Below are 57,538 nucleotides of genomic sequence, written 5' to 3'. Positions count from 1 at the left end.
CGATGCAGCCCGCGGGCGAATTGCCGGTCGCCTATCAGCAGGTGGTGGAGATCTGCAAGGCACTGTCGCGCGATAGCCGGATCCTGGTGTTTGACGAACCGACCGCCGTGCTGACTCGCCATGAAACGGAAAAACTCTTCCGCCTCATCCGCCTGCTGCGCGAGCGCGGCGTCTGCATTCTCTATATCTCGCACCGGCTGGAGGAGATTTTTACGCTCTGCGACCGGGTCACGGTGCTGAAGGACGGCCAGACCGTCGGCAGTTGGCCGATCGACGCGATCGACCAGAAGGGCCTCGTGCGCCAGATGATCGGCCGGGAACTGTCCGATCTCTTTCCGCCGCGCAAGGCGACGGTGGGTGAGGCCTTGCTTGAAGTGGAAGGCCTCAATGCCGGGCCGATGGTGCGTGACGTCTCCTTTTTCGTCCGGGCCGGAGAGGTTCTCGGCGTGAGCGGGCTGGTGGGGGCCGGGCGCACGGAAACCATGCGCGCCATCTTCGGTGCCGATCCCCTCCAGTCCGGCCGCATCCGGCTGGCGGGTCGCGAGATCGTCAACGCCTCACCGGGCGAGGCTGTCGCCAACGGCATCGGCATGCTGCCGGAGGACCGCAAGCACCAGGGCGTGCTGCTCGACCTGCCAATCCGCATCAATGCCATGATGACGCCGGCCAATCCCTTCATCTCGGCCTTCGGTTTCATCCGCAACCGCGAAGAGATCGCCGCCGTCGAGGAGATCGCCAAGGGTCTGCGCCTGAAGTCGGCCGGCATCGACATTTCTGCCGGAACGCTTTCGGGCGGCAACCAGCAGAAGGTGGCAATCATGAAATGGATCGCCGCCAAGTGCCGCGTGCTCATCTTTGACGAGCCGACGCGCGGCGTCGATGTCGGCGCCAAGATCGAGATCTACCGCGTGATGAACGAACTCGCCGAGGCGGGTGCCGCCGTGATCATGGTCTCCTCCGACATGCTGGAGGTTATCGGCATGTCGGACCGGGTCGTCGTCATGCGCCAGGGCGCGGTCGCCGGCGAACTTCTCAAACATCAAATCAGCGAGGAAGCCATCATCGACCTCGCCATGGGAATGGAGGCGTGACCCTCATGCAAAAGAATACCGGTATCGCCACCTTCTTGATCCGCTACAACATCTTCCTGATGCTGGCGCTGCTCGTCGTCGCCTCCGCGCTGTTGTCGGATGTATTCCTGACACCGCAGAACCTGTGGAACTTGCTGCGCCAGCTCGTGCCCCTGGCGCTCGTCTCCATCGGCATGCTGCTGGTGATCCTGACCGGCGGCATCGACCTGTCGGTCGGGGCGCTGGCGGCCATCGGGGCCATGGTGGTCGCGATGCTGCTGCCCTATCTGCCGTCGCAGGCTGCCGTCGGTCTCTTCGTCGGCATCGTAGCGGCCATTGCCGCCGGCGCGCTGCTGGGGGCGGTGACGGGTGCGCTCGTCGCGTTCTTCCGCATGGCGCCGTTCATCGCCTCGCTCGCGATGATGACGGTGGCGCGCGGCATCGCCTTCATGATGTCGAACGGGCAGCCGGTGCGCTTTCCGCGGGATACGGGAGCGGCCGATCTGATGCGCGCCTTCGGCAGTGGCGCGCTGCCCGGCATCGGCATGCCCTGGCCGGTGCTGATCGCGCTCGTTTTCATCGTGCTGTTCGTCGTCCTCATGGCGCAGAGCAAGTTCGGCCGGCTCGTCATCGCCACCGGTTCGAACGAGGTCGCGGTGCGCCTCGCCGGCATCCCGGTCGCGCGCTACAAATTCCTCGTCTATGCCATCGCCGGCGGGCTTTCGGCGCTGGCCGGCGTGGTGGCGACCGCACGCACGGCGGTCGGCACGGCCAATACCGGCTTCGGTCTGGAACTCGATGCGATCGCCGCCTGCGTCATCGGCGGCGCCTTGCTCTCGGGCGGCAAGGGGTCGGTGATCAACACGATGATCGGCGTCCTCATCCTCGGCCTGATCGGCAACATCATGAACCTTTTGTCGGTGCCCGCCTATCCGCAGCAGATCATCAAGGGCGTCATCATCGTCTTCGCCGTGCTGCTGCAGAATATCAGCGGCGAGACGAAGCGCACCTGAGGCGAATGCCGGGCGCTCAGGCGCCCGGTTCGTCCAGCAGAAACCTTGCCAGCAACTCGATCTGTCCGGTGATCATATGCACGCCCCTATGCGTTCCGCATCCCCGTTTCGACGCCAGCCGCAGCAAAGGCGTGACGTCGGGTTCCATCACGACCTCGGCCACCAGAGCGCCCGGTTCCAGCGTTTCAGGATCGACCGGCAGCGGATCGCCGGCCTTCATGCCGAGCGAGGTGCCGTTGACGACGAGGTCGAAACCGCGTGCATCGGCGGGAGCCGCGACGATATCGCGGCCGGCAAAGGCGCTACGCAGCCGCACGGCGAGCTCTTCGGCCTTGTCCATGGAACGGTTGGCGATGGCGAGACGGGCAACGCCGCCCCGCACCAGCGCCTCGGCGATGCCCGTGGCCGCACCGCCGGCGCCCAGCAGCAGGGCGTTCCGGCCGTTAATACTCCGGCCCTCCCGGACGAGACCCTGCACGAAACCCGCGCCGTCGAACATCTCGCCGTGGAAGCGGCCATCTGGGGTGCGGCGCGCGACATTGGCGACGCCGAGGAAGCCGGCCGTGTCCGAAAGGCTGTCGCACAGGCCGGCGACGCTCGTCTTGTGCGGAATGGTGACGATGACGCCGGCAAGGCTGTCGATCCGGCGCAGCCCCTCGAAGGCGGCCGCAAGATTTTCCGGCGCGACCTGCCAAGGCACGAGCACGGCGTCGTGGCCGTGCTCGGCGCAGTAAGCGTTGAAATAGGTCGGCGTGCGCAGGTGATGGGATGGGTAGGCGAGATGCACGACGACGTGCGTCGTGCCGGTAATGCGTCGATCCATTGATGGAGCCTCCTCACGGGTGAAAACGATACTTCTTTAAAATATATCATATATCACGTAAACGCGAATCCGCGGAGGAAACCGAAATGCCGTTGCAACACAAACCCATCATGGAGATGTTCGATACGCGCGTCACCGTCTTCGGCGCACCGGGGCGTTATATCCAGGGGCAGGGCGCCTGGCGACTGGTGGGGGATTGCGCCGCTACACTGGGTGCGCGCGCGGTGCTCGTCATCGACGCGACGATCCGCGACATGCTGGCCGGACAGGTGGAGGAAAACTGCGCAGCTGCTGGCGTGGACCTTCAGATCCTGCCCTTTGCCGGACATCTCGGCGCGAACACCGGCGCGGACTTGCAGGCGCAGCTTGATGGTCCGGTCGCGGCGGTGCTTGCGGCCGGCGGCGGCCGGGCGATCGATGCCGGCAAGGCGCTGGCCGAACGCATCGGCTCCGGTCTCATCACCCTGCCAACCGTAGCCTCCAACGACGCGCCGACCTCGAAGAATTTCGTCCTCTACGAAGACGGCCACCGAATGCTCGAAGTGCGCCATCTCATGCGCAATCCGGATTTCGTCATCGTCGATACCGATATCCTATCCAAGGCGCCCAAGGCATTGTTCAGCGCAGGAATGGGTGATGCGCTCGCCAAGAAATTCGAGGCGGATGCCTGTTTCAACAGTGGCGGAGGCACGATGTTCATGGCGCGCTCGACACGGCTTGCTCACCAGATCGCCAACACCTGCTACGAGACGCTTTTGAAGCACGGCGCCGGCGCCTGGGCGGTCGTGGGAACGGGCACGGTCACCGACGATTTCGACGCGGCCGTGGAAGCGATGATCCTCATGGCTGGCCTCGGTTTCGAAAGCGGTGGCCTTTCGCTGCCTCATGCGCTGACGCGCGGCATCCCGCTTCTGCCGGGCGGCGGCAGCGTGCTGCACGGTATCCAGGTCGCCTGGGCGTTGATCGTGCATTTCGAGGCGCTGGCCCTAGAGCCCCCGCCTGAACTGATGCGGCTCTATAAGATTTTCGGGCTCCCGTTGTCACTGCAGGACATGGGTCTCGGTGCGCCATCGCGTGCTCAACTGGCCGCCCTTGCCGACGCGACGCTTGCCGTCCGTCACATAAAGAACATGCCATTCAAACTCGAAGCGCAAACACTCGTGACTGCCATCACGCGCGTCGAGGAAAAGGCCCCAAATCGGAGGATTAGCGTATGATCAAGCCACACCCACTCGCCCTTATCACCGGTGGTGGAACCGGCATCGGCCGCGCCACCGCGGAGTCCCTATTAGCCGCAGGCTGGCGGGTAATCGCGGTCGGCCTTGATCGCGACGACGACCTGCCGGAAGGCATTCGCTTCCATAAAGCAGATGTGACAAATACGAACGCCATCCTTGCGGCCATTGATAGCGAAGAGGGCTTAGACGGTTTCGTTCACTGCGCGGGCATCCTGCGTCATGAGCGGGAATGGCAGATCGCGGATTTCGATGCCGTCATGCAGGTCAATGTCAGCGCCGGCTTCGCGCTTGCAAATGCGCTCTTGCCGCGTCTGGAGGTGGCCCGTGGTTCCATTGTGATGCTCGCGTCGATGTGGGCGATCTTCGGCTCGGCTGGCGCGCCGGCCTATACGGCGAGCAAGGGGGCGGTGGCGGCGCTCACCCGCTCGATGGCCGTTGCCTGGGCGTCGAAGGGGGTGCGGGTAAATTCCGTGGCGCCGGGTTGGGTGGAGACGCGCATGTCGGCGCGGGCACGCGCAGACCTTGAACGCGCCGCGCGTATCAACGGCCGCATTCCGATGGGGCGCTGGGCGCAGCCGTCCGAGGTCGCTTCGGTCATCCGTTTCCTGCTGTCGCCCGACGCAGCCTATGTCACGGGCACCATGCTGCCGATCGACGGCGGCTATTCCGTTTGCTGAAAGGAGAATGACAATGAAAGCTTGGGTTCATCACGAAACCGGCGCACCTGACGTCCTGCGGCTGGAAGAACGGCCGCGGCCAAAGCCGGGCAGGGGCGAGGCGCTGGTGCGCAACTGCGCCATCGGTCTTAATCCCGTCGACTGGAAATTCATCGAGTGGGGTCATCCTGCCTGGGAATGGCCGCATGTTCCGGGGGTCGACGGCGCGGGCGAGGTGGAGGCGCTGGGCGAGGGCGTGCAGCATATCGCCCGCGGTGCCCGGGTCGCCTATCACAACGATCTCGTGCGCCCTGGTTCCTTTGCCGAATATACGGTCGTACCGGCGCGAGCGCTGATCCCGCTGCCGGCCGCGCTACCCTTTGCCGCCGCCGCTACCATCCCGTGCCCGGCGCTGACGGCCTTCCAGGCAATCTCCAAGGTTCCGCTCGGCCCCGGCGCGCATGTCCTGGTGACCGGCGCCTCCGGTGCTGTCGGCGGCGCGCTGCTGCAGCTTGCGCGCACACGCGGCTGGATTGTCCACGCCGTCTGCTCCGCGTCTCAGGCCACGCGGGTGCTGCGCTTGGGCGCCGCCACCGTGACGGATTATCACCGTCCGCCCTGGCGCGCGGAAATCCAGGAAAAGACCCGTGTCCAGCCACTGCAGGCGGTCTTTGATATGGTGAGCGGTGCGCACGCCACCTCGCTTGCACCGCTCCTGACGGCAAACGGCCATCTCGTCTGCATTCAGGACCGGCAGGAACAGGCTCCCCTGCCGGCCTTCACCACCACGATCTCCCTGCATGAGGTCGGCCTTAACGCCATGCACAACCATGCAGACGACCGGCAATGGGGCAATCTCGTCGCGGCTGGAGCCGCCATCGCCAAGGATATTGCCGAAGGCCGCTTTGATCCCCAGATCGTTGAAACCGCCACTTTCGAAGCGCTGCCGGAAGCACTCGCGCGCCTGAAATCCGGCCCCAATCCGGGCAATCGGGTCGTTCAGATCTGAGGCTTTCGGCAGTTGTCCGGCGGCTTTCGGTGTCATCGGGCATGGCGCTTAACGCCACAACATGATTCGCGTGTCTTCAACAGGTGGTTCAATATGGCACGTTAAAACGCCGCTCGTTGCCAATACGTGTATGAGAGCTTGAAGAGACTGTTCAATAGCTTCCTTGGCCAGGACCGAATGGACAGCCTTCTGGAAGCTCGCAAATGGGGCATTCGGGCTTAACAGGATTCACAACTTGCCGGGCGGTCCGCGCGTTGGACGAAGTTTTGCACTGCCCGGCCTCCGAATAGTGAAAATTGAGCCGATTTGTGTGGGAAAGCCGCTCCGGGGCGCAGCGGTTGGAACTATGGCTGGTCTGTCGATTGGCAAAGCGGGCCGTCCTCGCATTATCTGCGTGCGATGTTCGGCAACTGGAGCCCGGCGTTCAGGTCACTTCGGGGTTGGGCCTGACGCCGATGTTTTCAAGTAGAGTTCGATGCGTTGCCGCGAGAGTCCGAAGAAGGAATATGACATGGTCGGCGCCACCGTCACAAAGGTTGACTGGCCCGGCCGGGGCGTGAAGTTGGGACTGGGACCTGGGTCAGCGGCCGCGGGAAGGGTGGCATAGCGTAGATAGTCGCATTGCCCACAGAGGTTTTAGGCAACCTCGTGTGCTTGCATGTGATGCTCTGCAACCGCTTGATATTAGCAGCGCCGCCCCGCTGGTCGACCACGCCACGTTTGAAGCCATCTCACCGCCACCTTCATAAGCCCGCGATGAAGCCCCCCCACAGTTAATATTATCGACGCGCGAGTATTTCGTCTCCAAACAGCCGCATGGAGCAAAGTGCTCTAACGCCTTGGGGCGCCTCGCTGTGGCTGTGGGGAACGAAGACAGTCTCGATCCCCGCCGCCTCGGCGGCTGCGGCTCCGCTTACGCTGTCTTCCACAATGATGCATTCGCTGGGATTGACCCCCAGGAGATAGACGGCGCGCAAATAGCCTTCAGGATGCGGTTTGCCGTGCAGGACATCATTGCGTGCCACGGTTATCAGACCGGGACGAACAAGGCCGGCAGCGCGCAGATTAATATCCATGATGGCGCGATCGCTATTGGAAATCACCGCCTGACGTATGCCCACGGCGTCGAATCTCCTCCACGTCTCAATGGCATCATCGTATCCCCGCAACGCTCCGGCGGCGCGGAAGTAGAAATGGTGCTTGCGCCGCTCCCAGTCGGTTGGGCTGGCTTTCAGGCCGAATGTCTCGACGACGTAACGATAGATATCATCGGACGAGCGGCCGACGACGCGCTCTTTCAGATCCGTCGGCGGGGTCAACCCGGCCTCCGTCATTGCTAGGCCGAGCGCATCGACGGCAATGTCCTCGCTGTCAACCAGCGTGCCATCCATGTCCCACAAGACAGCCTTTATCATATCTCCACCGCTTCTATCTGATCCGCTCGCTTCTGGAGGAAAACTCGTCTTGGGACGCAGATCGTCCGCAATACAGAAGTCCACCTGTCGTAAAAAATAAAAATCATTTTTTTTGCTGTTGCGCAATAACGAATTTCATTCTATCAAAATTACACCGAAACAAATTTGATCGAGGGGCCGTGAGGTGGTTGCTGCAACAGATATTCAGGCACGGATTGCCGCCGCTCGCCTCCTGCCGGTCGTAGTGCTGGAGCGGGCCGATGATGCAGTGCCATTGGCCAAGGCGTTGCTGAAGGGCGGCCTTACCGTGGCCGAGGTTACTTTCCGGACGCCTGCTGCCGCCGAAGCAATTGCCCGTATGCGCAAGGATGTACCGGACATGCTTGTTGGTGCCGGGACGGTCCTCACTCAAGAGCAGCTTGCCGATGCCGGGGCTGCTGGCGCCCAATTCATCGTTACCCCGGGGTTCAATCCGGCGATCGTCGAAGCCGCGCAGAGCGCAGGATTGCCGATCATCCCGGGTGTGAACAATCCGACCGGTGTCGAGCAGGCGATGGTCTATGGGCTGGAAACGGTGAAGTTTTTTCCGGCCGAGCCGACTGGCGGCATACCGTTCATCAAGGCGCTCACAGGTCCCTATCCAGGCATGCGCTTCGTGCCAACGGGCGGCATCAGTCCAGCCAATCTCGCATTCTACCTCACAGTGCCTGCCGTCCTGGCTTGCGGCGGTTCATGGATGGTGGATGCCAAACTCATTCGCGACGGGAATTTCGAAGAGATTTCTCGTCTGACGGAGGATGCCGTCGCACTCGCCCGTAAGGGGTGAAGCCGTATTCAACGACAACGAAAACAAGCTCCGAGAGGAGCGAACACGGAGGTTTAGAATGGCCAGCAATACCCTATCCGAGGGTCTGTCTCTCAGAGGCAAATCCTGCATTATCACGGGCGCGGCATCCGGAATCGGCGAAGCTGTCGCCCGAATCTATGCCCAAAACGGCGCCAAGGTCGCTATGGTCGATTTCGATCGTGAGCGCCTGGAGCGGGTGGCCGGCGAGATTAAGGCCGAAGGCGGAACTGTCCTTCCGATCTTTGCGGACGTTTGTGAAGAGGAGACGGTCCGCTCATTCTTTAAGCAGGTGAACGATACGTTCGGATCCGTTGACGTGGTGGTCAATTCCGCCGGTCGAGACAGCCTCGCTCCGCCGGTTACTCGCGTCACGTTGGAAGAGTGGAACAAGACGATCGGCCCGAACCTCACAGCGGTTTTCCTCTGCTGCCGTGAAGCATTCATCTACATGGAAAAGCAGGCCGAGGGCGGCCGCATCATCAACATGGGCTCGTCGTCCACGCGTGTCGCCTCAGGCCCAGGTCACAGCCCTTACCGCGCCTCGAAGCATGGTATGCTGGGTTTCTCCAAAAACATTCTTCTGGAAGGCAAAGACAAGAAGATCGGCGTCACCGTCCTCAATCCGAGCCACGTCAAGACTCCGATGACGGAGATCATCGACAAGGGTCTCTATGACGGCGACCTGGAAGCCTATGTCGATGGCTGGCTGGACGAGAAGGAAATTAAGGAAGGCATCCATGCCTCCTGCATAGACGTCGACAATGTCGCGTGGCTGGCCCTCTACGTTGCCACCCGCACGCCCGACGTTACCATTCCGACAATCTCCCTCTACCCGACCCATAAGGCTCACCGCTACGGCATGGAGGTCTAAGCCAATGAAGGCCGCCGTATATAAGGGTCAAGGCCGGATCGCTCTCGATGAGAGACCTCAACCGGAACCCCGGGACGATGAGGTGCTGGTTCGCGTCTTTGCTGCCTCGATCTGTGGCACGGACACCAAGGTCCTTCGCGGCGGCCATTTTCGCGTCGGTGTAAACGACACGCGTGTGCTCGGTCACGAGCTCGCAGGCGAGATCATCAAGATCGGCCAGCACGTTTCGCACTGGCGGCTGGGACAGCGGGTTTCGGTGGTTCCGAACATCGGCTGCGGGCACTGCGACATGTGCCGCAAGGGGCTCAACAATATGTGCCCCGATTACAAAGCCTTCGGTATCGACATAGATGGTGGCTTCCAGCAGCATATGATCGTCACGGCCGGAGCCATCTCGGGCGGCAACCTTTTCGAGATTCCCGAGACGATGAGCTATGAAGAAGCCTCGCTCGTCGAGCCGTTGTCGTGCTGCTTCAACGCCTGGAAGGACCTTTCGGTGACGCCGGAGGATCGGGTGCTGATCCTGGGAACGGGGCCGATAGCCGGCATGTTCCTCCAGCTTGCCCGTGCCTATGGCGCCCGGCAGGTGATCGTCGTCGGCCGTCGCGCCGAACGACTGGAGGAGATTGCCCCGCTGGGGGCTACGCATACCGTGGATTCGAGCAAGGTCGACGTCGTCGATGAAGTGATGCGCCTGACGGGCGGCCACGGCGTCGATGTCGCGCTGACCTGTGCTCCCGCGGCTGAACTGCAGGTTCAGGCACTGTCTTGTCTCGCGCGGCTCGGCCGGATCAATTTCTTTTCCGGTCTTAACAAGGGAACGCTCGTCGAACTCGATACGAACAAGGTCCACTACTGGGGCCTGAAGCTCCTGGGTTCGACCGGCTCCAGCATCGAGGATTATGCGCGGGCGCTCCGGCTCGTTGAGACCGGCCAGGTCCGCGTGACTGAAGTTGTGACCCATCGTTTTGGCATGTGCGAGGCAGTTGCCGCCTTCGACCACGCTTTGTCCGGCAGGGGCATGAAAACCATTATTTGTCCGCAGGAGGAGAGGCTGCAATGAAAGCGGCAGTATTACATGCACCCGGCGATCTGCGGGTAGAGGACGTGCCTATCCCCGAGATCGGACCCAGTGACGTTCTGGTTGAAGTGAAGGCTGCCGGCATTTGCGGTTCTGATATTGGCCGCGTCATGATGACGGGTACCTATAACTTTCCAACCATTCCCGGCCATGAATTCGCTGGGCGGGTGGAAAAGGTCGGTGCGTCCGTCGGCCATCTGAAGATCGGTGACCGAGTGGCCGTCGCGCCGCTTATGCCTTGCCGCAAATGCCAGTGGTGCGAGGCGGGAAAGTTCCACCTCTGTGATGACTATGGCTTTATGGGTTCGCGCAGCGATGGCGCCTTCGCGCAATACATATGCGCACCCTTCACTAACGTGCTGAAGGTGCCCGACAGCGTACCGTACGAGGTTGCGGCGACCATCGAGCCTGCGGCGATCATCCTGCATGGTATCCACAAGCTCGACGTCAAGCTTGGCGACGCTGTTGCGGTGGTCGGCTGCGGAGCGCTCGGTTACTTCGCCCTGCAATTCGCCAAACTTTCGGGCGCACGGCCGTTGATCGCCATCGACGTGGATGACGATAAGCTGTCGCTGGCACGCGAGGTCGGCGCGGATCTCTGCCTCAACCCGTCGCGCGACGATGTGCTCGCACGGGTACATGAGGCGACAGGGGGGCGCGGCGTTGCAGTGTCACTGGAATGCGCGGGCTCTGAGCCGGGCCGCAACCTATCCATCATGGTCACCGCCAAGCAGGGCGCGATCATGCTCTACGGAACAGCCTATGGCGACGTGACCTTCGCGGAGAAGGCGTTTGCGCGGATTGTGCGCGAGGAACTCGAGGTCATAGGATCGTGGAATTCCTATTCGCTGCCATTTCCTGGAAAGGAGTGGTTTGACATCATCAGCTTGCTTGCTGACGGGCGCCTGAAGGTAGATCCGCTCATCACGCACAGGGTGGCCCTGGAGGAGGCGCCATCCATCTTCAAGGCGCTAAAAGAGCGAAATTTCGGCCGGTATCACAAGATTCTGTTCAAGCCGAACGACTGACGCATTTCTGGGAGGAAGACATTATGATGGAGCGCTATGTCATGGCGCTGGACGAAGGAACGTCCAGCGCGCGGGCGATCCTGTTCGACAGGGCTGGCAACATCGTCTCGCTCGCGCAGCGAGAGTTCCGGCAAATCTATCCACGCCCGGGCTGGGTCGAGCACGATGCCAACGAGATCTGGTCAACCCAACTCTCTGTCGCACGGGAAGTGATCCACAACGCCGGCATCGACGCGGCCCAAGTCGCAGCAATCGGCATCACCAACCAGCGCGAGACATGCCTGATCTGGGACCGCAAGACGGGCATCCCGCTTCACAATGCGCTCGTCTGGCAGGACCGCCGCACCGCCGGCATCTGTGATCAGATGAAGGCGAGGGGACTTGAACCCTATGTCAAGGAGACGACTGGCCTTGTCATTGATGCCTACTTCTCGGGCACCAAGCTTGCCTGGATCCTTGAAAACACACCCGGTGCGCCCCAGCGAGCAGAACGCGGTGAACTAGCAGCAGGCACGATCGATACGTGGCTGATCTGGAACCTGACAGGCGGTCAGGCGCACGTGACAGATGCTTCGAACGCCTCGCGGACACTTCTGTTCAACATCCATACCGGCGATTGGGACGAGCGTCTTCTGGCCGAGCTGAACGTGCCGCGTTCCATCCTACCCGATGTGCGCGACAGTTCCGAGGTTTATGGGTTCGCCGATCCCGATCTCTTTGGTGCGGAGATCCCGGTCGCAGCGTCGATCGGCGATCAGCAGGGCGCGCTTTTCGGCCAGTCCTGCTTTACCGAGGGCATGGTCAAGGCGACCTATGGGACCGGCGGCACACTCCTGATGAACACGGGCGCTCGGATCCGCACATCGGAAAACGGTCTGCTTACAACGGTCGCCTGGCGACTCGGCGGGAAGCTTGAGTACGCGCTGGAAGGGACGCTGTTTTCCGTCGGTTCAGTGGTCCAATGGCTGCGCGACGAGCTGAAAATTATTCATAGCGCATCGGAAACGGAAGCTGCCGCACTCGAGGTGCCCGATACGAACGGTGTGTACATCGTGCCGGCCTTCAATGGACTGTCAGCACCTTTCTGGGACCAGTACGCGCGCGGCACAATCGTCGGCATCACGCGCGGCGCGAACCGAAATCACCTGATCCGCGCCTCGCTGGAATCGATGGCCTACCAGATCCGCGACGTGATCCACCGGATGGAGGCTGATTCCGGGATCGCGCTCGCCGAACTCAAGGTCGATGGCGGGGCGGCGATGAATAATTTCGTGCTGCAGTTCCAGGCCGATCAGCTCGGAGTGCGGGTGCTGCGGCCCAAGGTCATCGACACCACGGCACGTGGTGCAGCGTTCCTGGCGGGTCTTGCGGTCGGTTATTGGAAGGATATGGCCGAACTGCATACCGCCTTCGCGCTCGACCGGGAATTTCAGCCTTCGACGGATCGCGCATCCGCCGACCATCTTTATCACGGCTGGTGCCGCACTGTTGACCGGTCGCGGGACTGGGCCGAGCACGAATGAGGACGCTCTGATGCAATACGCCCCCGCAACCCGGCGCACGATGTATTTCATCGGGGTCACCACCGGAAAATCGTCGATCATGAAGGTCTTTCCGGCCTGGTCGGCGCATCTCGATCTCGATGCCGAGATGAAGGGCATCGATTTCGCGCCTAACTCCGATCCGGTCGCCTATCGCGGCGCGGTGGAATTTATCAAGGCCGATCCTCTGTCGCTGGGTGCGTTGGTAACGACCCACAAGGTCAATCTGCTGAAAGCATCGCGCGATCTTTTTGACAATCTCGATCCCTATGCCCGCACCCTGCACGAGATCAGCTCGATTTCGAAACGCGGCGGCCTCCTCGTCGGCCACGCCAAGGACCCGATTACGGCGGGGGCGAGCTTCGAGGCGATCGTGCCGGACGGTTACTGGACGAAAACCGGCGCGCCGCTCTGCGTTCTCGGCTCCGGCGGCTCCTCGCTGGCGCTTTCCCTCTACCTGCACAACAAGAAGCAGGCCGGCGGCGACGTTCCCGCGCGCCTGGTCGTAACTGCCCGGCGCGAGGCTTCGCTCGCCGAGATGCGCCATGTTCACGGCGAGATCGGCTTCTCGATCCCAATGGAATACCGGCTTGCGCCCACGTCCGAGGAAGCGGATCAAGTGGTCGGCGAATTGCCTGCGGGCTCAATGGTGGTCAACGCCACCGGCCTTGGCAAGGATGGTCCCGGGTCACCGCTCACCGACGCGGTCCGTTTTCCAGAGAACGGCCTCATCTGGGAATTCAATTACCGCGGCGACCTCGTTTTCCTCGACCAGGCCCGCGCGGCGGAGCAAGCGCGCAACCTCACGGTCCATGACGGGTGGGTCTACTTCATCCACGGATGGACGCGCGTCATCGCCGAAGTTTTCGACATCGACATCCCCATGTCCGGGCCAGCCTTCGAGGCCTTGAGCCGCATCGCCCGTGACGCAACTGCCTGAAAGGACAAAGAAATGACAACCGTATTTCCCAGCCTTCACGAATTTAATCTCAACAACGGCCTGAGCTCAACGCGCGAGCCCATCCGCCGCACATTGTCCAAGATGAAAGGTATGTTTCACGATGAAGCTGCCTTCGAGGCGCAATTGGCGAACGGCGATTCGCTGCTCTATGAATTCTACGACATGGGTGTACCGGACAGCGAAAAGGACGTCGCCTATGGCACATCGATCACCTATCCCGGCAAGGTCGGTGACGAATATCACATGACCAAGGGTCACTTTCATACCGTCATCGACACGGCGGAAGTGTACTACTGCCTGCGCGGCCATGGCTACATGATGATGGAAACGCCGGAAGGCGAAACCAAGTGGCTGGAGTTCCTTCCCGGCAAGGCGGTATATGTGCCAGGGCGCTGGGCGCATCGCTCGATCAACGTTCATCCAACCGAGCCGCTGGTCACCTTCTTCGCCTTTCCTGGCAATGCCGGCCACGACTACGGTACAATCGAAAGCAAAGGCTTCCGCAAACTGATGGTCGAGCGCGACGGCAAGCCGACCGTCATCGACAATCCCCGCTGGAACGGTTGAGCGGATAGAACGATGCCCGGTCGGATCGCCATCACGCCCCGTTCTCTCTCCGGCTCCGGCCATCCGGTTCTCACGCGCCTGCTGGACGAGGGGTTCGAGATCGTTTTTCCCGCGCCCGGCAAGACGCCGTCGGAGGAGGAGCTGTTGCGTACTATACCCGGCTGCGTCGGCTGGCTTGCCGGTGTCGAACCGATCAGCACGCGGGTGCTCGATGCGGCCAAGGGATTGCGGGTCATCAGCCGCAACGGGACGGGGGTCGACAATATCGACCTCCGCGAGGCGGAGGCGCGCGGCATTACCGTTGAGCGCGCCATGGGCGCGAATGCCCGCGGCGTCGCCGAACTCGCCGTCGGCCTCCTCCTTTCCGCGTATCGACACATTCCATGGTCCCATCAGCATCTCGCCAAGGGCGAATGGTGCAGGCGGATCGGCCAGGAAGTGAAGGGGCGGACGCTCGCTGTTGTCGGATGTGGCGCAATCGGCCGGGAGGTCGTGAACATGGCGCTCGGGCTGGGCATGAAGGTGATCGGTTACGATCCGTATCCGGATTGTAGCTTCGCGCCCACCGGGTTCCGTTTTGCGGGACTTGAGAATGCGCTGATGGCCGCCGACGCCGTGTCCTTTCACTGCCCGCCAGGCGAAAAGCCTATCCTCGACGACGCCATGCTTTCACGCATGAAGAAAGGCGTGATCATCGTCAACACCGCGCGTGCGGAACTGATCGACGATGGCGCGATGCTGGCGGCGTTGGAGATGGGACAGGTAACGACGCTGGCAACCGACGTCTTCCATCACGAGCCTCCTGAAAGTTCGGCGCTGCTCAGCCACGAACGCGTGATCCTGACGCCGCATGCCGGCGGGTTCACCGAGGAAAGTGTCGATAGGGCAACGAGTGTAGCTGTCGACAACCTCTTGAAGAACTTGGTGCGGCCGTGAGCGTCGTCGAGATTGAACCCCTAGTGGCCATGGAAGCCTTTGATGCTGGAGAAGGCGCTACACTCGTCTGGCTCGGTCAGGCGGGATTCCTCATCCGGCAGGCCGGTCTCAAGATCGTCATCGACGCCTATCTCTCCGATTCTCTTGCGGAAAAATACCGGGGAACCCGGTTTCCGCATCAGCGGATGATGCCCGTGCCCGTCAAACCGGGCGACCTGCGCGACGTTGACTGGCTGCTTTGCACTCATGCGCACACCGATCACATGGATCCGGGAACGATCCCGGCCCTGCTCGCCGCAAATCCGCGGGCACGGGCGCTCGTGCCCCGTGCAGAGAAAGCGCGGGCCATTGAGCGTGGCGTACCAGAAAATCGCCTAACGTTGATCGACGCGGGTGAGAGCATCGATCTCGGCGGTGTTATCGTTACGGCGACGCCAGCAGCGCACGAGGACCTTCGCCGCACGACGGAGGGTTACCTCTTCCTGGGGTATGTGCTTAGCGGCGGCGGGGTGACGCTCTGGCATTCGGGTGACACCATCCCATTTCCCGGTCTGGCGGAATGGCTGATGCCTTTCCGGGTCGATCTCGCGCTGCTGCCGGTGAACGGGCGGGATGCAACGCGCGCCGCCAATGGCGTACCTGGCAACTTGTCGCTGGAGGAGGCCGTCGCACTTGCGGACGAGATCGGCGCGCGGGCAATGATCGGCCATCATTTCGGTCTCTTCGAGTTCAACACGCTCAATCCCGAGGAGGGTGCGCGAAAGCTCGCTACACTGACGCCGAAGGTCGAGGTGCGGCTCGCAACGGTCTCGACCACCTACCGCGTCCAACCTCTCATCCGGCCCCCACTATCTGTACTCCTCGTCTGCCGTGGCAACATCTGCCGCTCGCCCACCGCTGACGGCGTTCTGCGCGCCGCTCTACCTGGTCACCGGATCGACAGCGCCGCGATCATGGACTGGAATGTCGGAAAACCGCCCCACTCCGAAACCATTTCTGTCGCAGCCGCCCGCGGCGTTGCGTTGGAGACGCTCGTTGCGCGACAAATCCGGAAGACTGACTTCGAAGAATTCGACTTGATCCTTGGCATGGACGATCTCAACATGGAGGCCATCCGGGCACTCCGTCCGGAGGGCGGCCACGCCCGAATCGGCCGGCTCGGCGCCTATGCCATTCCGGGCGAGGAAACAACGATCATCGATCCGTGGGGGCAAGAGCGGGACGCGTTCGAGGCGGTCTTCGACCAAATCAGCGTAGCCTGCGAGCGGCTGGCGCACTTCGCACGGGCAGCACAGCAGAACATCGGACAAGGGAGTGAGGAACATGGATTTCGGACTTAAGGACAAGATTGTTATCGTCACCGGCGGCGCGACGGGCATCGGTCACGCAATAGCACGTACCTTTCACGAAGAGGGCGCGATAGTCATCATTAACGGCCGCGATCAGGCCAAGCTCAGCAAGGCTGTCGCGGCTATCGGTACACGTGCCCATGGCGTAGTCGCCGATCTCCTGACGCAGGAGGGCGCGCTTGCACTTGCGGACTTCGCCGCCGGCTTTGGCCCAGTCTCGTTCCTCGTCAACAATATCGGCGTGTTCGACGTTAATGATTTCTTCGAGGTCAGCGACGAGCGCTGGATGGAATATTTCCAGCACAACCTCATGACGTCGATCCGCATCTCCCGCCTTGTCATGAAGGACATGCTGGCGCGTAACGATGGCAGCATCGTCTTCATTTCCTCTGAAGCGGCCATCCGTTCGATTGGCAACATGACGCCCTATTCCGTCACCAAGACCGCGATGCTTGGGCTCAGCCGCTCGCTGGCAGAACTGACGCGCGGGACGAATGTGCGCGTCAATAGCTATATGCCAGGCTCGACCGCGACAGAGTCGGTCGAAACCTACTTTGCCGATCTCGCCAAGCAACAGGGCAAGACAGTCGAGCAGGCGCTCGTCGATTTCTACCGCGACGTCCAGCCCTCGAACCTGACGCAGAAGCTCATTGATCCAGCCCTGCACGGGCGCGGCGTGGTGCAGTTGATGACCAACGCAGCCATGAACGGTGTCTGCCATCGTGCCGACGGCGGCACAATTCGCTCGATCTTCGGGTGAGGAGCGTGAAATGCAGCTTGGTATCCACGCGTTAGTCTGGGTCACCGATTGGACCGAGGACACGATTTGCTATGCCATTGGCAAGACGGCAGAGACCGGCTACGACCTGATTGAGGCGGTCATCTTCGACCCACGGGACGCACGCCCTGCCGCGACCGCAAAGGCGATCGCGGCGGCCGGAATCGGCGTGGTGACTGGCATGGCGCTTAATCCGGCCGCAGACATCTCCAGCGCCGATCCCGCCGTGGCGAAGGCAGGCGAGCAGTTTATCTCGGACGCCATCCTTGCGACGCGCGACATGGGCTCGAATCTGCTCGGCGGCGTCACGCATTCGGCCATGCACCGTTATGGACAGGCAGCCGCAGCGGGTACCATCGACCGTGTCATCGAAACCTATGGCCGTCTTGCCGTACGCGCTGAGGCTGCTGGCATTCGGCTCGGCATCGAGGCGGTCAATCGCTATGAGAGCAATGTCGTCAACACCATCGACGATGCGGCCCGTATCGTGCGGACCATCGGGTCGCCGGCTTTGTTCGCCCATATCGACAGCTACCATATGAACATCGAGGAACACGACACCGCGGATGCGATCGCGCGGAACATCGACACCATTGGCCACGTCCATGCCGGGGAGAGTAATCGAGGCTATCTCGGGTCTGGGTCGGTGGATTTCCCAGACTATTTCCGTGCCTTGGTACGTGCTTCATATAACGGGCCGGTCGTGTTCGAGGCCTTCTCGCCGGCCGTCCTCAAGGAAGGGGTGGCGGACGCCCTTGCCGCCTGGACCACACACTGGACGGACAGCGAGGATTTGGCGACCAAGGGGCTGCGCTTCATGCGCGGCCAGATTGATGCGGCGACCACGAGTTTGATCGCCCGGCATCCGTTGCCTCGTCGAGAAGTCAACAGCCCATTTGTTTAGGGTAGATCCGACCGGAGGGGGCTCCAACCCCAAGATTGGACTGCATGAAAGGAGTATATCATGTCCGGCAAGTTAGGTGTTCATGCCCTCCTCTTCACGGACCGGTGGGACGCGGCCAACGCAAGCACGGCGTGCCAAGCGGCGGCGGAAATCGGCTACGAGTTGATCGAAGTTCTGATGTTCGATCCGGCGGCGCTTGATATTCCGCTCACTCGCCGGGTAACGCGCGAGGCGGGACTGGAACTGCGTCTCGGTATGGCGCTGGGGTCCGACACGGATATCTCCTCTTCCGATGCGTCAGTCGCCCGACGAGGTGAAGCAACAGTTGCACGTGCCCTCGAGATAGCGTCGGAACTTCACGCACCTGCCGTTTCAGGTATCACCTACGCGGCTTTTTCCAATTATGGTGCGCCGGCGACCAAGGACGCGCGGGCGCGGGTCACGGAAAGCCTCTCACGTCTAGACCGCCGCGCTGGCGAACTCGGTGTGCGGCTCGGACTGGAACCTGTCAATCGTTACGAGAGCTATCTCGTCAATACGCTTGATGAGGCTGCGTCGCTGATCCGCGCTTCGGGTGGCGCCAACCTCTTCATTCACATGGACACCTTCCACATGAACATCGAGGAGGGCGATATCGCGGCGACCATCCAGCGCAATGCCGCGCTGCTAGGCTACGCCCATGTCGCGGACAGTAACCGTGGAGCGCTCGGCGGCGGTCACTTCGATATTTCGTCCTATTTCCGGGCGCTCGAAAGCGTCGGATACGCCGGAGACTACACAGTCGAAGCCTTCTCTTCCCGTGTACTGGGCGAGGCGCTTGTCGGGGGGGTGCGGCTATGGCGCGAGGCCTGGCAGGATTCGCTCGTTGCCGCGCGTTCCGCCTATGACGTTCTGCGCGTTACGCGGGAGACTGCGAGGGCCAGCCGCAAAGTTTGGTAAAAAAAGAAATTTCATTCTCAGGCATTTGCCAGCTATAGAATTGCGACGAACACCAGGAGTCGTGATTGATGGATAACGCAACGGACAGCAGACAATCCATCCTGATGCGGATTCGCTGGAAGGCGGGTTATATGAACCCTGCCTTGCGGCGTATTGCGGATCGAGTGCTAAAGGCACCGGAAGAGATCAAATCCATCTCGATCAAGGATCTCGCTTTACAGTGTGAAGTATCGGAATCCACCGTCACCCGATTCGTGCGTGAAATCGATGTGCCGAGTTTCCAGCAGTTTAAAATCCTCATCGCCGAGGAGTTGTCCCAGGGTACGGCGCCGGCCGAGCCGCTTTCCGAACGCCACGTCTATGAGGACATAACCGACCAGGACGACACGTCCTCGGTTTTGTCCAAGGTCGCCGCCCGCTATGCGATGACCGTTTCCGACACCCGCGCGGGCCTTGCGGAGAAGGAGCTGGAGCGCGCTGTGGAGGCGATCGAGGAGGCTGATGTGCTCGGCTTCTTCGCCATGGGTGCCTCGTTGCTCTGTGTGGAAAATGCGCTGCTGCGTTTCATGCGGGTCGGCAAGCGTTGCCTGTTCTTCCGTGACCTGGGTATCCGTCAGATTTCCACCTCGACGCTGGGACCGAAATCGCTGGCGATCGGCGTCTCGAATTCCGGCCGTACCATTTCGACCGTGGACAGCCTGCAGCAGGCGAAGTTGCAGGGTGCAACGACCTTGGCGATCACATCCTTCCCGGATTCGCCAATTGTGCGGCACGCGGATATCTGCCTCTTCACGCCGACCATCACCGGCGTCGTCGGCCCAGGCGAATATCACGAATCCATGGTCTCGAAGATTGCGCAGCTTCAGGTCATCGACACGCTCTATTCCCTCTATGCGGTGCGAAATTTCGGTCGGGCCATCGAAGGCCTGGAGCGGACCTCCGACGTGACCGCGCTGACCCGCTATTAAAGGATCCACGAATGCCCGATACGCCTTCTTCCGCTGCAGGGCTGGAAGCCCGCCTCGCTGCCGCCGAACATGCCGCCCGTGAAGCCGGGCGCTTGTTGCTGTCCCATTATGACCGCCGCAGCCAACTGGTCATTGAGCAGAAGGGGCTGAACGACTTCGTCTCCATCGCCGATCGCGAAGCGGAAGACGCGATCGCCGCCATTCTTCGTCCGGCCTTTCCGGAGGACGGATTTTTGGGCGAGGAAACCGGTATTTCCGGGGCGCAGGAAGCAGACCTCATCTGGTGCGTCGATCCTCTCGATGGCACCTCGAATTTTCTGAAGGGCGCGCATAACTGGTGTGTTTCGATCGGTCTGTGGTCAAAGGGAGAGCCGATCCTCGGCGTCATCTACGATCCGCTCCGCGACGAACTTTTTGCCGGTGCGGACGGGATATCGCCAACTGTCAACGGCGTACCGGTCTCGGTCAGCACCACCGGCAGTATCGACAAGACGAGCTTGGGCCTCGGCCACAATCATCGTGTTCCACCAGCCGCTTTTGCCGTCGATGCGGAACGGCTCTTCTCGGCCGGCGGCAGCTTCCGGCAGGTCGGCGCCGGCGCTTTGATGCTTGCTTACGTGGCTGCCGGTCGGGTGGATGGCTATTTCGAGCGCCATATGTGGTCTTGGGATGCCGTTGCCGGTCTCGCTCTCATCAAGGCGGCCGGTGGCCGTTTTCTAAACTATCCTCAACCCGGAACGGCGCTTCCCAAGGGCGGGATGGTGCTTGCTAGTGGCCCGGTTCTGTATCGGGATTTCGTCGACCTCTTCCAGATTGGTTGAGTCAGCACGTCTGACCCTGTCCCTCATGAAGGCAGTCTTCGGATAACTCGAAGACTGCTGCATTCGTCTCCATGCTATTGATCCAAATGGCCTTTTCAGGGCTGCGACGGCGCATCCGCGCCTTTGGATCGATGGGAGAAAGCGAATGAAAGACGGAATGTTTGTCTTTGACGCGGCGGTGCATTGCCAGGATTTCAGCAATGGCCAGATCAAGGATGGCAGTGACGGCCGGCGCGTGCGCATCCTGCGTGAACAGCTGACCGGTTTCATCAATTTGACCGGCCGGCGCGGGCCGCCGCCGGAAACCGAAACGTTTTCCAATCCTGATCTCGACTGGGGGGTGGATATGCTGTTCGGCAAGGCCGATACGGACATGGCCTGCGCCTGCTCCGTGCCACTGTTTTCGCATTGGCGCGCGGGTCTCGGTCCCGTGGAACTCAGCCATGCCCTCGCCCAGAAAGATCCCAAGCGCATCGTGCTGACAGGTGGTGTCGATCCTGCCTATCATGGCCTCGGCCCGGCCCTGAAGGAGATGGAGCGGCAGGTGCATGAGCTTGGCGCCGTCAGCTTCAAGTTCTACCAGTATCAGTCTCGCGGGTGTTCCTGGCGGGCCGATGACCGTGACATCGCCTATCCTCTCTGGGAAAAGGCGATCGAGCTCGGCGTGAAGATGGTTCAGTTCCACAAGGGATTCCCGCTGGAACTCGGACCGGTCGAGGCCTTCAAGCCGAACGACATCCAGTATGCCGCCGCCGATTTCCCGGAACTGAATTTCGGCATCCACCATCTCGGCGATCCCTATGTCGACGAGACGATCTCCATCGCGAGCCGGTTCGAGAATATCTACCTGATCCTGCCGCTCTGGTTTAACCAGTATTATCTCCAGCCCTGGAAAATGCTGCAGCGGCTCGGCGAAGCGCTGCTTTACGTCGGCTCCGATCGCATCTGCTATGGCTCGGAAGCTTTCATCTGGCCGCATGTCCAGACCTATATCGACACGCTCGCCAATCTCGAAATGCCCGAGGAACTGCAGGAGCGTTATGGCTATCCGGAAATCACGCGGGAGATGAAGAAAAATATCCTCGGCAAGGCGTTTGCGCGTGGCATGGGCATCGACATCGAGGCGAAGAAGCGTGAACTGGGGCTGGTGGCATGATCGATCGTGTTCTCCTTGACGCGGCTCTCGGCCGTGCGCGGCCCCTTATCCTCGGGCATGGGGGCGATATCACTATCACTGATGTGAGTGGGGATGGCGTGGTCAGTGTTGCGCTGGCCGGCGCTTGCCGTGCCTGCCCAAACCTCGCCATGACCTTTGTCGGTCCTGTCCGCACCTTTCTGATGGAGGTGCCTGGGGTCAGCGCCGTCGAATGTGATCAGGTGAATGCCGGGCCGCGGGCGTTGTCGCGCCTCGCTAGACTGCTCAACGCCCATCCCTATCCCGCCGCCTGAGGGCGGGACTTTTATCAACGCAAAAAGAAAGAGCGCACCGGCCTTCCGATGCGCTCTTTTCGTAAGCGGTGCTGAGGATGACCTCAGGGAATGATGCGCTCCGCGCGCAGCCGGTCGAAGACGTCGATGAAAGACTTTTCCGTGTCCTGAATTTCCCCGAAGCCGAGCGCCCGGCTCTTGGCCATGGAGTGCAGGCATTCCATCGGGCGGCCAAGGTCGAGATCCGTATGCCAGGGGGAAGCGAGACGGTCGAGAGCGTGCGGCTGGAGGCCATGCTGTCGCACCAATGCCTGCCAATCCGGATCGAGGCCCTGCATTCGATCCGTCAGTGAATTGTACTGGCCGGGATAGGCGCCCACCTCAATACCGAAATAATCGGCGATGCGCTTCCACAGTTGGTCCCAGCGGAAGACGTCGCCATTCGTGGCGTTGAAGGCTTCGTTGCGGGCATTCGGCTCCGTCGAGGCCCAGACGATATGCTTGGCAAGCAGGCGCGCATCGGTGATGTCATTGATGCCATGATAGGCCGTTGGGGTGCCGGGGAAGGTGAAGGGGCGGCCGGTCGCCTTGCAGATGGAGGCGAAGGTTGCGAGTGTGGCGCCGATATTCATCAGATTGCCGACGGCATAGCCGATGATCGTATGCGAGCGGTGTACCGACCAGCCGTAGCCATGGCGGGCGGCATAGTCCATGACGACGTCTTCGAGTTCGTAATAGAAGTTCTTCTTCGTCAGGCGTGGCGCGTCCTCGCGGAAGGGGGTGACCGGCGTTACCTTGCCATAGTCCTCGAATGGTCCGAGATAATGCTTGGTGCCGGTGACAACGGCGACATGCTCCACCGTGCCGGCGGCTGCAATGCCGTCGAGCAGAGTCCGAAGCATGCCTCCGTTGAGCCGGATGTTTTCGTCCTCGTTTTTCCCGAGCGTCCATGTGCAGAAATAGACATGGGTCGGACGAAGCGTCGCCAGCGTTTTCAGTGCTGCTTCGCGATCCAGCAGATCGACAGCGTGGGTCTGCATATAGGATGCGCCGATGGGGGGGCGGCGCGATAACCCGGTTATCTCCCAGCCGCCGAGATCGCGTAGGTGTTCGGCCACGTTGAGCCCGACAATGCCGGTCGCACCGGCCACGAGTGCCCGTTTCTGATACATGTTTCAGTCTCCTCCATTGGGGTCGAAGGAGACCACTGCCATTTCCGGCTTGCCGCAGTAAGCAGCACTCTGTCATAAGTGAAGTGATCAGGTGTCACGAATGAGGCAACTATGTCCGGCCGCATTTCCGAAATCGAGGTTTTTGTCAAAGTCGTCGAGACCGGCAGCTTCACTGCAGCTGCGGATGCCCTTCGCCTGTCCCCGTCGGCCATCAGCAAGATTGTCGCCCGCATCGAAGCGCGCCTTGGTCTGCCGCTTGCCATCCGCTCGACGCGAAAACTGCGTCTGACTGTCGAGGGTGAGGATTATTTTGCCCGCGGCAAGCAGATCCTGCAGGACATATCCAGCCTGGAGCGGGGTGTACGCGAAAGCGCCGGCCAGATCGGCGGTACACTTCGGGTCAGTTGCAATGTGCCTTTCGGCATTCATCGTGTAGCGCCGCTGGTTGCCGGTTTTCTCGAAACCTTTCCCGATATCGCCTTGGAATTTTCCTTGGCGGATACGACCGCCGACCTGATACGTGAGGGTGTCGATGTCGCCATCCGCACGGGCGTACTGACCGATTCCACGATCCGCTTTCGTCGTCTCGCGTCATCGCCCCGCCATGTTGTCGCCTCTCCTGCCTATCTTGAGCGGCATGGCGTGCCGATCGAACCCCGCGATCTCCTGGAGCACAACTGCCTGACGCTCGGCTTCAGTCGTAGTTATGGCAAATGGCCGTTCCGCGTCGATCAGGATGGCGTCGTTACCCAACTCGATCTGGCTGTGAAGGGCAATCTCAGCCTCGACAATGGCGAAAGCCTTCGCCGGTTCGCCCTTGATGGAGTTGGCCTCGCGCGCCTTTCGGATTTCCATATCGGGCATGATCTCAAGGCCGGGCGGCTTGCCTCCGTTCTTGAGACGTTCAACCCTGGCGATCGCGAGCCCGTTTCCATCATTTATGCCGACCAATCGCCGCTGGCACCACGTATCCGTGTCTTCATCGACTACCTGATCCAGCACATCGCGCCATAGCGATTTCGATTTGTGACGTTTTTTCCATAATGAAATGACTAATATTCGCAGAGGGATTCCGTTGGGCGGTGTTACTGCTTGATGACGGCTCCGGTTTTTCAGAAGGAGGGCGCCCCGAAACGGCGCTTGGGAAACCAGATCCGCCAGGCGAGCCTGCCTGAACGGAGGACTGCGGATGAACTGTTTGGCCGATCTCAGGATGTTTTCGGAAATCGCCCGCTCACAGAGCATGGCGAGTGCTGCCAATCGCCTCGGCATGGCGCCGGCGACGATCAGTGGGCGATTGAAGGCGCTGGAAGACTACTACGGCATGACACTGGTTCGGCGCACGACGCGCTCGCTTCTTCTGACGGAGGAGGGCAGGCTGTTGCTGGAGCGTGCGGAGCCGGTGCTCTCCGGCTTTGCGGATCTCGAGCGCGAAATGGACGGCCGGCGGCATGCGGTCGAGGGTGGGCTGGTGGTCTCCTGCGCTACCGATATCGGACGCGGTCATGTGCTGCCACTCGTCCATGCTTTTGCCCGCACTCATCCGCATGTCAAATTCTCGCTGCGGTATGATCCGCCCGGCAGCCTCAATGAAATTCATTTCGATGCGGCCCTTCGCGCCGGTCCTGTAAAGGACTCTGGCCTGACGATCCGGAAATTGTTCACGATGGAAACCGTGACGGCCGCCACTCCCGGTTATCTGGCGGAGCACGGTATCCCGGCATCGCCGGAAGCGCTGGGAGATCATGACTGTCTGCGTCTTGAAGGCTCGATGATCGGCGGTGATGTCTGGACATTCGAGGCGGGCGCCCAGCGCAGCATTGCCGTTGGTGGGCGGTTCCGGGCAAGCGATCCGGAAACCCTGAAAACCCTTTCCCTGCAGGGACTTGGCGTCTTGCGCACGGCGCGTGCGGATATCGAGCCGGAGCTTCGTTTGGGAAGGCTGGTGCCAATTCTCGCGCCCTTCGAGCCGGCGGCGGCCCGTGTCAGCCTGATCAGCGATACACGGCGAAGGCTTCCGGCGCGTACAGCGGCTTTCATCGATTTCGCCTTGCAGCATTTCGCGGGCGGAAGCAGCGAGAAGCCAACGCAGTAACGGCAAACTGCCGTTTAATCGTGTAAAATTTTTTTTCTTGCAAATTATATAAAAAAAAATTAGTTCTATCGGGCAAGGCAAGTTCCTTGGTCGAGAGGCTGATGGCTGTCAGGCCGACAGGAGAGGAACGCGCGAGCTGCCTGGAGGGGCGGTGCGCCGGAGCTGATCGCTTCGTATGCCAAGGAGGTTTGGTCAATGGATTATGGGCTGGAAGGCAAGCACGTGCTTGTAACGGGAGGGGCGACGGGCATTGGCCTGGCGGTTGCCGAGGCGTTTGTTGCCGAAGGTGCACGCGCCACAGTCAGCGGCCTTTCCGAAGCGGAGATCAATGCTGCCGTCGCGCAACTCGGCCGGCATGCCCAGGGAATGGCGTGCGACCTGACGGTTGCGGGTGAAGACAAGCGGCTCGCGGATTTCGCCGAGGCTGCAGCGCCCGTGGACTTTCTAATCAATTCCGTAGGGATTTTCGAAGTCCGTCCCTTCTTCGAGACGCGGGATGAAGACTGGTTCCGCTTCTTTGACGTCAATGTCATGACCGGCGTGCGGATGTCGCGCCTCATCCTGAAGAACATGCTGGAGCGGGGCGAAGGCTCGATTGTCTTCATCAGCAGCGAAAGCGCGGTGAAGCCGCAGGCCTGGATGCCGCATTACGGCGCCATGAAAGCTTGCCTGCTTGGCGTGTCGCGGGCGCTGTCGGAGCTGACGCGCGGCACGCAGGTTAGGGTCAACACCATCCTGCCGGGACCGACCGATACGACGGCCGTGCGCCGCTATCACGAGGAAATCGCCCGCGAAAAAGGCGTCACGCGTGAACAGGTCGTATCCGACTATTTCGACGAGACGGAGCCGACCTCGCTTATCCGCCGGATGATCGCTCCGGCGGAGGTGGCGGCGAGTGTCGTTCATCTTGCCGCGTCTCCTGCCCTGAATGGCATGGCGATGCGCGCCGAAGGCGGCACCATCCGCGCAATTCTTTGAATTCTTACACCGGAAGAGACCATGGCTGACCTTCAGATCGAAAACCTGGCGAAAGCTTTCAAGGGTGGGTTCACCGCACTTAACGGCGTCTCGCTCGATGTGGCGGACCGCGAGGCGGTGTTCCTGCTCGGCCCTTCGGGGGCTGGCAAGACCACGACCCTTCGTCTCGTCGCCGGGCTGGAGGACGCGACCGCCGGGCGCATCATGATCGGCGGCCGCGACGTAACCCGTTGGACGCCACGCGAGCGCAACCTCGCCATGGTCTACGACAAGCATTCGCTGTTTCCGCATCTCACGATATACGAAAACCTCGCATATCCGCTGCGCATCCGGAAAATGTCCGATGCGGATATCCGCCGCCAGATCGCCAGCGTCGCGGAAACCTTGCAGATCGAAAAACTGCTGGAGCGCCGTCCAAATCAGCTGTCGGGTGGCCAGCAGCAGCGGGTGGCCATCGGCCGTGCGCTTGTGCGCGACGCGGATGTATTCCTGCTGGATGAACCGATCTCGCATCTCGATGCCCAGTTGAGGGCACGCATGCGCGTCGAGTTCAAGCGGTTGCAGCGCGATTTCCGTGCGACGATGCTCTACGTCTCGCACGATCAGCTGGAAGCCATGACCATGGCGGACCGGATCGTGCTGATCAACAAGGGAAGGATCGAGCAGATCGCCGCGCCGCAGGAGCTGTTCGACAGGCCGGCAACGCTGTTTGCAGCCACCTTCATCGGCGAACCGCCCATGAATGTCATGCAGGCGGTGATTTCGGAATCGAACGGCTGCAGGTTCCTGCGCATCGGCGAGGCCTATATCGAGGTCGACAAGGACTGGATGCAGGATGGCGAGGCGCTCCGGCCGGGCGATAAGTATCTGCTGGGCTTGCGGCCGCAACATCTTTCCCTGTGCCCGGCGGACAGCACGCATGCCTGCCGGGTCAACGGCACGATCTTTGCTGTCGAAACGCTCGGGTCGCGCGTCGTCTTCGATATCGACGTTGAGGGCACCGTGATCCGCGCGATGTCCACCATCGACGCGGCACTCAAATATCCCCGCACGATCGGCGCGCCGATCTCGTTCCGGATCGATCCGGACTTCGTCTATCTCTTCGATGCCGATCGGGGCCGCACCGTGCGTCAGGCACGTTTCACGACAAGGGGAAAAGCAAGACTCCACGCCTGACAGGGCGTGGCGAAGGGTACGCATGCATCACCAAACCTGAGGAGGAGAGAATGAACGTCATAAAAACCACGGCCGCACTGGCGGCCGGACTTGCGCTCTGGACACTAGCGCTGCCCGCGCACGCCCAGACCGAGGCGCAGAAAGCACTTGCCGGCACGACCATCCACTTCCTGGCCCCGTCCATGCCGCAGTTTGCCGCGCTCGTAAAGTTCCTGCCGGAATTCGAGCAGAAGTACGGCATCAAGGTCGTCGTCGACGAGGTGCCTTTCGAAAACTACCGGCAGAAATCCCTGGTCGAAATGCAGCAGGGCACCGGCACTTACGACTTCTTCGCCGTCGACGTTATGTGGCTCGCCGAATATGCCGCCGCAGGCTTTCTCGAGCCGCTGATGCCCTATGTGAAGAATACCGATCTTACGGACGCCGACTACGATATCGATGACTTCCTGCCCCGCGTTATCAGCGGTACCGGCGTCTTCAACGACACACTCTTCACCATCCCGATCGGCGCCGGTCCGGTCGGAACGACCTTCCGCACGGATGTGGCGGAAAAGGCCGGCTTCAAGCTGCCGGAGCGCTTCTCTCCGGAATTCACCACGCAGTACATGTTTGATGCCGCCAAGAAGGTGAACAATCCCGAAAGCAACATGATCGGGTTCGCCAATATTCCGGGCCGCTGGTTCTGGGGGGTCACCTATCTGCCCTATCTCTACGCATTCCAGACGCCGGAGACCAAAGGCGACGAATATGTTGACAAGGACTGGAAGATCTCGATTAACAACGAGCGGACGGTCGCGTCGATCGATTACTTTACAAGCTTCAAGCAGTTCATGCCGTCGGACAGTGCCAACTGGGGTATCGGCGAGGCTACGGCCGTCTACCAGGCGGGCAATGCCTTCGGGACCTGGAATTATCAGGACTTCATTAAGGGCTTCTTTGAAGACCCGGAAACCCAGGCTAAGGTCGCCGGTAAGAATGTGCATCTGCATACGCCGGTCGGCCCGAATGGCGTGATCGACCCCTGGTTCGGGGCGTGGTCGCTCGGTCTGTCGAAGGATTCGAAGAACAAGGAAGCGACCTGGACCTTTATCCAGTGGCTGACGTCCAAGGACATTCAGGCGCGCGCGACGCAGTATGGCGCAGGCCCCTCGCGGCACTCGACCTACAAGAGCGAAACGCTGGCAAAATACCAGCCCTGGTGGCCGGGAGTCTATGAATTCATGCTGAAGGAAACCAATCCGGACGAGCGAATTCGCGTGCCGGAATGGGCTGAAATCTCCGACATCATGGGCGAGGAAGGCAACCGGGTCTGGATCGGCGAGATCGACAGCAAGACGGCGGCCGCCAACATGGAAAAGCGCATGACCGAAGCCATGCGAAAGGGCGGCTATTACATTCCGGGCCGTGACGATCTGCCGAAGCAGCAGTGGCGCGACCTGACCTACTACGACCGTCTGCCGTCCACCTGGAACTAATTATTGCGTGCGTCCGGGCGTGTCTGACGCCCGGACGGACAACCCGGGACGGTCATTACAGAAGCGTCGCCTTTTTCTAACTATCAATGCAAAGGGACTGAGACATGTCGATCTCGGAACACACCACTGCAGCCCATGCGCTGACCTTCGGGCAGCGGGGCTTCCTGTCCCGTTTCGGCCCCTCGAACCGGACGATGTTCCCCTGGGTGCTAATGGCACCGACGCTGATCATTCTGTTCGCGATCGGTATCTATCCGTTCCTCTACTCGCTCTATATCGCCGGCCATAACGTCATCCTGTCGAAGCCTTACATTCCGCAGTACTTCGTCGGGCTCTATCAGTACCAGGCCGTCGTGCAGGATCCGGAATTCTGGCATGCCCTGCGCAAGACTTTGCTCTTCACGGTCCAGGCGGTTTTCATCGAATTCTGGCTCGGCCTCGGCCTGGCGCTGCTCGTCCAGCGGCAGCTGCAGGGCGTCGCCTTCATGCGCATCTTCATCCTCATTCCGATGATTCTCCCACCGCTCGTTGCCGCGCTGGTCTGGCGCTACATGTTCTATCCCGGCGCCGGTCTCATGACCTACTATGTCGGTGCCGTGACACGGGCTCTGGGTCTCGGTGAAATCCCGTTCCTCTCCGATCCGGTTATCGCCTTCCAGACGCTCGTCTTTGTGGATGTCTGGGAATGGACGCCCTTCATGTTCCTGATGCTATCGGCCGGGCTCGCCTCCATCCCGCGTCAGCCCTATGAGGCAGCGGAAATAGACGGGGCGGGATCCTGGCGCGTGTTCTGGACCATCACCATGCCGCTGCTGCGTCCGGCGATCCTGATCGCCGTGATCATCCGCACCATGGATGCCTTCCGCACCTACGAACTGATCGTCATCATGACCCGTGGCGGGCCGGGCAATGCCACCACCACACTCAACGTGTTTCTCACCAAGACGGGCCTCGAGTTCTTCGACGCATCGAAGGCCGCAGCGCTCTCGCTGATCATGATGATGATCATCATCGTGATGAGCTTCGTGTTCATCCGCGTCTTCCGGTCCAAGACCGAAGTGGCCGAATAGGAGGTTGCCATGAAGAAGCTCAGTTCCATGCCGGAATCGCCCAGTGCACCGCCGGTGCAACGCAACTGGTGGGTCTATGTCGTCCTCATCCTCGTCTGCGTCGTCAATTTCCTGCCCTATCTTCGGGTCGTGATGACCGGCTTCATGGATGGCGCGACTTCCTCGTCCGCCACGCCTATCTGGTTCTTCACACCGTCTCTGGAAGCCTTCGATTACCTGATCTTCGAAAAGGGGATCATGAAGAACTTCTTCAACAGTGTCGTTGTGTCGCTCGCTTCCACCTTCTTCTCCGTAACGATCGGCATGTTCTGCGCCTATGCGCTAGCACGCTATGATTTTCCGGGACGAGACGACGTGTCCTTCTGGGTGCTCACCAACCGCATGATGCCGCCGGTCGCCGTGCTCATCCCGATCTTCGTGACGTTCCAGACTGCCGGCCTGCTCGACACCCTGCTGGGGTTGATCATCCTCTACACCGCCATGCAGCTTCCCTTTGTTGTTTGGATGCTGACCGGCTATTTCCGTGACATTCCCCGCCGTTATGAGGAATCCGCCATGGTGGATGGCGACACCTGGTTTGCGGCTTTCCGCAAGGTCACCCTGCCGATCATGGCGCCGTCGATCACGGCAACCGCGATCTTCGTGATGATCCTGTCGTGGAACGAGTTCGCCTTTGCCACTTTCCTGACCAGCAACCAGGCGAAGACCATGCCGCCGGCCATCATGGCCTACTCCATCGGCGCCGATATCAAGTGGAACGTGCTGGGCGCTGCCGTGGTCCTCATCACCGCGCCGCTCATCCTCTTCGTCCTGTTGCTGCAGCGTCAGCTGATCAGCGGTCTTTCCCAAGGGGTCGTGCGCAAATGATCCCTCTCCCCACCAGCGCAGGCAAGACATTGGAGTGCCACCATGGCTGAAATCGAGATCAACAGCCTCATGAAGCAGTTCGGTGCTTTCCAGGCCGTCAACGATGTGAATATCACCGTCAACAATGGCGAGTTCGTCTTCCTTCTCGGCCCGTCCGGCTGCGGGAAGACCACGACGCTGCGCATGATCGCCGGCCTTGAAATGCCGAGCAGCGGGCGGATCGCGATCGGCGGCCGCAATGTCACATTCCTACGCCCACGCCACCGCAATGTCGGCATGGTCTTCCAGGATTACGGCCTCTATCGTCACCTGACGGTGTTCGGCAATATCGCCTATCCGTTGGAAGTGCGCCGCCTGCAGCGGGCCGAGATCGCCCGCAAGGTGAATGCGGTTGCCCGTACCATGCAGATCACCGAGGTCTTGCAGCGCAAGCCGGATCAGCTTTCGGCAGGACAACTGCAGCGCGTGGCGATCGCCCGCATGCTGGTGCGCGATGCCGATGTCTTCCTCATGGATGAGCCGATGTCCCATCTCGACGCGCAACTGCGCGGCCAGATGCGCGCAGAGCTTCGCCACATCCAGAAGAGTGTCGGCGTCACGACGATTTTCGTGACGCATGACCAGCTCGAAGCCATGACGATGGCGGACCGCATCATCGTCATGAAGGACGGTGAGATGCTGCAATTCGCCACCCCGCGCGAAATCTTCGAACGCCCGGCAACCGAGTTCGTCGCGACCTTCGTCGGCGAACCGCAGATGAATGTCTTCGATGTTCGCATCACCCGCATCGAGGGCAAGGTCGCGGCCATGACGGAGGATTTCGTCATCCCGCTCGATGGGACTTGGGTGCAGGAGAAGGGCGTGGAGAACCTGGTCGGACAAGGTGTCCGGCTCGGCGTTCGACCGGAGCATATCTCGGTCAGCGACAAGGCCGATGGCAGCCACGGTGTTGCCGCCGAGCTTTATTCCTTCGAGCCGACCGGTGCGGAGAACCTCTATGTCCTGCAGTGTGGCGGCGTGACGATCACGACGCGCAGTTCGACAACGGAAACCGCCCACCTGGACAAGGGGGAGGGCAGTCGCCTCTACGCCGGGTTCGATCCGAATTGGATCTACCTTTTCGAGCCGGGCTCCGGCCGAACGATCGCGCAGGCTACTGCCAGCCGGTCTGAAAACGAGGAGATGTGAGATGCAGGGAAAATTCGTTCTTTGCCTGATCCTGGCGCTGCTTCTCGGGTCCTGCACGGTCATGACCGGCAACGTGTCGCACTGGCCCGCCTCGCTGACCGCGGTTGTGGTCATCGTGGCGCTGAAGCTCTGGAACGACCGCGTGAAGCTGCTCGCCTGGCCGATGGAGTTCCTGCTCGCAGCCGGTGTCACGATGATCGTGATCAATCTCGCGCGGCTCTACATGATGCCGGTGGTCTACTGAGAGGGAAATGGCGATGGCAACCCATGCTCTTGTCGTTGACGGTCTCGTCAAGGCTTTCGGCACGAAACAGGCTGTCCGGCATGCAAGCTTTTCGGTGGCGCGTGGCGAGATCACCGGTTTTCTCGGGCCAAATGGTGCAGGCAAGACGACAGTCATGGGCATGATCATGGGCTTGCTGGAGCCGGATGCAGGGACGATCGAGTTCTTTGGCCGTCGCGACCGTGGCGATCTCTCTATTGCCCGGGCGCGCAGCGGTTATCTTCAGGAGCGACCGCGAATCTATCCCGACATGTCCGCGCGGGATTATCTCCGTTTCTTCGCCGATCTTTATGGTGTGCCGGATGCGTCGATGCGGGTGAAAGAGGTCCTCGATCGCGTCGGATTGCGTACCGCCGCCGAACGCAGGCTCGGCGCGTTCTCGCGCGGCATGCAACAGCGGGCCTGTCTGGCACGCGTCATGCTGCATAGGCCGGAATTCCTGATGCTGGACGAACCCACGCTCGGCCTTGACCCGAACGGCGTTGCCGATATGCGGGCGATTTTCCGCGAGATGAAGTCGGATGGCGTCACGCTCCTGTTTTCCTCGCATCAGCTTGCGGAGATGGAGCGCGTCTGCGACAGGGTCGTCTTCATGCGCGAAGGCGAGGTGATCGCCGCGGGCCGCCCATCCGAGATCGCACCGACGGGCTGGGCCAATGGTGGCCTGCGAGCCGAGGTCTTCGAGGCAATGGATAACGCGCTGAAGGCGATCTCCGCCGTGCCCGAGATCGTCGAAGCCCGGCAGGTCGGACCGCAACATCTACGGCTTCATCTGAAGGCTTCTCCCGGGGATGCGCGCACCGCGCGCGCCCAAGCCGCCAGCTTGCTGTCGGCGGCCGGACTGACGGTTCTTTCCGTCGACGTGGATATGCCGACGCTGGAGGATGTGTTTCTCGGCCTGACCCGGCCGGAATGTGTGGCAGGCCATGAACCGGCCGCCGCCCTGATGTAAGAAAGGATATGTCCGATGGACCTGGGTTATAAAAACCACCGCTGCCTGATCACCGCCTCGACCGGCGGCCTCGGCTTTGCCATATCGCGGGCCATGGCCCGCGAAGGCGCGACCGTGGTGATCAACGGGCGCAGTGCCGAGACGATCGAGCGCGCGATCACGCGCCTGAGCGCCGAGGTGCCGGCGGCCAAACTGGAAGCCGCCGTCGGCAATTCCGGCACGCGCGAAGGCTGCGACGAATTGATTGCCAATTGTCCTGATGTGGACGTGCTGGTCGTCAATCTCGGAATCTACGAGGCGGTCGATATCTACAAGGCCGGTGACGACCGCTGGTATGAACTCATAGAAGTCAATGTGATGAGCGGTGTGCGCCTCGCCCGCCATTACCTGCCGAAGATGCTGGCGCGGGACGCCGGCCGCGTCGTTTTCATGGCGAGTGAATCCGGCATCAATCCCGCTCCCGAAATGCCAGCCTACAGCGCGACGAAGACGATGCAGCTCTCGCTTGCCCGCAATCTTGCCGAGACGACGAAGGGCACCAATGTCACCGTCAATTCTGTCCTGCCCGGCCCGTGTAGCACCGAAGGCGTCGCCGACCTCATCGCCGGTCTCTATCCCGGCGTGCCGACGCCGGAGGCGGAGCGCCGCTTCGTCGCGGAAAATCGCCCGACATCGCTCATTCAGCGCCTGTCCAGGCCGGAAGAAGTCGCGGATTTCGTCACCTTCCTCGGTTCGTCACGGACCGGTATCGTCAATGGATCGGCCCTGCGGATCGATGGCGGTCTCATCCGTACTGTCATGTAAGAGAACCGGCCATGGAACATGTTCGCCCCGTCTTTGTCGGATTGGACCTTAAACCCCCGGGTTTCATACGGCAGACCGTGCTCCTGGTCAGGCGGGAGACGGCGGTAAAATTCCACGCGATCTGGTTCTGGCTGGTGGCCACCATCATCGCATTGATGGCTTATGCCTATGGATCCGGCTTCCAGAACACCTTCCAGACCGAATCCGTCATCGTGGCTGCCGATCCCCTCGCTGGATTGAACGTTGCCGTCGTCATCTTTCTCGGTCTTGTCCTGGGGCTGCGCCTCGCCGGAGGTCTGAGCTGGGAGCGGGAACACGGCACGCTGGAGGTACTTCTGGTCGGGCCGGTTTCCTGGTCCGCGATCATCCTGTCGAAATATCTGGTCGAAGTGATCGTGCTTGTCGGACTGATAACGCTCTATTGCAGCTATCTGCTGCTCGCCCAGCCACTCGGTGCTGGCGTGATCCACCTCCCGGCATTCGTCTCGCTTGGAGCATCCGTCATTTTCGTCCTCCCGGTGATGGGGTTGGGGCTTCTGGTGTCTGCCTGGGCCGGTTCCGTGCGTGGCGCGGTCGTCGCCTATCTGTCGCTGGTATCGGTGATGACCGGTTATGAGGCCATGCTCGGCCTGTTGCGCGGTATGACCGCCGATGAAATGAGCCTGTTTGCGCTCTATCTGCGCGCCGGGCTGGAAAGCACCGCACCACTTGTTCATGTGCTTTCTCCCGTTGCCGGCGTTGGCCTGCTTGTTCAAAGCGCCTTCGAACACACGACACCGGCTCTTGCGCAGATCGCATCCTCATTCGGGCTGACGATAATCCTGCTGGTCGCTGCCCGGTTCACGGCGCGCCTGAAGGGAGCCAGCGCATGAGGTCCGTTCTTCTGGCCCTTTTCCTTGCCGCGATGACGGCTGGCAGCGCCGTGGCAATCGAGCCCGAGCGCCGGGATGCAATTGTTGTAACCGGACGTGTCTGGGAGGGCTTTGCCTTCCAGGAAATGTTCCTGCCCTCGCGGTCGTCTTCGCTCCACCTGATCGCCGGTGAAGACAGTGCGCTCTCCTTTGTCGGCACCAAGGAGTATTACTGGCCGCTCTCGCGGCAGGTCTATGTCGATTTCGAAGCGAAACGGCAGGATATCGATGGCGTCCTGAAGATCAGCAAGGACGGCAAGGACATCGCGGTCATCCACCCGTCACCCTATGTGATCCTCTATCCGCAGGGCGCCGTTAACGGCCACGGGCGATTGTTATGGGGCGATTCCGCCTTGGCTGCTTACAGGACCTATCAAGATGATGAGCGATCGTTCAATCGTCGCTATTCCGAGGCACTGGCCCGCCAGACCGCTTTCGAAAAGAGGCTCGTCAAGGCCGGCACTGCCCGGATCAAGGGCGCACCCGCTGAAGTTATCTCGCCTCCCGAAGCCTTGCCGACGCCAAGCCTCAGGCTTGTGACGGCGCCTGTCCGGGCCTATCGGCTTTCTGTCCCCGCTGGCCGCTACGACATGGCGTTATATACGGAGGAACGGCCAATCGAGGGAACCGCGCGGACGCTCGATGTTATCGACATGAACGGCCGGGGCGTGGTTGTTGCAGACGTCGTTCCGGAGGAGCGCTGGACGCGCCCAATCCAGAGCGATCATCCTGGCGAGCGCATATTCGTCAGGCCGGGCTCGACCTTTTACCTGACGCTTGCGGCGGCAGATCGTTTTCAGGAGCAGGACTACCTGTCCGTCGTCTCGCCGCAGACGGATGTCGTGCAAGGCCGCGATATCGTGGTTCGGCGCAAACCCGCAGACATTGACGTGGTCGATGTGCATTTCGGCGGTGCCAAGGCCCAGGCGTCGCTTGCGCGGTTCAAGGTCGAACAGGCGGCGGGGTCGGGGTTCGGTTATCGGGTCCGTTCCGTCAAGTCGGGCGAGAAGGAGGATTTGACCGCCTTTGCCGTGACAGTCCCCTCCGACGGAGATATTGTCTCCGGTCAGGTCTCAACGCAGACTAGCTCTGCATCTGCTTTCACCCGCGACATCGTGGTGGTTCAGCCGCGCAACAGCGGTCTCGCGCTCGGCCTTGCCTTTTTGCCGCTCCTCGGTTGGTGCGGGTTCAGGCTCCGCAGGCTGGGCACGTACAGAAACAGGCCGGCCGGCTGACGCCGGCAATTCGAAATTTCAGAACAGGATGAACCGGTTCACGCCGGTGGAGGAAGGGTTTGACATGAAGATATCGACACCGCGGGAGGTATTTCCTGGTGAATCGCGTGTTTCGATGACGCCGGAGAGTGCTCAGGCATTGCAGAAGCTTGGGTTTGGTTGCGTGATCGAAACTGGCGCCGGGTTGGCTGCCGGCTTTTCGGATGACGCGTATCGGGCTGCTGGTGTGGAGATTGCGCCGTCTGCGGCGTCGGTTTGGGCCGGGGCGGATGTGATCGTCAAGGTGCGTCCGCCGGAACCGTCCGAGGTGGCGCTGCTGTCGCCCGGCAAGACGCTGATCTCGTTCTTTTATCCGGCGCAGAACAAGGAGCTTCTGGAGGCCGCGAAGGCGACCGGCTCGAACGTGATCGCCATGGACATGGTGCCACGCATCTCGCGCGCCCAGAAGATGGACGCCCTGTCGTCGATGGCCAATATTGCCGGCTATCGCGCGGTAATCGAGGCGGGCGGCAATTTCGGTCGCTTTTTCACCGGCCAGGTGACGGCGGCTGGCAAGGTGCCGCCGGCCAAGGTGCTGGTGATCGGTGCGGGTGTCGCGGGTCTGGCCGCGATCGGAACTGCAACCTCGCTCGGCGCTATCACCTACGCCTTCGATGTGCGGCCTGAAGTCGCCGAGCAGATCGAGAGCATGGGCGCAGAATTCGTCTATCTCGATTTCGCCGATGGTCAGGGGGCAGGCCAGCAGGATGGCGCCGCGACCGGCGGTTATGCCGCGCCGTCCTCGCCTGAGTTCCGCGAGAAGCAACTGGCCAAGTTCCGCGAACTCGCACCCCAGATCGACATCGTCATCACCACGGCGCTGATCCCCGGCCGTGAGGCGCCGAAACTCTGGCTCGAAGACATGGTGGCATTGATGAAGCCCGGTTCGGTCGTGGTCGACCTCGCGGCTGAACGCGGCGGCAATTGCGACCTCACAGTGCCTGACCAGAAGGTCGTTTCGCCGAACGGCGTCACCATCGTCGGCTATACCGACTTCCCGAGCCGGATGGCCGCGCAGGCTTCAACGCTCTATGCGACCAATATCCGCCACATGCTGAGCGATCTGACGCCGGGCAAGGATGGTGTCCTCGTTCACAACATGGACGACGATGTCATCCGGGGGGCGACCGTTACCCACCGGGGAGACATCACCTATCCGCCGCCGCCGCCAAAAATCCAGGCGATCGCGGCGCAGAAGCCCAAGGAGAAGGTGAAGGAGCTGACGCCGGAGGAGAAGCGAGCAGCCGAAGTTGCCGCCTTCAAGGCGCAGACGAAGAGCCAAGGCATCCTGCTGTTCGTGGCAACCGCGCTGCTGCTGGTGGTGGGTGCGGTGGCGCCGGCAAGCTTCATGAGCCATTTCGTGGTTTTCGTGCTCGCCTGCTTCGTCGGCTTCCAGGTGATCTGGAATGTCAGCCATTCGCTGCACACGCCGTTGATGGCGGTGACGAACGCCGTCTCCGGCATCGTCATCCTCGGGGCGCTGCTGCAGGTCGGCTCAAGCCACTGGCTGGTGGTGACACTCTCGGCCCTTTCGGTGCTGGTCGCCACGATCAACATTGTCGGCGGCTTCCTCGTGACGCGCCGCATGCTCGCCATGTTCCAGAAGTCCTGAGCCAGAGGCCACCATCATGACCATCGGTATTGTTTCGGCCGCCTATATCTCGGCTGCTGTCCTCTTCATCCTCTCGCTCGGCGGCCTGTCCGGCCAGGAAAGCGCCAAGCGCGCCGTCTGGTACGGCATTGTCGGCATGGCACTCGCCGTCGTCGCCACAATCTCCGGACCGGGTGTCGGCAACTGGTTCATCATCCTGTTGATGATCGCCGGCGGCTCGGTGCTCGGCGCCTATGTCGCTTCCCGCGTGCAGATGACCGAGATGCCGCAGCTTGTCGCAGCGCTGCATTCCTTCGTCGGCCTGGCAGCCGTCTTCATCGGCTTCAACGCCCATATCGAAGCGGCCAACATTGCCGGCATGGACGAGACGGCGCGCTCGGCCCTCTCAGGCTTTGCCGGCATTCTCGCCCACAAGACCCCGGTCGAACTGGGCATCATGAAGGTCGAGGTCTTCCTCGGCGTGTTCATCGGCGCCGTCACCTTCACCGGCTCGGTCGTCGCCTTCGGCAAGCTGGCCGGCAAGGTCGATGGCAAGGCAAAGAAACTGCCTGGCGGCCATTTCCTCAACGCCGCTGCCGCCATCCTGTCGCTGTTGCTGTTGTTGATGTATGCAAATGGTGCCGGCGCGTGGACGCTGATCGTCATGACGCTGCTCGCCTTCTTCATCGGCTATCACCTGATCATGGGCATCGGCGGCGCCGACATGCCGGTGGTCGTGTCGATGCTGAATAGCTATTCCGGTTGGGCCGCCGCCGCCATCGGCTTCACGCTCGGCAACGATCTCCTGATCGTCACCGGCGCGCTGGTCGGCTCCTCGGGGGCGATCCTGTCCTACATCATGTGCAAGGCGATGAACCGCTCCTTCATCTCGGTCATCCTCGGCGGCTTCGGCGGCACGACAGGACCCGCGATGGAGATCTCGGGCGAGCAGATCGCCATCGATGCCGATGGCGTGGCGTCCGCCCTCAACGATGCCGACAGTGTCATCATCGTGCCGGGTTACGGCATGGCGGTGGCACAGGCGCAGCAGTCGGTCTCGGAACTGACCCGCAAGCTGCGCGCCGCCGGCAAGACTGTGCGCTTTGCCATCCACCCTGTCGCCGGTCGGCTGCCTGGCCACATGAACGTGCTGCTTGCCGAAGCCAGGGTGCCCTATGACATCGTCATGGAGATGGACGAGATCAACGAGGACTTCCCGAGTACCGACGTCGTCATCGTCATCGGCTCCAACGACATCGTCAACCCGGCCGCCCAGGAGGATCCGAACTCGCCGATCGCCGGCATGCCGGTGCTCGAGGTCTGGAAGGCCAAGCAGGTGTTCGTGTCCAAGCGCGGCCAGGGCACCGGCTATTCTGGCATCGAGAACCCGCTGTTCTACAAGGACAAAACCCGCATGTTCTACGGCGATGCCAAGAAGAGCATCGACCAATTGCTGCCGATGATCTCCTGAACACAAGGATGGGGCCGAAAGGCCTCATCTGTATTTCGGAGGGAACCCGTTTTCTCACCGGAAGTTGCGCACTCACCCAAACCGCAAAGAGGGGGAGGCCGATGCTCCCCGCTCTTCTATTTTCTCTGCTCTCATCCTCATCGCACAGTTTGTTTCGTCAATTTTGTAATGCTACCGACTACTGACGACCCGAAGAGGGGGGACTTGTGCCGTCCGGTCCTGCTGAGACTGGGCCGCATATGACGGATAGCGGAAGCGGCCGAGCAATTGGGCTAAGCGATCGGCTTCCTCGGCGAGGCTGGCGCTGGCGCCATTCGTCTGCACCACCATGACGGCGTTCTGCTGGGTAAACTGATCCATCATGTTGACGGCGGCGTTGACTTCTGCAAGGCCAACGGCCTGCTCGCGCGCCGATGTGGCGATTGCCTGGATGAGCTGGTGGATTTCGCGGATATGCGTGCCGATCTCGTTCAGCGACTGGCCAGCCTCCTGAACGAAATGCACGCCATTTTCCACCTCGGCATTGGAGCTGGCGATCAGTTGCTTGATGTCGCGCGCTTCCTTTGCCGTCCGCTGAGCGAGTTCGCGGACCTCCTGCGCAACAACGGCAAATCCCTTGCCCGCGTCACCGGCGCGTGCGGCCTCGACGCCGGCGTTCAGGGCGAGAAGATTGGTCTGGAATGCGATTTCATCGATCGCGCCGACGATCTTCGACATCTGGCCGGAGGACTGCTCGATCCGGCTCATCGCCTCGATGGCGCGATTGACGACATCTTCCGACCGCTCGGCGCTGCGGTTGGCAATATCGGCAATCTTGCGGGCATCATCCGCCCGTCCCGAAGCCGAGGTGACATTGCCGGTGATTTCCTCAAGCGCGGCTGCGGTCTCTTCGAGGCTCGCCGCCTGTCGCTCCGTCCTTGAGGACAAGTCGGCGCTATCGGTATTGATTTCCTTCGTCGCCCCGGCAATTACACCCGCGGTGGAGGAAATGTCGGCAAGCAGGGTGCCGAGCTGAAGGGCGGCCTGGTTGAAATCTGCCCGCAACCCTTCGAATTCGGGTGAAAACGCGTCGGCGAGCTCGACCGTCAGATCGCCGGACGCGAGCCTGTTCAGGCCGCCGGCAAGTCCGCTTGTTGCTTGTTTCAGCCTGAGTTCCGCCGCTGCTTCCGACTCGGCCTGGATCGCCAGACGCTCCTTGTCCGCTTCGATCCGCAGCTGAGTCGCTTCTGCTTCCAGGCGCGCCTTTGATGCTGCCGCTTCCTTGAAGACCTCGACGGCTGCCGCCATGGTGCCAACTTCATCTCGCCGGTTAAGATAGGGAATCGCCACATCCGTCCGGCCGGCGGTCAGATGATCCATCGTTTCACTCATGCGCAGGATCGGCCCGATGGCGCGAGTTCGCAGCATGACGAGGCCCAAGACCAGAATGGCGATCGAGGTAAGCGCCGCAATCGACCCAATGAGTTGCAGGGTCGATGCGGTAGTAAGGGCGTGGGATTGATCGGCAAGCACGGCGGTGTTAGCCAGTTTCATCGCGGATTCCATGACGGCCTGATGTTCGGCAAATCCGTCGCGCAGGTTCTGGCTGGCGATGGCGATGGCCGGCTTGTCCCGGTCTTTGATTGCCGGCTTCAGCTGAGTTTCGACAATATCCCAGAATTTGTCGGTGCTCGGAAAGACGTCTTTCGCGAGCGTCTCGCGGATCTCACCGGGAAGCGTGGAGTTCGTCCAGATCTGTTTCTTGCGTTCGTACTCAGCATGTAGCCGGTCAAGCCTGTCGAGGTTTCTTTCACTAGTGCGATGAAAGCTCATCGACTCAAGTGCCAACGCATAGGGCTGCACGAGATTTATCGGCGGTGGCGCGACGTCAGCGACAAAGTCCTTCTTCATAATAATCTCCTGATAGGCAGGGCCGCCGACATTGAACTGGTCTATCGCGGTTGCCTGGACGCCGAGCGATCCGACCGAAGCCAGGACCACGATAGAGCCCATCACTATCAACGTGGCATTCAATGTCATGCGCATGGTTACCTCCTATTTTTCCATGAGAGAATAAATTCCATTCATTTAAAATCTTGTGATATAAATTTTTATTCTTCTTGTGAAGGCGGTTGGCATGATGTGCGGAGATAATCGAGATGCCCCAGGAAGGCCATTGGCTGGTCATGCGTTGTAAGTCTTGCCCGCGGCAGATGAACACGATGATATCGCAGTAGCGGCGCATTGCTGGAAAAAGGCCGATTGATCAAAGTTTCACGAGAGCAGCTTCGGCATTCCATTTTTACTAAGATTTTGCGCCAGAAAGTCGATGAACGCGCGAATGCGCGCTGCAAGATGCTCATGTCCAGCGAAGACGGCATGAATTTCTTCAAGGTCCTCAGGATTGAAAGCCTCGAGTAAAGGGATCAATCTTCCGGCTTTGATATCCGGTTGTACATGGAATTGTCCCACCCTGCCCAATCCACTGCCGGCAAGGCAAAGTTGGCGCATGATCATACCGCTGTTGACCGCAGTGTTTCCCGCCACATGAATTCGGTACACGTCTGATGTGCCAGGGTTCCGGAATGGCCATTCGTTGAGCGTGCGCCGGAAGTTGAAGCTGAAACAGTTGTGGCTGGCCAGATCTTGTGGCGTTTTCGGCATGCCCTTTGCTTCAAGATAGGCGGGGGACCCGACGATGACTCGCCGGCTTTCTAGGAGCTTGCGCGCCTTCAAGGACGAGTCGTCCATCGCTCCAGATCGAATTGCTATATCAGTGCGTTCCTCGATCAGGCCAATGATTCCGTCTGTCAGCGAGATGTCGAGCCGAACTTCAGGATAGAGTTCAAGAAAAGCCGGTATCAGCGGAAGCAGGTGCCGCTCGCCAAAGCCTACTGACGAATTAACGCGAAGCAGTCCGCGCGGCACCACCTTGCCGCCGCTCGCCACGATCTGCTCCGTCTCGGCGATATCGGCCAGAATTCTCCGGGCCCGTGCCAGATAGACCTCCCCTTCCGGCGTCAGGGTCATCATGCGGGTGGAACGGACGAACAGGCGGGTTCCGAGCCGGTCCTCGATGCGGGTGACAAGCTTGCTGACGGCTGATGGTGAGAGTTTCAGGCGTCGCCCCGCTGCCGAAAAACTCTGCAATTCCGCAGCGCTTACAAACACTTCCATTTCACCCGTGCGATTATCCATGTGCTTGTCCTGTGAATTAAATTCAAAGCTATTTATCCAGTAGTGTCGATTATCACACAAGCCCTCTTCGACAATATTGCATCACAGCAATTCCAACCGACAGCGACGCTGTCCCTGCAACCCTCACCCGGGCGGTGAGTGGAGAGGAACCTGTCATGCCCCTAGCCATCTTCGCCTTGACGATCGCGGCCTATGCGATCGGAACAACGGAATTCGTCATTGTCGGCCTTCTGCCCACGGTGGCGAGCGATCTTCACATCACCCTGCCGCTTGCCGGCCTCATCGTCAGCGTCTACGCGCTCGGCGTGACCTTCGGTGCGCCGATCCTGACGGCGCTCACCGGCAAGATTGAAAGAAAGCCGCTGCTGCTTGGCCTTATGGCCCTGTTCATCGTCGGCAACACCGTCGCGGCCTTGTCGCCGAGCTATGAGATTCTGCTCGTCGCCCGCGTCCTTGCGGCCTTCGCCCACGGTGTCTTCTTCTCGGTGGGCTCCACCATTGCCGCCGATCTCGTGCCGGAAAACCGTCGCGCCTCCGCCATCGCCATGATGTTCATGGGGTTGACCGTCGCCATCGTCACCGGCGTACCGCTCGGCACCTATATCGGCCAGATCTTCGGCTGGCGTGCGACCTTCTGGGCCGTGGCCGCTCTCGGCATCGTCGCCCTTGCCGGCATTGCGACCCTGTTGCCGAAGACGCTGAAAAAAGCCCCTCCGGCGAGCATTCTCGATCAGGTCCGCGTGCTCGGTTCCGGCCGCCTGCTCATCGTTTTTGCCATGACGGCGCTCGGTTACGGTGGCACTTTCGTCGCCTTCACCTTCCTGGCGCCGATCCTTCAGGATGTCACCGGCTTCTCCGAATCCAGCGTCAGCCTGATCCTCGTGCTCTATGGCATCGCCATTGCAGCCGGTAATATCGGCGGCGGCAAGATCGCCAACCACAACCCGGTCAAGGCATTGATCGGTCTCTTCCTGGCGCAAGCCATCGTGTTGCTCGTCTTTTCCCTCACAGCCGTCTCGCCGGCCCTGACCCTCATCACGCTGGTGGCACTCGGCTTCCTATCCTTTGCCAACGTCCCGGGCCTGCAGCTCTATGTCGTGCAACTCGCTAAGGAACACCGTCCGGGTGCCGTCGATGTCGCCTCGGCGCTGAACATCGCCGCCTTCAACCTCGGCATTGCCATCGGTGCATGGCTCGGCGGTCTGGTCGTTGAATCGCCGCTGGGGCTCGTAGCAACCCCGTGGGTTGGTGCCATCCTCGTCGCCGTCGCCCTGCTGCTGACCATCTGGAGCGGCGCACTCGACCGCCGCGCAGCCCCCGTGCTGAAGGCCGCCTAATGCCTGAAGGCCCGGCGTATATGCGCCGGGCCGAACCCACCCGATTATATTCCGGAGAATTCTGATGTCCCCTTCAAACACAGGCCATTCTTCCGCGCTTGACCTCATTCGCAAACCCGCAGGTGGCCTGACGCTTGGCATCGAACTGCCGCTCGACAATGACTGGTCATCGGAGCGGGAAGAACAGCGCGCACGGCAAGGCCGTCCCTTCGGCGTTCCCGATCTCACCCGCTATCCCGACCTCGTCCGCCAGGTCGACCGTACCGGTTTTGCCGCGGTGTGGATGCGCGACGTGCCGGTTTTCGATCCGAATAATTTCGGCGATGCCGGTTCGGTCTATGATCCCTTCGTCAATCTCGGCTACCTCGCCGGTATCACCGAAAACGTGGCGCTCGGCACGGCGGCCATCGTCCTGCCGCTACGCCACCCGATGATGGTCGCAAAGGCCGCAGCCTCCGTCGATCAGCTTTCCGGCGGCCGACTGATCCTCGGCGTCGCCTCCGGCGACCGGCCGGTGGAATATCCGCTGCTCGGTCTCGATTTCGAGGGCCGCGGCGAAGCGTTTCGTGGTGCCGTCGCCTATCTGCGCGATGCCTGGAAGACCGGTGGTTTGCCGATCGGAGACGGCCGGATTGAACCGAGCCTCGAGCTACTGCCGAAGCCGCAGCAGACCCAGATCCCGATGATTATCGCCGGGCAGGGCCGCCAATCGCCGCATTGGATCGCAGCCAACATGCAGGGGCGGTTCGTCTATCCGAACGGGCTCGAGCGGCTTGCCGCCCAAGCCCAGGATTGGACAGCTGCCCGCAAAAACCTAGGCCTGCCGCGCGGTGCCTTTGTCAGCGCCTTCCATCTCGATCTTGCTGACGATCCGGACGAGCGACCGACACCGCGCCGTTTCGGGGCGCGGATCGGGCGCAACGCCCTCATTGATCATCTGCACGCGCTGGAAGATGGCGGCGTCGATCATCTCGCACTCCTGCTACGGCCGTCACGACGACCGCTGGATGAGGTGATCGACGAATTGTCGCGCGATGTCCTGCCTGTCCTCAACCGCCAATCCTCCCCGGCGAAGACCGCTGCGGATTAATCGGGGAAAAATCAATGCACACTGTAACCGCAAATGGCGCCACCATTCCGGCCCTCGGCTTCGGCACTTTCCGCATGCCTGGTCCTGATGTTCTCAGGATCGTTCCGCATGCGCTGAAGGCCGGTTTCCGCAATGTAGATACCGCTCAGATCTATGGCAATGAAGCGGAAGTGGGTGAAGCCATCGCCAATTCCGGCGTCGCTCGCGGCCATATCTTCCTGAACACCAAGGTCTGGATCGAGAACTATGGACATGACGCCCTCATCAAGTCCGTCGATGAAAGCCTGAAGAAGCTAAAGATCGATTTTTCCGATCTGCTTCTGCTGCACTGGCCGAATGACGCGGTTTCGCTTGCTGAGCAGATCGGCGCGCTGAACGAGGTGAAGGAAGCCGGCAAGGTTCGACACATCGGCATTTCCAACTTCAACACAGCGCTGATAGCAGAGGCAGCCGAACTCTCCAAGGCGCCGATCGTCACCAATCAGATCGAATATCATCCCTATATCGACCAGTCGACGGTGATCGAGGCTGCTAAGAACGCGGGCATGGCCGTGACCGGCTACTACGGCATGGCCGATGGTAAGGTGTTCACCGATCCGATTTTAAGGGACATTGTCGCCCTGCCGAGGAAATGGCTACCATCCATGGTGTTTCCAGTCCCAATGGCCGTATCGTTTCACCCCATGGCCTTGCGCCCGTATGGGACAAGAATACATAATTGGCGGAGGGAAGGGCGTCGAATCCCTTCCCCTCCGCTTGAGTCTTCCAACCCGTGCATGCACTCGCCGACCAGAGGCGAATGCTAATTGAACGTGCGGACGTGGCAGCGCGCAAATAGCAGAATGATTGTGTGCCGGTCTGGCGATCAACAGTATGGTAAAGCCGGCTGCGGAGGCGTTAGTGCATCTCCCTGCGAAAAAGTGGACGGTCGCAACAGCGCGGCAACATTAAGCCGCAGTCTTAGTTCCATAAACTGGATTATGCAACTTTAGATTGCATTTTAGGCTACGCATAAAGGGATCGTATGATCTGTTCCACCTGACGATCTAAAAGGAATTTCGAATGCGACACTGGCTGGACAAGCTGACCGATCTCGCCGCCATTCCTGGCGACGAAAGCATCTTGAAGGACGCGCTTGCAACCTTTACCGAACAGATCGGTTTTGGAGGTTATGCCTATCTGAACATCCAGCCAGGGCGCTCGCTCGCAATCTCCAACTATCGTCATGAGTGGCAATCTGACTATTTCGCGCGAGGCTATCTTGCGATCGACCCCGTCATTCGACGCGCCAAGTCTCTGAAACGAGCCTTCACCTGGAGCGGTAAACAGGACAACCCACGGCTATCGAAAGCGGAACGCTCGTTCTTTGCGCATGCAGCCGATTTCGGAATTCGCTCCGGCATCACGGTGCCCATCAAGGCCGCACACGGTTCCATAGCGATGTTCACGCTTGCCTCGGAGAAGCCGGCAATCGACATGGACCGCGAGATCGACCCTGTCGAAGCTGCATCCGCGGTCGCGCAACTTCATGCCCGCATCAATCTCGCTGATCCGACCCCAAGTGTCGAAGAGCCGATTGGTCTCGATCCCAAGGGGGCCGCCTATCTCAGCTGGATCGCTGTCGGCAAGACGATGGAGGAAGCGGCGGACCTCGAGGGCGTCAAGTACAACAGCGTACGCGTCAAGATCGCCGAAACAAAGAAACGATTCGACGTGCATACCTTGACCCACCTGACCGCAGTCGCCATTCGCCGAAAGCTGATCTGAGCCTCAGTTCACCGACACTTTTGGGATATAGCCGAGGATGTTGACCAGCGTGTTCACCACATACATCTGCGCGTGCATCTCCATGCAGGCTTGGATGTAAGTGAGGTGCTGAGCACCGCCAGTCGCCTTACCCGATTTGTAGTTCTCAGGCAGTGCCTGGAAGAGCCGGTCGGCCTCATCGACCAAGCGTCGATGGGTCCGAATAGCATCCACTGTCAGGCTCTCCAGATCAGCCTTGGGCAGACCCTGCGTCAGCCCGTACACGGGACGCATTTCGAGTTTATCTTCCGATGTCGGCGCGTCCGATGTCATTCGATCCAGTCTCCGGCTTGTCCGCGGTGCGCCCCCGCAAACGTTAATCCCTGATCCCAAGCCGGGGGTTGGAAACTGTACCTGGACAGTCCTGCGACCTTTAGCACCGGAGCACCTGGACATACGTCACAGGCCCCCGGCCAATCGGTCAGAGGATTCTGGTGCTGCAACGGCCGGCACCAACCGCCAGATAGAGGTTTCCACACCTCGGGGCAGCGCGTACTGCCCTATCCGCCCTTATAGAGGGCGGAGGCTGAATTCGCCAGTGCAAACATGCACATGATCACGCAGGTCGCGCTGTGAATTTCACAAAAGCAAGGTCATTCGGCTCCAATTCCTGAGAGATCGACACGAATGCCCGCCTTGTTTGGATCGTCGCCGCGCGCCTCGTCATCGACAGGATCGCTCACTTCCTCCTCGGCAGCATCTACTAACTGTTCGACAGCATCGCTCGCAGGCTCGTCCTTCTCAGGGTCCGGCACCTCCACTTCGCCAGGGTCTGCCGCCCGAAACACCGCCGTTCCCTCGAAATACCCCGTCTGCCAGGCGATGATCGCATCGTCGAGAACCTCGGGAAGAACTTCACTCTCGGTGGGATTGCCGTACCATTTGGTAACGATACGATAGACCTTGGCGAAGAGCGCTGTGCCCATCCGGATATTTTCGCAACGATCGACCAGGTCCGGTTTCAGCGCACCGGCCTCCATAACGCCGAGACCAGCCGGATATTGGGTGACGCCGACACGCACGATATTGCGGCCGACATGCTGGCGGATCAGTTCCATCGCCTCGTCGGACGTGGTGGGCTTCGGCACCAGCACCATGCGGCTTCCGGATCTTATCGTGACAGCGAGTGGATCCTGCGACCCCGCCCGCTCAATGAACTGTTCGACAATCGCGGGCTTCAAGCCCGGATCGGCGCATTGCTGGATGAGGGCGGCATCGACCATCTGATTGTCTCCGTTATGTGTTGAAGGCCATTACGACGGGCAGGTCGAAGAGCTTTGCCCAGGCGGTCACGCTCGCCTTCTGGATCGCAATGATCGAAGTGCCAGCGGTCCACCAGCCGTTACCCGTTGCGACGATGACGCCAGGGGAATGCAGCATCGACTGCAGGACCGGCCAGAGGATGAGCTGCTCGTAGCAGATGAGCGGCGCGATCCGGGTTCCCTCGCTCTCGACGACCGGATTGGCGAACAGATGGGCGCGGGCACCGCCGCCGCCCTGCCCCGTCCGCCGAAGCCATGGCTGCCACATGGAAACCGGAACCGGCATGCGCTCCTTGTAGAGGATGTCCGCTGCGCCGGAACCAACCGCCACCATGACGTTGTCGTAGCCTTGCGCATCGATGATGGCGGCGCCGGCGACGACTGTGACATCCAGCCCATTCAGTCCCTCCCGCCAAAGGCGAGCGACCGTCGGCGTCCAGAAACCGAGCGCGCTTTCGGGAAGGATGATGACGCGGGTTCCCTTGCCTGCCGCCTTGCGCACAGTTGCGATCAGGTCACTGTGATACTCGAGCGACCCATCGCGACCGAGCATCTGGCCGTATTCAAGATCGCCGCCGCTCCACGCTTCCGGTAGGTTCGGATCTGTCCACGATGCGGCGGACCACAGCCAGAAGCCGCAGAGGGCCATTGCCACAGCCGGCCATAGTCTCGTCACCATGACGAGCAGGCCGGCTGCAGTCGCGAGCAATCCCCACCATCCCCATCCGGGAAACAATACGCCGGCTGCGGTCAGCGGATGCGCCCACCCCGTGATCCCAAAGGGCGGCAGCCCCGTCAGCACCGCCGCCGCCAGATAACGCACCGGTCGTCCTATTCCCGAGTGGCCCCTTCCCGGATGCCTTGTCCAAAGAGCCGCATGCACGGCGACAAAGGAGAGTGAGGCCGCGAACCAGAGCAGGAAGCCCGGCCAAAGATCGGCTGAATAGAAGTTCGCGACACCCTGCGGCAGGCCGCGCGAGGCGGCCAGGAAGTAGCCCGCCGACACGAGGGCCGCGACCGTGCGCGATGGCGACATCGCCCAAAGCGCCGGGAAGAGCATCGCGGCCGGAAGAGCGAGCACGTTGCCGCTCCAGCCGACTGAGCCGCAGACGACGGATGCGACGATGAGCAACTCAAATCGCCAACGATCAGAAATGCGATCACGGATCGAAGGTGAGGATCGGCCGGGCGAGGCCGAGAAGGCCGCTGTCGGGGACAGGTCCGAAGTATCGGGAGTCATAGGAGCTCGCAAAAGAGGAGTGGAGATAGAGATGTCCTGATGGCACGATGCCACCAGGATATGGCGTGATCGTCCTGCCCTCTCCGTCCGTCTTCCGGACGACGGATGCGGCAAGGGAACGGCCTTCGATCACGACGTGGTCGGTAACTTCGACATGCTGTCCGGGAAGCGCTGCGACGGTCTTGATCAGCGGCGCGAACCCGCCGGCGCACAAGCCCCGTCGGAGATATCCTCGCAGTCGCGCTTCCTCGAACTTTGCGGTCGGGGGCGAGCAGATGAAGACGAGATCTCCTGCCTCGACCGGACGATTGAGTTTCTCGATGCGCCAGAGCCCGAGCGGCTCGCTCGGCGTCAGGTTCAGCCGATAGCCACCGACGACCGCAGCCGTGATGAGGCCCGCGATAGCAACCATTGACGTGCTCAACAGCATGATCGCACCGCGCCGCTTCATTGCTTCACAACCGGAGTCTGGCGTTGCGCGAGACGCAGTTCCTCGACCTGCCGCAGGGTCTCGGTGGTACGCTCATGGGCGGCGACCTGCTGGGCCGTGCGCATGACCGGCCAGGCTTCCTTGAGACGTTCCTTCTCCTGTGGCTGCATTCCCTCGGAGAGCTTGTCGAAGAGTTTGCCCGATGGCTCACGTGCGGCATTGGTCAGCAGGGTGCGTTCGCCGAAGCGTTCGGTGACGGCCTTGTTGAACCCGTCGATCTCCAGCTTCGTCTCGCGGTTGCTCAGCGCATATGCAAGGGCGGCGGGAAGATCGTTGCGGTCGATCGCATCGCGCACGCGCTCGAGCACCGCGCGTGCATCAGGCGACAGGGCCGGGATGTCGATCGAGACGCGCTGGCGCAGCGCCTGTTCGTCAGCCGCCATGCGCTGTGTGGCGCTTTCGCGCATGTGGAGATAGCGTTCGAGGTCGCGCTTCAGGGCGGGCACATTGATCTCGGCGACGCGTCGCGCCTCGCGCTCCGTCTTGCTGGCAAGAATGCCGGTCTTGCCCCTGAGCGGACCGATCGACGTCGGCTCGGCCTCAAGCTTCTGAAGCACCTGTCGCGCCGCGTCCCTGTCGGCCAACATGGCATCAAAGTTCATCGCCCGAAACGCCGTCTCGGGATCAGCGAAGACATAGCGGAAGCGGATCGAGACCTCCTCCCATTGCTTCTTCAGCGCCAGATCGGCGTCGAGTTTTTGCTCAACCGTGTCTGCAACGGAATTCTCGAACCGGGTGATGCCGGCGACCATGGGTTTCGACTCCTTAGCTGATTGGGTTGGCGGGGATTGCCGCAGGCCGAAACGTTCACCGAGTTGGCGAAGGCGGTTGGTGAGATCGGTGAGCTTGCTTTTCTGGCGCAGCGTCCAGTCGAGCCGGTCGCGCAGCAGCGTCCGCGCAGCCTCACCGATGCGCAGACCGCGGTTTTCGGCGAAGCGAAGCGCCTCGCGGTAGAGCGTGCCGCGCTCATAGTCGAGCGTTGTTTCCTTGGCGTTTCGCCGGGACAGGATCTTGGTGAGCCCACCGTTCATTTCGAAGGAGCGGCGCCCGAAATAGACCTGAAGGTCCTCTCGATGGCGCGTCATAGCGACATAGGTCAGGTGGCGATCCAGAGAGAGTGAAGCCAGCACTTTCACCCGGTCGACAGTGGCGCCCTGGCTCTTGTGGATCGTGGTGGCATAACCGTGATCGACATCATTGTAGAACCGCTGCTCGACCGTCACCTGCCGGCGCTGATCGCCCTCGCCCACGACCGCGACGATGCGGCTGGGCGCGGCCTCGATCACGCGGCCGATCATCCCGTTCTTGACGCCGAGCGAACCCTCGTTCTTCAGGAAAACGATCTGATCGCCGGCGTCGAACTGGCGAATGCCGTCGGCGGTCCTGAAGACGTGTCCCTCTCCGACGATACCGCGCTCGACGAGCTTTTCGCGGGCCATGACATTGAGCATGCGGACGTCGCGGCGCAGATGCGCCAGCATCAGCATCGACTTCGTGGGATCGTAGTCGTGGTTCCAAGCCGAGATGAGGCTTTCGACGGCTTCCGACTTCAGCTTTTCTCCAACGACATGACCGCGGGTGCGATAGGCCATCAACCCCTGTTCTATGTTGCCGCGCGCGAGATCGAGCGAGGCATGCCGCATCCACTCTTCGCGCTGGCGGTAGATCGTCTCGAGCTCGGCATAGCCGATACGATCGACGATGGCGCGGAAGGCAGCGCCCGCCTCGATCGGCTGAAGCTGCTCGGGATCGCCGACCAGCACGATCTTCGCGCCGGCCCGGACAACACCATCGACAAAGCCCGCCATCTGTTTCGAGGCGACCATGCCGGCCTCGTCCATGACAAACACGGTCCTGGCGTCGAGCGTGTCACGGCCCTGTTGCCAGCGCAGCTCCCAGGAAGCGAGTGTGCGGGAGACGATGCCCGCCTCCTTCTCCAGTCCCTCGGCCGCCTTGCCGGCAAGGGCGCCACCGACCACGCGATATCCGGCGAGCTCCCAGGCCTCGCGCGCAGCCTTCATCATCGTGGTCTTGCCTGCGCCGGCGCGGCCGACCACGGCTGCTATCCGCGCGGAACCGGCAATCCGTTCGATCGCCGCCTTCTGCTCGTCGGACAGGCGCGCATGTCGCGCGAAGGTCGCCGCCAGCACCTTGTCATCGACGTCATGGGTTTCACGGCCCGACAGCCACATCGCCTGCCGCGCCATCGTCGCTTCGAGCCGGATCATCTCCCGTGTCGAATAGCGCGCCGGCACCTTCGCGCCGGTGGCGAAGTCGATCGTGTCGCGCTGGAGGCGGAGAACTTTGGGATTCAGGATGATACTTAACATCAGCTGCTGGAAAACAGCCGGGTCATCGATATAACGATGCAGAACTTTCGCGACATCGCGTTCATCGAAGACGCTCTTCTCCCGCGTGATCAGGTCGACCACAATCCCGGGCTTGCGAAGAATACGACGCGCATTCTCGCTGCGGCGTTTCTCATTCAGCTCGAGCCGTTCCAGCTCCGGCCGAACGCCCTGCTTCTCCGCCTTCCGCTCGATCGCCTTTGCCCCGACGCCGAGATGGATGGTCGGCTCCAGATTGATGCCCTGCTTCTCGTAAGATCGACCATCGACGCGCAGCGAGATCCCGTTCAGCGCCAGGTGATGGTTGAGACGCTCGAACCAGGCGTCACGAAAGGCATTGAAGTCATCCGTCCCGCCGGCCCATAGCTCGTAGACGATCTTGCCCGCCTTGTTTCGCAATGGCTGTCCGTCTTCGCCTGTTACCGCGACCTTCTTCGCGCCGAAGCCGTCCTCGGTCAGCGGACGCAGGGTCGTCATCAGGTGGATGTGGGGATTGCCTGGATTGTCGTGATAGACCCAGTCCGCGACCATGCCCTTCGACAGGATGTGCCGCTCCACGAAATCCCGCACCAGTGCGATGTTCTGCTCGGGCGTCAGTTCCAGCGGCAGGGCAATGGTCAGGTCTTTGGCGAGCTGGGCATCAGAGCGTTTCTCGTAGGCCTCGATCTTGTTCCAGAAGGTTTCCGAAGCACCGGCAATCGAGCGATCGGCTATCAGCATCCGCGCCCATTTCGGGGCACCGGCCGGTAGGAGAAACTCCTCGTGCAGGAGCCCCTGTTTGCGCGTGTAGTCGATGGTGCGGGCCTCGCGCTCGTACTCCATCTTCGCGCAGTGCCGGTAGGCGGCCGACAGCACGGCACTGCGGCCGTCGCCGCGGCTGACAATGCTGACGGAGAAGTGGGCGATGGCCACCGCGGCGAGTCTCCTGGTTCGAACCTCGTTCGTCGGGAGCTGGGCAGGCCGTTCAGGCCTCAGCGCAAGGCGTCGCGTCAGCGACGTATAATTGCGCCCTTGGAACCGCTCCTTCGGAACGGCCGGGATGATGGTCCAAAGTGTCGGCCTTGCCGACGTGCAAATCTGCACATTTCCTTGGCTAGGCATCCGGAGGAGTTTTGGCGTCGCCCATGCAACGCCAAAACCACAAAGGAGTGCCACCGAAATGAAGAAACCGTCGTCGAAGATCAGGGAAGAAATCGCCAGGCTCCAGGATCAGCTCAAAGCAGCCGAGACACGCGAGGCCGAGCGCATTGGCAGGATCGCGCTGAAGGCCGGCCTCGGCGAAATCGAGATCGAGGAAGCCGCACTTCAGGCAGCGTTCGAGGACATCGCCGGGCGGTTTCGCGGAGGCAAGGAAGTTGCGACCGGGAAGAAGAATGCCGGTGACGGCAGGACCGGCGGCGACACGTCCACGGCGGTCGCGCCTGGCGAGGATGCGGGCGGCGCTGGCGAGGCTTGAGCGGATGCGGCAAACCAATTCGAGCGACGCGCGAAAGAAAGACACGCGCGAGAAAATCGAGCTCGGCGGCCTGATCGTGAAGGCCGGGCTGCGCTACGAGAAACGGGCACTGTTGCTCGGCCTGCTGATCGACGCCGCGGGGCGCATCCGCGGAGACGAAGCCGAGCGCTCGCGCCTGACCGCAATCGGCGCAGAGGCATTCGGTCATGACGGTGAATAGGCTCCTTCTCACAATCCTGCCAGCCGCATTCATGATCGCAGCCATGCTGGCAATGTTCGGCATCGAAACCTGGCTCTCGGGTTTCGGAACGTCGCCCCAGGCGAAACTGATGCTCGGCCGGATCGGCCTCGCCCTGCCCTACACCGCGGCCGCAGCGATCGGCGTCATCTTCCTGTTCGCGACGGCGGGCGCGGCAAACATCAAGGCAGCCGGTTGGAGCGTATTGGCTAGTGCTTTCGTCGTCTGCATCGCGGCGATCGCACGCGAAGGGTGGCGGCTCTTTGCTCTTGCTGATCGGGTGCCTCAAGGCCAGTCGGTTTTCGCCTATACGGATCCGTCGGCGATGCTCGGCGCATGCGCCGCCGTCTTGAGCGGGATCTTCGCACTGCGCGTCGCGACCAGGGGGAACGCCGCCTTTGCGAAAGCAGCGCCGCGGCGGATCGCGGGGAAGCGGGCCGTGCACGGCGAGGCCGACTGGATGAAGATGGCCGACGCCGTCAAGCTGTTTCCCGATGCCGGCGGCATCGTGATTGGTGAACGTTACCGCGTCGACAAGGACAGCGTAGCGGGGATGCCGTTCCGCGCCGGTGACGCGCGGAGCTGGGGCGCCGGCGGCAGGTCTCCCTTGTTGTGCTTCGACGGCTCGTTCGGTTCGTCGCACGGTATCGTCTTCGCCGGTTCCGGTGGCTTCAAGACGACCTCGGTGACGATCCCGACTGCCCTTAGGTGGGGCGGCGGCCTCGTGGTGCTCGATCCGTCGAGCGAGGTCGCGCCGATGGTCGTCGATCATCGGCGCAAGGCCGGCCGAAACGTGATCGTGCTCGATCCCGCCACGCCCGCGATCGGTTTCAACGCGCTCGACTGGATCGGCCGACACGGCAACACCAAGGAAGAGGATATCGTCGCGGTGGCGACCTGGATCATGACCGACAATGCACGCACGGCGTCGGCCCGCGACGACTTCTTCCGAGTATCCGCCATGCAGCTCCTGACGGCGCTGATCGCCGACGTCTGCCTGTCCGGGCATACGGACGAGAAGGACCAGACGCTGCGCCGCGTCCGGTCAAATCTGTCGGAGCCGGAGCCGAAGCTCCGCGAGCGCTTGACACGGATTTATGAGCAGTCCGAGTCTGATTTCGTGAAGGAGAATGTTGCCGTCTTCGTCAACATGACACCGGAGACCTTTTCCGGCGTCTACGCCAACGCGGTGAAGGAAACGCACTGGCTGTCCTACCCGAACTATGCGGCGCTCGTGTCGGGCAACAGTTTCTCGACCGACGATCTCGCGGGAGGCGGCACGGACCTGTTCATCGCGCTCGATCTCAAGGTGCTGGAGGCACATCCGGGGCTGGCGCGCGTTGTGATCGGCTCGCTGCTCAATGCCATCTATAATCGCAATGGCGAGGTCGCGGGAAGGACGTTATTTCTGCTCGACGAGGTCGCCCGCCTCGGCTATCTGCGCATCCTCGAAACGGCGCGCGACGCCGGCAGGAAGTATGGCATCACGCTCACCATGGTCTTCCAGTCGATCGGCCAGATGCGCGAAGCCTATGGTGGCCGTGACGCGACAAGCAAATGGTTCGAATCCGCATCGTGGATCTCGTTCGCGGCGATCAACGACCCGGACACGGCCGACTACATCTCGAAGCGCTGCGGCGACACGACGGTCGAGGTCGACCAGACAAACCGCTCCACGGGAATGAAGGGATCGTCACGCTCGCGCTCGAAGCAGCTCAGCCGTCGGCCATTGATCATGCCGCACGAGGTCCTGCGCATGCGCGGCGACGAACAGATCGTCTTCACATCAGGCAATCCGCCGCTCAGATGCGGGCGCGCGATCTGGTTCCGGCGTGACGACATGAAGGCTTGCGTCGGCCAGAATAGATTTCATCAAACGATCCCCGGACCAGCGACAACCCGCGCGGCCAATCCCAGCCATAACGAGTGAGCAAAGCACATGAAGCACTGGAGAAAGACATGGTATTCGCTTGTCGGCCCATTGATGATCTGGGTCGCGTTCATCATAGCTGCGCCCTTTCTGAGTGCCAGCGCGATCATCAGCGCAGACATTCTCCCACCACTTGGCATCGTTCTCGTCAGAACCGTATGTCTCTTCTGCGTGCTTGTGCTCGCACCGCTCGCACCGCTCGCAGCACTCGCTGAAATCGCGCCACCCTTCGTCACGCGGGAGGAGGTGCGCTGGCGCAATCGCAACAGCGACACCCTCTTCGAAATCGACGTGGTCTGGCAGGACGTTCCGTTTCTCCCGCCAATCTTCAACCGCATTCGCTCGACGCCGACGAAGCACAGAAGGCAGGAAAAGACGGAGGGCGTCGCGATCGTAGAAGCGAGACCATCTACGTCTTGATTCAGCCGATTGATCTAAGGTTGGCAACGCCGACCATTCGACCATCCATCAACGACATGAATCAATTGGCGTCGACCGATTCACATCTCTCGTTGGACCCGGACTCTCGTCTGCGCGATCCTGCCTCCATGATTGCACAGCCCTATCACCTCTACGTTGAGAAAATAGACGCTTCGAAAAACATGGCCCGCTACTATGCCATGTCTATCGAGCCTACGCTGTTCGGGGATACCTGCCTGACCCGACGTTGGGGACGTATCGGCACGGGAGGCCAGAAGCTGGCGCATCATTTTCAGTGCGAGGAGGAGGCGGTCGAACTCTTTCTCGCCCTTCTGAGGCAGAAGCGCTTGCGCGGATACGGGTCGAAATATAACTCCGGGCAAAGAATGGTTGGCTGACCGGCAACAGGTGGAGCCCGCCGGCGATCCGATGAATGAACCGGCCCGATGGATCGGACGGTTTGACGCTTTGCGCGGCAAAAGCCCGCGCCGGGGTTCGATGCCCCGGCGCGGGCTCCAGCCGGCAAATTTGGACGGCATCTTCAACCAGCCGATCACGTTGGCAGGTTGCGCGGAGAATTCCTGATCAGAGTCACCCTGCGAGAAGGGCCGGTTCCGGCCCTTCTCTGTCAGCCCCGCGATCTAGGGCCGTTTTGAATAAAGCGGCATGATGCGCTTCTTCGTGAGGCGGTCGCGTGTCGTGGTGAACATGGAGCCATCCCATTCCCGCCACGTTTCCCAGCCGTTGATGGTGGCGCGTCCATACCAGACGCGCACCTTGACGGTCATTTCATCGATTTCCTCGATGATGGAGACGGTGAGGCTGCCGCCGAGGTTCGAGGTAGTATCGTACACCTCAACTTCTTTTTGCCGGTCGGTCATGTTCAGACCTCCGAGCGGATGATTTTTGGACGGTCTTGCTGAATGCGAATGTTGAAGCCCGCGACACGAGTGCCGATAAGGCCTGGCCTATCGATATGCTCGAAGGCGGGATCGAAGACGGCCCGAGAAATCAGGAACCGGTCAGCGATGACATCTATGGAATGTGTCGGGGATACGCTGTCGCCTTCGCTGTCGCCAAACCGCAGAACATGGGCAGCGTCAGCACGTTTTGCCGCAAGCCGTGTTCGTATTGCCGATGGCCCTCCACAGCGCATCCTCGACAAGGGCCAACAGCATATGCCCGGCGAAGAGG

Annotated in this window: 55 protein-coding genes and 1 pseudogene (1 of these 56 cut by a window edge); 45 read left to right on the top strand and 11 right to left on the bottom strand. The window is 61.2% G+C overall.

Annotated features, from left to right (window positions below; translation table 11 throughout):
- On the top strand, positions 1–1,091 hold the 3' portion of the coding sequence (locus EV665_RS27230) for a sugar ABC transporter ATP-binding protein (RefSeq protein WP_245507853.1). 397 nt of this gene lie to the left of the window's left edge; the window shows 1,091 of its 1,488 coding nt (coding positions 398–1,488); its start codon lies off the left edge, out of view; it ends in the stop codon at positions 1,089–1,091.
- 5 nt (positions 1,092–1,096) lie between these two features.
- The gene (locus EV665_RS27225; protein WP_162853173.1) at positions 1,097–2,083 is read left to right on the top strand and encodes an ABC transporter permease; all 987 of its coding nucleotides are present in this window, start codon (positions 1,097–1,099) and stop codon (positions 2,081–2,083) included.
- A 16-nt stretch (positions 2,084–2,099) separates the two neighbouring features.
- On the opposite strand, the gene EV665_RS27220 is transcribed toward EV665_RS27225, so the two are convergent.
- Entirely contained in the window at positions 2,100–2,906 is an 807-nt protein-coding gene (locus EV665_RS27220; protein ID WP_133036501.1) for a shikimate dehydrogenase family protein, read from the bottom strand.
- Positions 2,907–2,992: 86 nt separating this feature from the next.
- Between EV665_RS27220 and EV665_RS27215 the strand changes: the two genes are divergently transcribed.
- From EV665_RS27215 to EV665_RS27205, 3 genes are read left to right on the top strand one after another with little or no spacing between them, the layout of a single operon-like run.
- The gene (locus EV665_RS27215) at positions 2,993–4,123 is read left to right on the top strand and encodes an iron-containing alcohol dehydrogenase (RefSeq protein WP_133036500.1); all 1,131 of its coding nucleotides are present in this window, start codon (positions 2,993–2,995) and stop codon (positions 4,121–4,123) included.
- Positions 4,120–4,821 (top strand): SDR family NAD(P)-dependent oxidoreductase, encoded by a 702-nt coding sequence (locus EV665_RS27210; RefSeq protein WP_133036499.1) that lies wholly within the window; start codon positions 4,120–4,122, stop codon positions 4,819–4,821. The genes EV665_RS27215 and EV665_RS27210 overlap by 4 nt, the downstream gene beginning before the upstream one ends.
- A 13-nt stretch (positions 4,822–4,834) precedes the next feature.
- Positions 4,835–5,809 carry a zinc-binding dehydrogenase gene (locus EV665_RS27205; protein WP_133036498.1) on the top strand — a complete coding sequence of 325 codons (975 nt, stop codon included), beginning with the start codon at positions 4,835–4,837 and terminating at the stop codon, positions 5,807–5,809.
- Positions 5,810–6,588: 779 nt separating this feature from the next.
- On the opposite strand, the gene EV665_RS27200 is transcribed toward EV665_RS27205, so the two are convergent.
- Positions 6,589–7,350, bottom strand: coding sequence for an HAD family hydrolase (locus EV665_RS27200; protein WP_245507852.1), 762 nt, complete (start codon positions 7,348–7,350; stop codon positions 6,589–6,591).
- 58 nt (positions 7,351–7,408) lie between these two features.
- Between EV665_RS27200 and EV665_RS27195 the strand changes: the two genes are divergently transcribed.
- The 16 genes from EV665_RS27195 to EV665_RS27120 all read left to right on the top strand — a co-directional run bounded on the left by EV665_RS27195 (position 7,409) and on the right by EV665_RS27120 (position 22,264).
- Entirely contained in the window at positions 7,409–8,050 is a 642-nt protein-coding gene (locus EV665_RS27195; RefSeq protein WP_133036497.1) for a bifunctional 4-hydroxy-2-oxoglutarate aldolase/2-dehydro-3-deoxy-phosphogluconate aldolase, read from the top strand.
- A gap of 58 nt (positions 8,051–8,108) precedes the next feature.
- A complete protein-coding gene (locus tag EV665_RS27190; RefSeq protein WP_133036496.1) occupies positions 8,109–8,942 on the top strand; it encodes an SDR family oxidoreductase in 834 nt (277 codons plus the stop codon).
- 4 nt (positions 8,943–8,946) lie between these two features.
- A complete protein-coding gene (locus EV665_RS27185; RefSeq protein WP_133036495.1) occupies positions 8,947–10,005 on the top strand; it encodes a zinc-dependent dehydrogenase in 1,059 nt (352 codons plus the stop codon).
- A complete protein-coding gene (locus tag EV665_RS27180) occupies positions 10,002–11,051 on the top strand; it encodes a galactitol-1-phosphate 5-dehydrogenase (protein ID WP_133036494.1) in 1,050 nt (349 codons plus the stop codon). The genes EV665_RS27185 and EV665_RS27180 overlap by 4 nt, the downstream gene beginning before the upstream one ends.
- Before the next feature lie 23 nt (positions 11,052–11,074).
- Positions 11,075–12,574 (top strand): glycerol kinase GlpK, encoded by a 1,500-nt coding sequence (gene glpK, locus EV665_RS27175; RefSeq protein ID WP_210234685.1) that lies wholly within the window; start codon positions 11,075–11,077, stop codon positions 12,572–12,574.
- A 7-nt stretch (positions 12,575–12,581) separates the two neighbouring features.
- The gene (locus EV665_RS27170) at positions 12,582–13,532 is read left to right on the top strand and encodes a shikimate dehydrogenase family protein (protein ID WP_162853174.1); all 951 of its coding nucleotides are present in this window, start codon (positions 12,582–12,584) and stop codon (positions 13,530–13,532) included.
- A 12-nt stretch (positions 13,533–13,544) separates the two neighbouring features.
- Positions 13,545–14,120: a glucose-6-phosphate isomerase gene (locus tag EV665_RS27165; protein ID WP_017277489.1), complete on the top strand. Its 576-nt coding sequence runs from the start codon at positions 13,545–13,547 to the stop codon at positions 14,118–14,120.
- A 12-nt stretch (positions 14,121–14,132) separates the two neighbouring features.
- Positions 14,133–15,056 (top strand): phosphoglycerate dehydrogenase, encoded by a 924-nt coding sequence (locus EV665_RS27160; protein WP_133036492.1) that lies wholly within the window; start codon positions 14,133–14,135, stop codon positions 15,054–15,056.
- Complete coding sequence (locus tag EV665_RS27155; RefSeq protein WP_245507851.1) at positions 15,053–16,396, top strand: arsenate reductase/protein-tyrosine-phosphatase family protein; 1,344 nt, start codon at positions 15,053–15,055, stop codon at positions 16,394–16,396. The genes EV665_RS27160 and EV665_RS27155 overlap by 4 nt, the downstream gene beginning before the upstream one ends.
- A complete protein-coding gene (locus tag EV665_RS27150) occupies positions 16,380–17,165 on the top strand; it encodes an SDR family NAD(P)-dependent oxidoreductase (RefSeq protein ID WP_133036491.1) in 786 nt (261 codons plus the stop codon). The genes EV665_RS27155 and EV665_RS27150 overlap by 17 nt, the downstream gene beginning before the upstream one ends.
- A gap of 10 nt (positions 17,166–17,175) precedes the next feature.
- The gene (locus EV665_RS27145; protein WP_133036490.1) at positions 17,176–18,087 is read left to right on the top strand and encodes a sugar phosphate isomerase/epimerase family protein; all 912 of its coding nucleotides are present in this window, start codon (positions 17,176–17,178) and stop codon (positions 18,085–18,087) included.
- Positions 18,088–18,147: 60 nt separating this feature from the next.
- Positions 18,148–19,026: a sugar phosphate isomerase/epimerase family protein gene (locus tag EV665_RS27140; protein WP_133036489.1), complete on the top strand. Its 879-nt coding sequence runs from the start codon at positions 18,148–18,150 to the stop codon at positions 19,024–19,026.
- 68 nt (positions 19,027–19,094) lie between these two features.
- Positions 19,095–19,994, top strand: a complete 900-nt coding sequence (locus tag EV665_RS27135; protein ID WP_133036488.1) for a MurR/RpiR family transcriptional regulator — start codon at positions 19,095–19,097, stop codon at positions 19,992–19,994.
- A gap of 11 nt (positions 19,995–20,005) precedes the next feature.
- Complete coding sequence (locus EV665_RS27130) at positions 20,006–20,815, top strand: inositol monophosphatase family protein (RefSeq protein ID WP_133036487.1); 810 nt, start codon at positions 20,006–20,008, stop codon at positions 20,813–20,815.
- Positions 20,816–20,972: 157 nt separating this feature from the next.
- Complete coding sequence (locus EV665_RS27125) at positions 20,973–21,971, top strand: amidohydrolase family protein (RefSeq protein WP_245507850.1); 999 nt, start codon at positions 20,973–20,975, stop codon at positions 21,969–21,971.
- Positions 21,968–22,264, top strand: coding sequence for a NifU family protein (locus tag EV665_RS27120; RefSeq protein WP_133036485.1), 297 nt, complete (start codon positions 21,968–21,970; stop codon positions 22,262–22,264). The genes EV665_RS27125 and EV665_RS27120 overlap by 4 nt, the downstream gene beginning before the upstream one ends.
- 83 nt (positions 22,265–22,347) lie before the next feature.
- Here EV665_RS27120 and EV665_RS27115 read toward each other — a convergent pair whose 3' ends face one another.
- Positions 22,348–23,415, bottom strand: a complete 1,068-nt coding sequence (locus tag EV665_RS27115; RefSeq protein WP_133036484.1) for an SDR family oxidoreductase — start codon at positions 23,413–23,415, stop codon at positions 22,348–22,350.
- Positions 23,416–23,526: 111 nt separating this feature from the next.
- On the opposite strand from EV665_RS27115, the gene EV665_RS27110 reads away from it, so the two are divergent.
- The 15 genes from EV665_RS27110 (at position 23,527) to EV665_RS27040 (ending at position 39,550) form a co-directional block, all read left to right on the top strand.
- Positions 23,527–24,429: a LysR family transcriptional regulator gene (locus EV665_RS27110; protein ID WP_133036483.1), complete on the top strand. Its 903-nt coding sequence runs from the start codon at positions 23,527–23,529 to the stop codon at positions 24,427–24,429.
- A gap of 175 nt (positions 24,430–24,604) precedes the next feature.
- On the top strand, positions 24,605–25,510 hold the full coding sequence (locus tag EV665_RS27105; RefSeq protein ID WP_133036482.1) for a LysR family transcriptional regulator: 906 nt from the start codon (positions 24,605–24,607) through the stop codon (positions 25,508–25,510).
- A 195-nt stretch (positions 25,511–25,705) separates the two neighbouring features.
- Complete coding sequence (locus tag EV665_RS27100; RefSeq protein WP_133036481.1) at positions 25,706–26,488, top strand: SDR family NAD(P)-dependent oxidoreductase; 783 nt, start codon at positions 25,706–25,708, stop codon at positions 26,486–26,488.
- A gap of 21 nt (positions 26,489–26,509) precedes the next feature.
- Positions 26,510–27,664: an ABC transporter ATP-binding protein gene (locus tag EV665_RS27095; RefSeq protein WP_133036480.1), complete on the top strand. Its 1,155-nt coding sequence runs from the start codon at positions 26,510–26,512 to the stop codon at positions 27,662–27,664.
- 50 nt (positions 27,665–27,714) lie between these two features.
- Entirely contained in the window at positions 27,715–29,139 is a 1,425-nt protein-coding gene (locus tag EV665_RS27090; protein ID WP_133036479.1) for an ABC transporter substrate-binding protein, read from the top strand.
- A 104-nt stretch (positions 29,140–29,243) separates the two neighbouring features.
- A complete protein-coding gene (locus tag EV665_RS27085) occupies positions 29,244–30,209 on the top strand; it encodes a carbohydrate ABC transporter permease (RefSeq protein ID WP_133036478.1) in 966 nt (321 codons plus the stop codon).
- A gap of 9 nt (positions 30,210–30,218) precedes the next feature.
- Positions 30,219–31,076, top strand: a complete 858-nt coding sequence (locus EV665_RS27080; RefSeq protein ID WP_133036477.1) for a carbohydrate ABC transporter permease — start codon at positions 30,219–30,221, stop codon at positions 31,074–31,076.
- A 42-nt stretch (positions 31,077–31,118) separates the two neighbouring features.
- Positions 31,119–32,264 carry an ABC transporter ATP-binding protein gene (locus EV665_RS27075; protein WP_133036476.1) on the top strand — a complete coding sequence of 382 codons (1,146 nt, stop codon included), beginning with the start codon at positions 31,119–31,121 and terminating at the stop codon, positions 32,262–32,264.
- A gap of 1 nt (position 32,265) precedes the next feature.
- The gene (locus EV665_RS27070) at positions 32,266–32,508 is read left to right on the top strand and encodes a hypothetical protein (RefSeq protein ID WP_133036475.1); all 243 of its coding nucleotides are present in this window, start codon (positions 32,266–32,268) and stop codon (positions 32,506–32,508) included.
- 7 nt (positions 32,509–32,515) lie between these two features.
- Positions 32,516–33,499 (top strand): ABC transporter ATP-binding protein, encoded by a 984-nt coding sequence (locus tag EV665_RS27065; RefSeq protein WP_245507848.1) that lies wholly within the window; start codon positions 32,516–32,518, stop codon positions 33,497–33,499.
- Positions 33,500–33,514: 15 nt separating this feature from the next.
- Positions 33,515–34,303, top strand: coding sequence for an SDR family NAD(P)-dependent oxidoreductase (locus EV665_RS27060; RefSeq protein WP_133036474.1), 789 nt, complete (start codon positions 33,515–33,517; stop codon positions 34,301–34,303).
- A gap of 11 nt (positions 34,304–34,314) precedes the next feature.
- A complete protein-coding gene (locus EV665_RS27055; RefSeq protein WP_133036473.1) occupies positions 34,315–35,175 on the top strand; it encodes an ABC transporter permease subunit in 861 nt (286 codons plus the stop codon).
- Positions 35,172–36,449, top strand: a complete 1,278-nt coding sequence (locus tag EV665_RS27050) for a hypothetical protein (RefSeq protein WP_133036472.1) — start codon at positions 35,172–35,174, stop codon at positions 36,447–36,449. The genes EV665_RS27055 and EV665_RS27050 overlap by 4 nt, the downstream gene beginning before the upstream one ends.
- 64 nt (positions 36,450–36,513) lie before the next feature.
- A complete protein-coding gene (locus tag EV665_RS27045; protein ID WP_133036471.1) occupies positions 36,514–38,100 on the top strand; it encodes a Re/Si-specific NAD(P)(+) transhydrogenase subunit alpha in 1,587 nt (528 codons plus the stop codon).
- A 16-nt stretch (positions 38,101–38,116) separates the two neighbouring features.
- Entirely contained in the window at positions 38,117–39,550 is a 1,434-nt protein-coding gene (locus EV665_RS27040; protein ID WP_133036470.1) for an NAD(P)(+) transhydrogenase (Re/Si-specific) subunit beta, read from the top strand.
- Between the two features lie 171 nt (positions 39,551–39,721).
- Here the strand turns inward: EV665_RS27040 and EV665_RS27035 are convergent, their stop codons facing one another.
- On the bottom strand, positions 39,722–41,575 hold the full coding sequence (locus EV665_RS27035) for a methyl-accepting chemotaxis protein (protein ID WP_133036469.1): 1,854 nt from the start codon (positions 41,573–41,575) through the stop codon (positions 39,722–39,724).
- Positions 41,576–41,803: 228 nt separating this feature from the next.
- Positions 41,804–42,727 (bottom strand): LysR family transcriptional regulator, encoded by a 924-nt coding sequence (locus EV665_RS27030; RefSeq protein WP_133036468.1) that lies wholly within the window; start codon positions 42,725–42,727, stop codon positions 41,804–41,806.
- 155 nt (positions 42,728–42,882) lie between these two features.
- Between EV665_RS27030 and EV665_RS27025 the strand changes: the two genes are divergently transcribed.
- The 4 genes and pseudogenes from EV665_RS27025 (at position 42,883) to traR (ending at position 46,921) form a co-directional block, all read left to right on the top strand.
- A complete protein-coding gene (locus EV665_RS27025) occupies positions 42,883–44,064 on the top strand; it encodes an MFS transporter (protein ID WP_133036467.1) in 1,182 nt (393 codons plus the stop codon).
- Between the two features lie 64 nt (positions 44,065–44,128).
- The gene (locus tag EV665_RS27020) at positions 44,129–45,154 is read left to right on the top strand and encodes an LLM class oxidoreductase (protein WP_133036466.1); all 1,026 of its coding nucleotides are present in this window, start codon (positions 44,129–44,131) and stop codon (positions 45,152–45,154) included.
- A gap of 14 nt (positions 45,155–45,168) precedes the next feature.
- A pseudogene (locus tag EV665_RS27015) lies at positions 45,169–45,872 on the top strand (aldo/keto reductase).
- Between the two features lie 344 nt (positions 45,873–46,216).
- Positions 46,217–46,921, top strand: coding sequence for an autoinducer-binding transcriptional regulator TraR (traR, locus tag EV665_RS27010; protein ID WP_133036465.1), 705 nt, complete (start codon positions 46,217–46,219; stop codon positions 46,919–46,921).
- Positions 46,922–46,924: 3 nt separating this feature from the next.
- Here traR and EV665_RS27005 read toward each other — a convergent pair whose 3' ends face one another.
- From EV665_RS27005 to traA, 5 genes are all read right to left on the bottom strand, one after another.
- Positions 46,925–47,233 carry a transcriptional repressor TraM gene (locus tag EV665_RS27005; protein WP_133036464.1) on the bottom strand — a complete coding sequence of 103 codons (309 nt, stop codon included), beginning with the start codon at positions 47,231–47,233 and terminating at the stop codon, positions 46,925–46,927.
- Between the two features lie 320 nt (positions 47,234–47,553).
- Complete coding sequence (locus tag EV665_RS27000) at positions 47,554–48,183, bottom strand: TraH family protein (protein ID WP_085421441.1); 630 nt, start codon at positions 48,181–48,183, stop codon at positions 47,554–47,556.
- A 13-nt stretch (positions 48,184–48,196) separates the two neighbouring features.
- Entirely contained in the window at positions 48,197–49,354 is a 1,158-nt protein-coding gene (locus EV665_RS26995; protein ID WP_245507847.1) for a conjugal transfer protein TraB, read from the bottom strand.
- A gap of 28 nt (positions 49,355–49,382) precedes the next feature.
- Positions 49,383–49,874, bottom strand: a complete 492-nt coding sequence (traF, locus tag EV665_RS26990; protein WP_245507846.1) for a conjugative transfer signal peptidase TraF — start codon at positions 49,872–49,874, stop codon at positions 49,383–49,385.
- A 35-nt stretch (positions 49,875–49,909) separates the two neighbouring features.
- Positions 49,910–53,212, bottom strand: coding sequence for a Ti-type conjugative transfer relaxase TraA (gene traA, locus EV665_RS26985; protein WP_133036461.1), 3,303 nt, complete (start codon positions 53,210–53,212; stop codon positions 49,910–49,912).
- A gap of 247 nt (positions 53,213–53,459) precedes the next feature.
- Between traA and traC the strand changes: the two genes are divergently transcribed.
- Genes traC through EV665_RS26960 form a run of 5 tightly spaced genes read left to right on the top strand, consistent with a single transcriptional unit; the run spans position 53,460 to position 56,742 of the window.
- Positions 53,460–53,756, top strand: a complete 297-nt coding sequence (traC, locus tag EV665_RS26980; RefSeq protein ID WP_085421445.1) for a conjugal transfer protein TraC — start codon at positions 53,460–53,462, stop codon at positions 53,754–53,756.
- Positions 53,757–53,760: 4 nt separating this feature from the next.
- Positions 53,761–53,976: a type IV conjugative transfer system coupling protein TraD gene (traD, locus tag EV665_RS26975; protein ID WP_085421446.1), complete on the top strand. Its 216-nt coding sequence runs from the start codon at positions 53,761–53,763 to the stop codon at positions 53,974–53,976.
- Positions 53,963–55,924 carry a Ti-type conjugative transfer system protein TraG gene (gene traG, locus EV665_RS26970; protein ID WP_133036459.1) on the top strand — a complete coding sequence of 654 codons (1,962 nt, stop codon included), beginning with the start codon at positions 53,963–53,965 and terminating at the stop codon, positions 55,922–55,924. The genes traD and traG overlap by 14 nt, the downstream gene beginning before the upstream one ends.
- Positions 55,925–55,933: 9 nt before the next feature.
- Positions 55,934–56,344, top strand: a complete 411-nt coding sequence (locus tag EV665_RS26965) for a hypothetical protein (protein ID WP_133036458.1) — start codon at positions 55,934–55,936, stop codon at positions 56,342–56,344.
- Positions 56,345–56,364: 20 nt separating this feature from the next.
- A complete protein-coding gene (locus EV665_RS26960) occupies positions 56,365–56,742 on the top strand; it encodes a WGR domain-containing protein (protein ID WP_371731760.1) in 378 nt (125 codons plus the stop codon).
- A gap of 243 nt (positions 56,743–56,985) precedes the next feature.
- Here the strand turns inward: EV665_RS26960 and EV665_RS26955 are convergent, their stop codons facing one another.
- Positions 56,986–57,225, bottom strand: a complete 240-nt coding sequence (locus EV665_RS26955; RefSeq protein WP_133036457.1) for a hypothetical protein — start codon at positions 57,223–57,225, stop codon at positions 56,986–56,988.
- Positions 57,226–57,538 lie beyond the last annotated feature (313 nt).

It is taken from the genome of Shinella granuli (genome assembly GCF_004341885.1).
GTDB classification, from domain to species: Bacteria; Pseudomonadota; Alphaproteobacteria; order Rhizobiales; family Rhizobiaceae; genus Shinella; species Shinella granuli.
The sequence above is the reverse complement of the archived record's forward strand: the minus strand, read 5'-3'. Positions and strand labels throughout refer to the sequence as shown.

Coding starts and splice junctions, on each gene's coding strand:
- EV665_RS27225 (WP_162853173.1), top strand. CDS start 1,097: ATGCAAAAGAATACCGGTATCGCCACCTTCTTGATCCGCTACAACATC.
- EV665_RS27220 (WP_133036501.1), bottom strand. CDS start 2,906: ATGGATCGACGCATTACCGGCACGACGCACGTCGTCGTGCATCTCGCC.
- EV665_RS27215 (WP_133036500.1), top strand. CDS start 2,993: ATGCCGTTGCAACACAAACCCATCATGGAGATGTTCGATACGCGCGTC.
- EV665_RS27210 (WP_133036499.1), top strand. CDS start 4,120: ATGATCAAGCCACACCCACTCGCCCTTATCACCGGTGGTGGAACCGGC.
- EV665_RS27205 (WP_133036498.1), top strand. CDS start 4,835: ATGAAAGCTTGGGTTCATCACGAAACCGGCGCACCTGACGTCCTGCGG.
- EV665_RS27190 (WP_133036496.1), top strand. CDS start 8,109: ATGGCCAGCAATACCCTATCCGAGGGTCTGTCTCTCAGAGGCAAATCC.
- EV665_RS27185 (WP_133036495.1), top strand. CDS start 8,947: ATGAAGGCCGCCGTATATAAGGGTCAAGGCCGGATCGCTCTCGATGAG.
- EV665_RS27180 (WP_133036494.1), top strand. CDS start 10,002: ATGAAAGCGGCAGTATTACATGCACCCGGCGATCTGCGGGTAGAGGAC.
- glpK (WP_210234685.1), top strand. CDS start 11,075: ATGATGGAGCGCTATGTCATGGCGCTGGACGAAGGAACGTCCAGCGCG.
- EV665_RS27165 (WP_017277489.1), top strand. CDS start 13,545: ATGACAACCGTATTTCCCAGCCTTCACGAATTTAATCTCAACAACGGC.
- EV665_RS27160 (WP_133036492.1), top strand. CDS start 14,133: ATGCCCGGTCGGATCGCCATCACGCCCCGTTCTCTCTCCGGCTCCGGC.
- EV665_RS27150 (WP_133036491.1), top strand. CDS start 16,380: ATGGATTTCGGACTTAAGGACAAGATTGTTATCGTCACCGGCGGCGCG.
- EV665_RS27145 (WP_133036490.1), top strand. CDS start 17,176: ATGCAGCTTGGTATCCACGCGTTAGTCTGGGTCACCGATTGGACCGAG.
- EV665_RS27140 (WP_133036489.1), top strand. CDS start 18,148: ATGTCCGGCAAGTTAGGTGTTCATGCCCTCCTCTTCACGGACCGGTGG.
- EV665_RS27135 (WP_133036488.1), top strand. CDS start 19,095: ATGGATAACGCAACGGACAGCAGACAATCCATCCTGATGCGGATTCGC.
- EV665_RS27130 (WP_133036487.1), top strand. CDS start 20,006: ATGCCCGATACGCCTTCTTCCGCTGCAGGGCTGGAAGCCCGCCTCGCT.
- EV665_RS27125 (WP_245507850.1), top strand. CDS start 20,973: ATGTTTGTCTTTGACGCGGCGGTGCATTGCCAGGATTTCAGCAATGGC.
- EV665_RS27120 (WP_133036485.1), top strand. CDS start 21,968: ATGATCGATCGTGTTCTCCTTGACGCGGCTCTCGGCCGTGCGCGGCCC.
- EV665_RS27115 (WP_133036484.1), bottom strand. CDS start 23,415: ATGTATCAGAAACGGGCACTCGTGGCCGGTGCGACCGGCATTGTCGGG.
- EV665_RS27110 (WP_133036483.1), top strand. CDS start 23,527: ATGTCCGGCCGCATTTCCGAAATCGAGGTTTTTGTCAAAGTCGTCGAG.
- EV665_RS27105 (WP_133036482.1), top strand. CDS start 24,605: ATGAACTGTTTGGCCGATCTCAGGATGTTTTCGGAAATCGCCCGCTCA.
- EV665_RS27100 (WP_133036481.1), top strand. CDS start 25,706: ATGGATTATGGGCTGGAAGGCAAGCACGTGCTTGTAACGGGAGGGGCG.
- EV665_RS27095 (WP_133036480.1), top strand. CDS start 26,510: ATGGCTGACCTTCAGATCGAAAACCTGGCGAAAGCTTTCAAGGGTGGG.
- EV665_RS27090 (WP_133036479.1), top strand. CDS start 27,715: ATGAACGTCATAAAAACCACGGCCGCACTGGCGGCCGGACTTGCGCTC.
- EV665_RS27085 (WP_133036478.1), top strand. CDS start 29,244: ATGTCGATCTCGGAACACACCACTGCAGCCCATGCGCTGACCTTCGGG.
- EV665_RS27080 (WP_133036477.1), top strand. CDS start 30,219: ATGAAGAAGCTCAGTTCCATGCCGGAATCGCCCAGTGCACCGCCGGTG.
- EV665_RS27075 (WP_133036476.1), top strand. CDS start 31,119: ATGGCTGAAATCGAGATCAACAGCCTCATGAAGCAGTTCGGTGCTTTC.
- EV665_RS27070 (WP_133036475.1), top strand. CDS start 32,266: ATGCAGGGAAAATTCGTTCTTTGCCTGATCCTGGCGCTGCTTCTCGGG.
- EV665_RS27065 (WP_245507848.1), top strand. CDS start 32,516: ATGGCGATGGCAACCCATGCTCTTGTCGTTGACGGTCTCGTCAAGGCT.
- EV665_RS27060 (WP_133036474.1), top strand. CDS start 33,515: ATGGACCTGGGTTATAAAAACCACCGCTGCCTGATCACCGCCTCGACC.
- EV665_RS27055 (WP_133036473.1), top strand. CDS start 34,315: ATGGAACATGTTCGCCCCGTCTTTGTCGGATTGGACCTTAAACCCCCG.
- EV665_RS27050 (WP_133036472.1), top strand. CDS start 35,172: ATGAGGTCCGTTCTTCTGGCCCTTTTCCTTGCCGCGATGACGGCTGGC.
- EV665_RS27045 (WP_133036471.1), top strand. CDS start 36,514: ATGAAGATATCGACACCGCGGGAGGTATTTCCTGGTGAATCGCGTGTT.
- EV665_RS27040 (WP_133036470.1), top strand. CDS start 38,117: ATGACCATCGGTATTGTTTCGGCCGCCTATATCTCGGCTGCTGTCCTC.
- EV665_RS27035 (WP_133036469.1), bottom strand. CDS start 41,575: ATGCGCATGACATTGAATGCCACGTTGATAGTGATGGGCTCTATCGTG.
- EV665_RS27030 (WP_133036468.1), bottom strand. CDS start 42,727: ATGGATAATCGCACGGGTGAAATGGAAGTGTTTGTAAGCGCTGCGGAA.
- EV665_RS27025 (WP_133036467.1), top strand. CDS start 42,883: ATGCCCCTAGCCATCTTCGCCTTGACGATCGCGGCCTATGCGATCGGA.
- EV665_RS27020 (WP_133036466.1), top strand. CDS start 44,129: ATGTCCCCTTCAAACACAGGCCATTCTTCCGCGCTTGACCTCATTCGC.
- traR (WP_133036465.1), top strand. CDS start 46,217: ATGCGACACTGGCTGGACAAGCTGACCGATCTCGCCGCCATTCCTGGC.
- EV665_RS27005 (WP_133036464.1), bottom strand. CDS start 47,233: ATGACATCGGACGCGCCGACATCGGAAGATAAACTCGAAATGCGTCCC.
- EV665_RS27000 (WP_085421441.1), bottom strand. CDS start 48,183: ATGGTCGATGCCGCCCTCATCCAGCAATGCGCCGATCCGGGCTTGAAG.
- traF (WP_245507846.1), bottom strand. CDS start 49,874: ATGGTTGCTATCGCGGGCCTCATCACGGCTGCGGTCGTCGGTGGCTAT.
- traC (WP_085421445.1), top strand. CDS start 53,460: ATGAAGAAACCGTCGTCGAAGATCAGGGAAGAAATCGCCAGGCTCCAG.
- traD (WP_085421446.1), top strand. CDS start 53,761: ATGCGGCAAACCAATTCGAGCGACGCGCGAAAGAAAGACACGCGCGAG.
- traG (WP_133036459.1), top strand. CDS start 53,963: ATGACGGTGAATAGGCTCCTTCTCACAATCCTGCCAGCCGCATTCATG.
- EV665_RS26965 (WP_133036458.1), top strand. CDS start 55,934: ATGAAGCACTGGAGAAAGACATGGTATTCGCTTGTCGGCCCATTGATG.
- EV665_RS26955 (WP_133036457.1), bottom strand. CDS start 57,225: ATGACCGACCGGCAAAAAGAAGTTGAGGTGTACGATACTACCTCGAAC.